This window comes from Paradesulfitobacterium ferrireducens (genome assembly GCF_017310645.1).
Lineage (GTDB): Bacteria > Bacillota > Desulfitobacteriia > Desulfitobacteriales > Desulfitobacteriaceae > Paradesulfitobacterium > Paradesulfitobacterium ferrireducens.
The window spans coordinates 57,672-115,342 of the sequence record NZ_JAFLRH010000019.1; the positions used below are offsets into that span (position 1 = coordinate 57,672).

58 protein-coding genes and 1 tRNA gene (2 of these 59 cut by a window edge) are annotated in these 57,671 nt (G+C 49.4%); 53 read left to right on the forward strand and 6 right to left on the reverse strand.

Translation table 11 applies throughout. The features are described 5' to 3' along the window. From J0X21_RS07575 to J0X21_RS07640, 14 genes are all read left to right on the forward strand, one after another. Nucleotides 1–996: the 3' portion of a HAMP domain-containing sensor histidine kinase gene (locus tag J0X21_RS07575; protein ID WP_328812506.1), read on the forward strand. The gene continues 537 nt to the left of window position 1, outside the view; the window shows 996 of its 1,533 coding nt (coding positions 538–1,533); its start codon lies off the left edge, out of view; its stop codon occupies nt 994–996. A 23-nt stretch (nt 997–1,019) separates the two neighbouring features. After that, nucleotides 1,020–2,639, forward strand: a complete 1,620-nt coding sequence (locus tag J0X21_RS07580; RefSeq protein WP_206811590.1) for an efflux RND transporter periplasmic adaptor subunit — start codon at nt 1,020–1,022, stop codon at nt 2,637–2,639. A 199-nt stretch (nt 2,640–2,838) separates the two neighbouring features. Then, on the forward strand, nt 2,839–3,567 hold the full coding sequence (locus J0X21_RS07585; RefSeq protein WP_206811591.1) for an ABC transporter ATP-binding protein: 729 nt from the start codon (nt 2,839–2,841) through the stop codon (nt 3,565–3,567). Next, nucleotides 3,564–4,784: an ABC transporter permease gene (locus J0X21_RS07590; RefSeq protein WP_206811592.1), complete on the forward strand. Its 1,221-nt coding sequence runs from the start codon at nt 3,564–3,566 to the stop codon at nt 4,782–4,784. Before J0X21_RS07585 ends, J0X21_RS07590 begins: the two co-directional genes overlap by 4 nt. Nucleotides 4,785–4,803: 19 nt before the next feature. Then, nucleotides 4,804–6,399 carry a cell wall-binding repeat-containing protein gene (locus J0X21_RS07595; RefSeq protein ID WP_328812509.1) on the forward strand — a complete coding sequence of 532 codons (1,596 nt, stop codon included), beginning with the start codon at nt 4,804–4,806 and terminating at the stop codon, nt 6,397–6,399. A gap of 123 nt (nt 6,400–6,522) precedes the next feature. Continuing rightward, a complete protein-coding gene (locus tag J0X21_RS07600; protein ID WP_206811594.1) occupies nt 6,523–7,509 on the forward strand; it encodes an arsenic resistance protein in 987 nt (328 codons plus the stop codon). 102 nt (nt 7,510–7,611) lie between these two features. Continuing rightward, nucleotides 7,612–8,058 carry an ACT domain-containing protein gene (locus J0X21_RS07605; RefSeq protein ID WP_206811595.1) on the forward strand — a complete coding sequence of 149 codons (447 nt, stop codon included), beginning with the start codon at nt 7,612–7,614 and terminating at the stop codon, nt 8,056–8,058. A 134-nt stretch (nt 8,059–8,192) separates the two neighbouring features. Next, nucleotides 8,193–8,269 (forward strand) — tRNA-Pro (locus tag J0X21_RS07610). A 216-nt stretch (nt 8,270–8,485) separates the two neighbouring features. Next, entirely contained in the window at nt 8,486–8,644 is a 159-nt protein-coding gene (locus J0X21_RS07615) for a hypothetical protein (RefSeq protein ID WP_206811596.1), read from the forward strand. Then, nucleotides 8,617–8,877 (forward strand): hypothetical protein, encoded by a 261-nt coding sequence (locus tag J0X21_RS07620; RefSeq protein ID WP_206811597.1) that lies wholly within the window; start codon nt 8,617–8,619, stop codon nt 8,875–8,877. The genes J0X21_RS07615 and J0X21_RS07620 overlap by 28 nt, the downstream gene beginning before the upstream one ends. 181 nt (nt 8,878–9,058) lie before the next feature. Continuing rightward, the gene (gene nuoE, locus J0X21_RS07625) at nt 9,059–9,523 is read left to right on the forward strand and encodes an NADH-quinone oxidoreductase subunit NuoE (protein ID WP_236006137.1); all 465 of its coding nucleotides are present in this window, start codon (nt 9,059–9,061) and stop codon (nt 9,521–9,523) included. Then, nucleotides 9,523–11,301, forward strand: coding sequence for an NADH-quinone oxidoreductase subunit NuoF (gene nuoF / locus J0X21_RS07630; RefSeq protein WP_206811599.1), 1,779 nt, complete (start codon nt 9,523–9,525; stop codon nt 11,299–11,301). The genes nuoE and nuoF overlap by 1 nt, the downstream gene beginning before the upstream one ends. Before the next feature lie 14 nt (nt 11,302–11,315). Then, nucleotides 11,316–14,012, forward strand: coding sequence for a formate dehydrogenase subunit alpha (gene fdhF / locus J0X21_RS07635; RefSeq protein ID WP_206811600.1), 2,697 nt, complete (start codon nt 11,316–11,318; stop codon nt 14,010–14,012). A 41-nt stretch (nt 14,013–14,053) separates the two neighbouring features. Continuing rightward, a complete protein-coding gene (locus tag J0X21_RS07640; RefSeq protein WP_206811601.1) occupies nt 14,054–15,847 on the forward strand; it encodes an aldehyde ferredoxin oxidoreductase family protein in 1,794 nt (597 codons plus the stop codon). Between the two features lie 106 nt (nt 15,848–15,953). Here the strand turns inward: J0X21_RS07640 and J0X21_RS07645 are convergent, their stop codons facing one another. The 4 genes from J0X21_RS07645 to J0X21_RS07660 all read right to left on the reverse strand — a co-directional run bounded on the left by J0X21_RS07645 (nt 15,954) and on the right by J0X21_RS07660 (nt 19,363). Next, on the reverse strand, nt 15,954–17,072 hold the full coding sequence (locus tag J0X21_RS07645; RefSeq protein ID WP_236006151.1) for a S1C family serine protease: 1,119 nt from the start codon (nt 17,070–17,072) through the stop codon (nt 15,954–15,956). 435 nt (nt 17,073–17,507) lie between these two features. After that, entirely contained in the window at nt 17,508–18,065 is a 558-nt protein-coding gene (locus J0X21_RS07650) for a ferric reductase (RefSeq protein ID WP_206811603.1), read from the reverse strand. Continuing rightward, nucleotides 18,047–19,063, reverse strand: a complete 1,017-nt coding sequence (locus tag J0X21_RS07655; protein WP_206811604.1) for an FAD:protein FMN transferase — start codon at nt 19,061–19,063, stop codon at nt 18,047–18,049. The genes J0X21_RS07650 and J0X21_RS07655 overlap by 19 nt, the downstream gene beginning before the upstream one ends. A gap of 24 nt (nt 19,064–19,087) precedes the next feature. Continuing rightward, a complete protein-coding gene (locus J0X21_RS07660; RefSeq protein ID WP_206811605.1) occupies nt 19,088–19,363 on the reverse strand; it encodes a hypothetical protein in 276 nt (91 codons plus the stop codon). 172 nt (nt 19,364–19,535) lie between these two features. Here J0X21_RS07660 and J0X21_RS07665 point away from each other — a divergent pair, with 172 nt between their 5' ends. Together J0X21_RS07665 and J0X21_RS07670 are read left to right on the forward strand one after the other, a co-directional pair. Beyond that, a complete protein-coding gene (locus tag J0X21_RS07665) occupies nt 19,536–20,219 on the forward strand; it encodes a response regulator transcription factor (RefSeq protein WP_206811606.1) in 684 nt (227 codons plus the stop codon). A 137-nt stretch (nt 20,220–20,356) separates the two neighbouring features. Then, a complete protein-coding gene (locus J0X21_RS07670; protein WP_206811750.1) occupies nt 20,357–21,841 on the forward strand; it encodes a sensor histidine kinase in 1,485 nt (494 codons plus the stop codon). Nucleotides 21,842–21,883: 42 nt separating this feature from the next. On the opposite strand, the gene J0X21_RS07675 is transcribed toward J0X21_RS07670, so the two are convergent. After that, a complete protein-coding gene (locus J0X21_RS07675; RefSeq protein WP_206811607.1) occupies nt 21,884–22,177 on the reverse strand; it encodes a thiamine pyrophosphate-dependent enzyme in 294 nt (97 codons plus the stop codon). 225 nt (nt 22,178–22,402) lie between these two features. On the opposite strand from J0X21_RS07675, the gene J0X21_RS07680 reads away from it, so the two are divergent. From J0X21_RS07680 to J0X21_RS07700, 5 genes are all read left to right on the forward strand, one after another. Further along, a complete protein-coding gene (locus J0X21_RS07680; RefSeq protein WP_206811608.1) occupies nt 22,403–23,551 on the forward strand; it encodes a glycerate kinase in 1,149 nt (382 codons plus the stop codon). Between the two features lie 143 nt (nt 23,552–23,694). Beyond that, nucleotides 23,695–23,850, forward strand: coding sequence for a hypothetical protein (locus J0X21_RS07685; RefSeq protein WP_236006138.1), 156 nt, complete (start codon nt 23,695–23,697; stop codon nt 23,848–23,850). A 240-nt stretch (nt 23,851–24,090) separates the two neighbouring features. Next, nucleotides 24,091–24,345, forward strand: coding sequence for a hypothetical protein (locus J0X21_RS07690; protein WP_206811610.1), 255 nt, complete (start codon nt 24,091–24,093; stop codon nt 24,343–24,345). Nucleotides 24,346–24,393: 48 nt separating this feature from the next. Continuing rightward, nucleotides 24,394–25,227 carry a hypothetical protein gene (locus J0X21_RS07695; protein ID WP_206811611.1) on the forward strand — a complete coding sequence of 278 codons (834 nt, stop codon included), beginning with the start codon at nt 24,394–24,396 and terminating at the stop codon, nt 25,225–25,227. Beyond that, the gene (locus tag J0X21_RS07700; RefSeq protein WP_206811612.1) at nt 25,224–25,484 is read left to right on the forward strand and encodes an EscU/YscU/HrcU family type III secretion system export apparatus switch protein; all 261 of its coding nucleotides are present in this window, start codon (nt 25,224–25,226) and stop codon (nt 25,482–25,484) included. Before J0X21_RS07695 ends, J0X21_RS07700 begins: the two co-directional genes overlap by 4 nt. A 308-nt stretch (nt 25,485–25,792) precedes the next feature. Here the strand turns inward: J0X21_RS07700 and galE are convergent, their stop codons facing one another. After that, nucleotides 25,793–26,797: a UDP-glucose 4-epimerase GalE gene (gene galE / locus J0X21_RS07705; protein WP_206811613.1), complete on the reverse strand. Its 1,005-nt coding sequence runs from the start codon at nt 26,795–26,797 to the stop codon at nt 25,793–25,795. A gap of 720 nt (nt 26,798–27,517) precedes the next feature. On the opposite strand from galE, the gene J0X21_RS15665 reads away from it, so the two are divergent. The 32 genes from J0X21_RS15665 to cobA form a co-directional block, all read left to right on the forward strand. Then, entirely contained in the window at nt 27,518–28,756 is a 1,239-nt protein-coding gene (locus J0X21_RS15665) for a glycosyltransferase family 39 protein (RefSeq protein ID WP_236006139.1), read from the forward strand. 60 nt (nt 28,757–28,816) lie between these two features. Next, nucleotides 28,817–29,554, forward strand: coding sequence for a mannosyltransferase YkcB-related protein (locus J0X21_RS15670; RefSeq protein WP_236006140.1), 738 nt, complete (start codon nt 28,817–28,819; stop codon nt 29,552–29,554). Between the two features lie 14 nt (nt 29,555–29,568). Then, nucleotides 29,569–30,552, forward strand: coding sequence for a glycosyltransferase family 2 protein (locus J0X21_RS07715; protein ID WP_206811614.1), 984 nt, complete (start codon nt 29,569–29,571; stop codon nt 30,550–30,552). Next, on the forward strand, nt 30,545–30,928 hold the full coding sequence (locus tag J0X21_RS07720; protein WP_206811615.1) for a GtrA family protein: 384 nt from the start codon (nt 30,545–30,547) through the stop codon (nt 30,926–30,928). Before J0X21_RS07715 ends, J0X21_RS07720 begins: the two co-directional genes overlap by 8 nt. 734 nt (nt 30,929–31,662) lie before the next feature. Next, nucleotides 31,663–32,040: an adenosylmethionine decarboxylase gene (gene speD / locus J0X21_RS07725; protein ID WP_206811616.1), complete on the forward strand. Its 378-nt coding sequence runs from the start codon at nt 31,663–31,665 to the stop codon at nt 32,038–32,040. Between the two features lie 147 nt (nt 32,041–32,187). Next, on the forward strand, nt 32,188–32,655 hold the full coding sequence (locus J0X21_RS07730) for a 4Fe-4S dicluster domain-containing protein (RefSeq protein ID WP_206811617.1): 468 nt from the start codon (nt 32,188–32,190) through the stop codon (nt 32,653–32,655). Further along, nucleotides 32,648–33,478 carry a CoB--CoM heterodisulfide reductase iron-sulfur subunit B family protein gene (locus J0X21_RS07735; RefSeq protein WP_206811618.1) on the forward strand — a complete coding sequence of 277 codons (831 nt, stop codon included), beginning with the start codon at nt 32,648–32,650 and terminating at the stop codon, nt 33,476–33,478. The genes J0X21_RS07730 and J0X21_RS07735 overlap by 8 nt, the downstream gene beginning before the upstream one ends. A gap of 125 nt (nt 33,479–33,603) precedes the next feature. Further along, nucleotides 33,604–34,347, forward strand: a complete 744-nt coding sequence (locus tag J0X21_RS07740) for a polyprenyl synthetase family protein (RefSeq protein WP_206811619.1) — start codon at nt 33,604–33,606, stop codon at nt 34,345–34,347. Further along, nucleotides 34,344–35,210, forward strand: coding sequence for a UbiA-like polyprenyltransferase (locus J0X21_RS07745; RefSeq protein WP_206811620.1), 867 nt, complete (start codon nt 34,344–34,346; stop codon nt 35,208–35,210). Before J0X21_RS07740 ends, J0X21_RS07745 begins: the two co-directional genes overlap by 4 nt. Before the next feature lie 67 nt (nt 35,211–35,277). After that, nucleotides 35,278–35,883 carry an FO synthase gene (locus J0X21_RS07750; protein ID WP_206811621.1) on the forward strand — a complete coding sequence of 202 codons (606 nt, stop codon included), beginning with the start codon at nt 35,278–35,280 and terminating at the stop codon, nt 35,881–35,883. Between the two features lie 15 nt (nt 35,884–35,898). Then, a complete protein-coding gene (mqnC, locus tag J0X21_RS07755; RefSeq protein WP_206811622.1) occupies nt 35,899–36,978 on the forward strand; it encodes a cyclic dehypoxanthinyl futalosine synthase in 1,080 nt (359 codons plus the stop codon). A 3-nt stretch (nt 36,979–36,981) separates the two neighbouring features. Then, nucleotides 36,982–37,740 carry a twin-arginine translocase subunit TatC gene (gene tatC / locus J0X21_RS07760; protein WP_206811623.1) on the forward strand — a complete coding sequence of 253 codons (759 nt, stop codon included), beginning with the start codon at nt 36,982–36,984 and terminating at the stop codon, nt 37,738–37,740. A gap of 10 nt (nt 37,741–37,750) precedes the next feature. After that, complete coding sequence (locus tag J0X21_RS07765) at nt 37,751–38,200, forward strand: twin-arginine translocase TatA/TatE family subunit (RefSeq protein WP_206811624.1); 450 nt, start codon at nt 37,751–37,753, stop codon at nt 38,198–38,200. Between the two features lie 7 nt (nt 38,201–38,207). Continuing rightward, complete coding sequence (locus tag J0X21_RS07770; protein ID WP_206811625.1) at nt 38,208–39,176, forward strand: polyprenyl synthetase family protein; 969 nt, start codon at nt 38,208–38,210, stop codon at nt 39,174–39,176. 95 nt (nt 39,177–39,271) lie between these two features. After that, nucleotides 39,272–39,754 carry a MarR family winged helix-turn-helix transcriptional regulator gene (locus tag J0X21_RS07775; RefSeq protein WP_206811626.1) on the forward strand — a complete coding sequence of 161 codons (483 nt, stop codon included), beginning with the start codon at nt 39,272–39,274 and terminating at the stop codon, nt 39,752–39,754. 195 nt (nt 39,755–39,949) lie between these two features. Continuing rightward, the gene (locus tag J0X21_RS07780; protein WP_206811627.1) at nt 39,950–40,654 is read left to right on the forward strand and encodes an ABC transporter ATP-binding protein; all 705 of its coding nucleotides are present in this window, start codon (nt 39,950–39,952) and stop codon (nt 40,652–40,654) included. A 148-nt stretch (nt 40,655–40,802) separates the two neighbouring features. Further along, complete coding sequence (locus tag J0X21_RS07785; protein ID WP_206811628.1) at nt 40,803–41,570, forward strand: SDR family NAD(P)-dependent oxidoreductase; 768 nt, start codon at nt 40,803–40,805, stop codon at nt 41,568–41,570. Nucleotides 41,571–41,596: 26 nt separating this feature from the next. Then, nucleotides 41,597–42,988 carry an aminomethyl-transferring glycine dehydrogenase subunit GcvPA gene (gcvPA, locus tag J0X21_RS07790; RefSeq protein ID WP_206811629.1) on the forward strand — a complete coding sequence of 464 codons (1,392 nt, stop codon included), beginning with the start codon at nt 41,597–41,599 and terminating at the stop codon, nt 42,986–42,988. Nucleotides 42,989–42,992: 4 nt separating this feature from the next. Then, the gene (gene gcvPB, locus J0X21_RS07795) at nt 42,993–44,603 is read left to right on the forward strand and encodes an aminomethyl-transferring glycine dehydrogenase subunit GcvPB (protein ID WP_206811630.1); all 1,611 of its coding nucleotides are present in this window, start codon (nt 42,993–42,995) and stop codon (nt 44,601–44,603) included. Between the two features lie 14 nt (nt 44,604–44,617). Then, on the forward strand, nt 44,618–45,646 hold the full coding sequence (locus tag J0X21_RS07800) for a zinc-dependent alcohol dehydrogenase (protein WP_206811631.1): 1,029 nt from the start codon (nt 44,618–44,620) through the stop codon (nt 45,644–45,646). A 130-nt stretch (nt 45,647–45,776) separates the two neighbouring features. Further along, entirely contained in the window at nt 45,777–47,042 is a 1,266-nt protein-coding gene (locus tag J0X21_RS07805; RefSeq protein WP_206811632.1) for an ABC transporter substrate-binding protein, read from the forward strand. Nucleotides 47,043–47,113: 71 nt separating this feature from the next. After that, nucleotides 47,114–47,983: a branched-chain amino acid ABC transporter permease gene (locus tag J0X21_RS07810; RefSeq protein WP_206811633.1), complete on the forward strand. Its 870-nt coding sequence runs from the start codon at nt 47,114–47,116 to the stop codon at nt 47,981–47,983. 120 nt (nt 47,984–48,103) lie between these two features. Then, nucleotides 48,104–49,036: a branched-chain amino acid ABC transporter permease gene (locus J0X21_RS07815; protein WP_206811634.1), complete on the forward strand. Its 933-nt coding sequence runs from the start codon at nt 48,104–48,106 to the stop codon at nt 49,034–49,036. A gap of 24 nt (nt 49,037–49,060) precedes the next feature. Next, entirely contained in the window at nt 49,061–49,798 is a 738-nt protein-coding gene (locus tag J0X21_RS07820) for an ABC transporter ATP-binding protein (RefSeq protein ID WP_206811635.1), read from the forward strand. A gap of 7 nt (nt 49,799–49,805) precedes the next feature. Further along, nucleotides 49,806–50,921, forward strand: a complete 1,116-nt coding sequence (locus J0X21_RS07825; protein WP_206811636.1) for an ATP-NAD kinase family protein — start codon at nt 49,806–49,808, stop codon at nt 50,919–50,921. Nucleotides 50,922–51,016: 95 nt separating this feature from the next. Further along, nucleotides 51,017–51,154, forward strand: coding sequence for a hypothetical protein (locus J0X21_RS07830; protein ID WP_206811637.1), 138 nt, complete (start codon nt 51,017–51,019; stop codon nt 51,152–51,154). A 241-nt stretch (nt 51,155–51,395) separates the two neighbouring features. Continuing rightward, on the forward strand, nt 51,396–52,703 hold the full coding sequence (locus J0X21_RS07835; RefSeq protein ID WP_206811638.1) for a cytochrome c biogenesis protein ResB: 1,308 nt from the start codon (nt 51,396–51,398) through the stop codon (nt 52,701–52,703). Nucleotides 52,704–52,715: 12 nt separating this feature from the next. Further along, nucleotides 52,716–53,564: a c-type cytochrome biogenesis protein CcsB gene (gene ccsB, locus J0X21_RS07840; protein ID WP_206811639.1), complete on the forward strand. Its 849-nt coding sequence runs from the start codon at nt 52,716–52,718 to the stop codon at nt 53,562–53,564. A gap of 165 nt (nt 53,565–53,729) precedes the next feature. Continuing rightward, complete coding sequence (locus J0X21_RS07845; protein ID WP_206811640.1) at nt 53,730–54,368, forward strand: precorrin-2 dehydrogenase/sirohydrochlorin ferrochelatase family protein; 639 nt, start codon at nt 53,730–53,732, stop codon at nt 54,366–54,368. Continuing rightward, a complete protein-coding gene (gene hemA, locus J0X21_RS07850) occupies nt 54,344–55,678 on the forward strand; it encodes a glutamyl-tRNA reductase (protein ID WP_206811641.1) in 1,335 nt (444 codons plus the stop codon). Before J0X21_RS07845 ends, hemA begins: the two co-directional genes overlap by 25 nt. After that, the gene (hemC, locus tag J0X21_RS07855; protein ID WP_206811642.1) at nt 55,675–56,586 is read left to right on the forward strand and encodes a hydroxymethylbilane synthase; all 912 of its coding nucleotides are present in this window, start codon (nt 55,675–55,677) and stop codon (nt 56,584–56,586) included. Before hemA ends, hemC begins: the two co-directional genes overlap by 4 nt. 149 nt (nt 56,587–56,735) lie before the next feature. Continuing rightward, a protein-coding gene (gene cobA / locus J0X21_RS07860; RefSeq protein WP_206811643.1) for a uroporphyrinogen-III C-methyltransferase crosses the window boundary here: on the forward strand, nt 56,736–57,671 show its 5' portion. The gene runs 579 nt beyond the window's last position; 936 of the gene's 1,515 nt are visible here — the first part of the coding sequence; it begins with the start codon at nt 56,736–56,738; the stop codon falls past the right edge of the window.

Sequence of the window (57,671 nt, forward strand, 5' to 3'; positions counted from 1 at the left end):
ATTATTCTGACCAGCCGCTTCACAGAACCATTGCGTAATTTAACAGAGGCGGTCAAGAAAGTGGCTAAAGGAGACTTAAGTACGAGGCTTAAGGTAAAAGCGAAGGGCAAAGACGATATTGCCATGCTGAGTCATGCGTTTAATCAAATGACTGAACAGTTGGCCCGCAATGAGGAAGTAAGGCGCAACATGGTCGCTGATATTGCACATGAGCTGCGTACTCCGCTGGCGGTAATTTTCGGCAAGCTTGAATCTCTTCAGGACGGGGTATTGCCGATGAGCCCTGAAACCCTGCTCCCGATTCAGGATGAAACCATCAGATTAACCCGCTTGGTTCAGGACTTGCAACAGTTAAGCCTGGCTGAAGCGGGAAAATTGCCGCTTCACCTTGTTCAGGTGGATATTGCGAACATTTTAAGCCGGATCTTAGAACAGTTTGCCATTGAATTTGAGACCCGGCAGATTGAACAATCTTTTATTATCAATCCGGACCAAACTTATGCGGCAGAGGCTGATCCTGATCGCCTGACCCAGGTTTTTGTCAATCTCATCGGGAATGCATTGCTGCATACTCCCCCGGGAGGACGAATCAGTGTCAGTGTCAGTCAAGAATCTGATCTTACCTTGCCGGAGGCCAAATCAGGGACCGGTACGAATGTCAGGGACAAACTCGCCCGCCGCAGTGGTAATAAGAATCAGGAGCAAAGGAGCACTGACTCAGAGTTTTCTCTTCCAAAACCAGAAAACAGGGAATGGATAAAAGTCAGCATCCAAGATACAGGGGTTGGCATTCCGGAAGAAGAACTTACTCATATTTTTGACCGGTTTTACCGGGTCGACCGGGCACGGGGGCGGGAAACCGGCGGCACCGGGCTTGGCCTGGCCATAGCAAAGGAATTTGTGCAGGCTCACGGCGGCAGAATCGAAGTTGTAAGCAAGCTCGGAGAAGGTGCTTGTTTTACAGTATATCTACCTATAAAGACTAAGAAATCCTAGATCATAGAAGAGGAGATTGGGTCATGAAAAGAAAGTGGATAATCTTGGGCGTTGCTGCCGTCGTGATTGTGGGTGGCGGTTTCTGGGGCTACAGTAAGCTCACCGCCAAACCGGCTGCGGCTTCCGCCATCACAGGGAATGCCCGCATCGGTGATGTGCAGAAAGTAATTACTGCCACAGGTAGTGTGAAGTATCCGGAGTTAATCCCTTTGACATTCCAACAAGGGGGTAAATTGGTGGTACTGAATGCCAAAGTAGGAGACAAAGTGACCCAAGGGCAAGTTTTGGCGCAGTTGGAAACGGACAGTCTGCAGTTAAATGTCAATCAGGCCCGGGCCAATCTGGCAATCGCACAGGCTAAATTAAAACAAACCCTGGGTTCGGCTGACTCTTCGGTCTATTCCACTTTGGCCACAGCTCAGCAGAATTTGAGCCAAGCGACCCAGAATCTCGCTACAGCCAGACAGAATGCTGATCCCGGTATCTTAAACAATAATGTCAGTATGGCTAAACAAAATCTTACTCAGGCCGGAAATGACCTCGCAGCTGCCCAACAGGCGGGAGATGCCGCCCAGATTCAAGGGGCTCAGGGCAAGCTTGCACAGGCCCAGCAGAACTTAACCATTGCGGAAAGCGAACTAAACGGGGGAGCGGCTCAGGCTTTGGCTGCCGCCGAGGCTCAGTATACCGCAGCCCAGGCTAAGCTTAGGGAAGCTCAGGAACAGGTAACCCAGTATGAACAGGGCCAACCGTCTGCCGATGTCTTGTCGGCCCAGGCCAGTGTGGCCCAGGCTGAAAGCAGTTTGGCCACGGCCCAGACCAATCTGGACAATGCGATCATTAAGGCGCCTGCCGATGGCGTGATAACCTCTGTCAGCGTGGAAAACAATCAAAACGTTGATAATAAAACAGCAATCATGACTTTGGCTGCAGACTCCGGGAATTTCCAAGTGGATACGGTGATCGATCAGGCTGACATCGCCCAGATACAGAACGGCCAAAAGGCTGACATTACCCTTGACACCGCTCCCAACGTGCATATCAGCGGTACCGTGACTTCAGTGGATTTGCAAGGCACGACTACGCAAAATGTCACAACCTATAAGGCGGAGATTCAGCTTGATCAATCTTCTGATCTTCTACGGGCGGGCATGAATGTCAATGTCGGGATTGTCCTGGCCGAAGCGAAAAATGTGCTCACCATTCCCAGCGAAGCGGTGAGAAGAATAGGCGAGCGCACGATGGTCTTAGTTCCGGGTGCAGCGCCCAACGGAGCGGGTGCAGGGGGTGCGGGAGTGCCAAGCAGCGGTGGAAATGCCAATAGGCGAGGCGGCCAAGCTTCCGGAACTCAAGACCAACAAGGCCAACAAGGCCAACAAAGAAATACAGGAGCTCAATCTGGGGCATGGTCTGGAGCGGCCGCCATCCCGGCCGGAATTGAAGCTCATCTAGTTCCGGTTGAGATTGGGTTGGACGATGGCACCAATGCCGAAGTGAAAAGCGGTTTGACTGACGGTCAAGAAATCATTGTCGGAGTGCGTTCTACCAGTACTACAAACACCAGCCGACCGGCTTCAGGGCTTCCGGGAACAGGAGGCGGCGGACAGAACAGTTTGGGACAGTTTAACCGTGCCCTTCGCTAACGGGGATAAAGGAAACTTACTTCAGATGGGGTTTTAACCCCCGATAGTTCCGGTGGAACTATCGCACTTGTTCCTGAAGTTTAGTTGAACTTATCCAGGGGCTTATCGCCACTTATCTCCCACTTTAAGAGTGGGAGTCTTAGTGGCGGTTAGCCATCGGATAAACTGCTCTGGGTTTGAGGCGGAAGGGGGAGGGAATTTGATCAGGCTTCATGGGATTAAAAAGATTTATGCAACGGGTGAGATTGAGGTTGCGGCATTGCGCGGGGTAGATCTTGAAGTAGGAGCAGGAGAGTTTGTCTCGATTATGGGCCCTTCCGGTTCCGGGAAATCCACGATGATGAACATTCTCGGCTGCTTGGATACTCCCAGTGAGGGCGAGTATATGTTGGACGGGGTGAATGTGGCCAGGGCTACAGGCAATGAATTAGCAGTGATTCGCAACCGCAAGATTGGTTTTGTGTTTCAGGGGTTTAATTTATTGCCCCGGACAACTGCTTTGGAAAATGTGGAGCTGCCGCTCTTATATGCCGGGGTCGGAGGCAAGGAGAGAAAAGAGCGCGCTTTGGAGGCCCTCAAAGCCGTAGGCCTTGGGGAAAGAGTGCACCATAAGCCCAAAGAACTTTCCGGTGGGCAGCAGCAGCGGGTAGCCATTGCCCGGGCTTTGGTGACCAAGCCGGCCATTATTCTGGCTGATGAACCGACCGGCAACTTGGACACTCACTCCAGCGAGGACGTGATGGCCATTTTTCAGGATCTTCATGCCAGCGGCAACACCATTTTAATTGTTACGCATGAACCGGATATTGCAGAATACACTAGGCGGATTGTGCGCTTCCGGGACGGAGAAATCGTCGGAGATGAGCAAGTCGCAAATCCGCGGCGGGCCCTGTCTCAGGAACGTGAAGAGAGAGGGGCGGTATCGTGAATTTTCTCGAATCTGTACGCGTGTCCTTAAGGGCACTGCTAGCCAATAAACTGCGCTCCATCCTGACCATGCTGGGAATTATTATCGGTGTCAGTGCGGTTATCGCCATGGTTGGCATCGCCAACGGGGCAACTGCCCAAATCACATCCCAGATCCAGGGTTTGGGATCTAATCTCCTGATTGTTTCCCCGGGTCAGGCTAACAGCGGGGGAGTAAGGGGAGGAACCGGGAGCGCCAATACTTTGACGATGAACGATCTTCCCAAAATCGAAGCGGCGGGTTCGGCGGTGAAGGCGGTCGCGCCTTCGGCAGGACGGAATGCGCAGGTAGTATACGGTGCGGGCAACACTTCAACGACTGTGACCGGGACAACCTCTGAGTATGCCGTAATTCGCAGCGTCAGTATGGAACGGGGGAGATTCTTAACTCAAGCGGATGTCGATCAGTACTCCAGGGTGGCTGTGGTCGGCCCCACCGTCGTCCAAAATCTCATGGGCTCGGCTGATGCCGATATTGTGGGCAAAATTATCAAACTGAACAATGTGCCTTTTCAAGTGATAGGGGTCACGGCCAGCCAGGGATCCTCCGGCTTTCAGAACAATGATGATATGATTTTTGTCCCGATCACAACCGCACAAGCGCGTCTGATCGGAAATAAGTATGTGCGCCAGTTTTTTATTGAGGCATCGTCTGCCGACATGATGCAGACTGCCCAAGATGAAGTCACGATAGCTTTAAGGCAGGCACACAAGATTCAGGCCGGGCAGCCTGATGATTTCTCCATCATGAACCAGGCCGAGGTTCTGCAGACAATGCAGGGGGTGACCCAGACCATGACCATGCTCTTAGGCGGGATTGCGGCCATTTCCCTGCTGGTTGGCGGAATCGGGATTATGAACATTATGCTGGTGTCGGTAACCGAACGCACGCGGGAAATAGGAATCCGCAAAGCTATCGGGGCCAAAGGCCGTGATATTCTGATGCAGTTTCTGATTGAAGCAGTCATTTTAAGCGTACTGGGAGGTGGAATAGGGATCATATTTGGCTGGAGCGGCTCCAAGTTGATCGGAAGGATGCTAAATATGACGGCAAGTATCTCCGTATTTTCAGTGCTGATGGCCTTTGCCTTTTCGGCAGGAATTGGGATCGTGTTCGGGGTGTTTCCGGCCAGGAAAGCCGCCGGCATGGATCCGATCGATGCCTTGCGGTATGAGTAAGAAAGAGAGGAGATTCCCTGTGAATTATAAGAAAAAAAGACTAGTAACTGTGTTCATTTCTGCAATAATTTTTGGGTTGCTGCTAAGTCCTCAATTGGCCTTGGCAGCAACTGATCCGGTTCCCATACTAAATTACCTTGTCTTTCAATCTGATTCCGACCGGACATTGATCGTAGGGGATGCAAATAACACCATTCATCTTATTTTATACGATGACAGTAATAACCTTTTTTCTGGAAGTGTCACCGCCTATATTTCAGATACGGACGGCAAGATAACCTATTATTCAATCAGCGGTTCGAGCGGCAATTACACCATTTCCAATGTGATCTTAGATGAGATCGGAGATTACAGCCTGGTCATTTCGGACAGGAACGGCGGGTATGCCAGCGGGACGATTACGGTAGTTAACGCAGTGGCCTCTGCGACCGGCTCTCTGATTCAAAACTCTAAGCAAACGGTCACGGTCAAGCTGACTGATCCCGATGGGAATCCACTTGGGCGCAAGCCGGTGACGGTTGACGGAACAGAAGTGGGAGCCAATTCCGCCCAATATAATACATCGTACGATGGCACGTTTAGTTTTGCGATGACCCCCACGAAAATGGGGAATGTGAACATACTATACGGTGGGCATGTGGTGTTAAGTTTATCTGTGGAACCTGCCTATAAGAGCGGCGGCCGCATTGTCAGCAGTACCGCGGACAATGCAGGGATGTCGGCGGAGATCGCGCGTAAAGGCTGGACCGGCGCCAATACAGTGATCCTCACCCGGGATGATCTGGTTGCAGATTCCATGGTGGCAGTGCCGCTCTCCAAGAAGTTTGATGCACCTATTCTCATGACCCCGTCCGGATCGTTAGACTCCAGAGTAGCGGATGAGATCAGCACACTTGGTGCCCGTACGGTCTTGATGATCGGCGGGACAGGGGCTGTGAGCGAGGATGTGGAGAAAAGCCTGACGGACCGGGGGCTTAGAGTGATTCGGATCGCCGGTCTTGATCGCGTAGAGACGTCAGTTCAGGTATCTTCCTGGGTCGGTTCCCAAGGGACGGTCTTCCTTGCCAACGCTTATGCTGAACCGGATGCCTTGGCTGCCAGCGCGTTCGCAGCCGCCAAGGGAATTTCGATTTTACTCACTGACGGAGATGTTTTGTCCCCATCGGTTCGGGATCGGCTGACTGCGATGAATGCTCGGGAAGTGGTTATTCTTGGCGGAACCGGGGTTGTCAGCCAGAATGTTGAGAATACTCTTCGTCAGTCTTACTCAGTTAAGCGGCTGGGGGGATATGACCGCTACGAAACTGAACAGCTCATTTTCCAAGAGTATTTTAATACCAAATCACCTCAGAGTCCGCTTTATTTTACTTCCGCCTTGGTGAGTGCTTCAGATGTCGGCGGCGGCAAACCGATTGCAGACGCCTTGCCGGCTGCAGCCCTGGCTGCGAAAACCGGGGGCTTTATGGTTGCGCTTCCTCCCAAGAACCTTCCTTCTCCCCTCAGTACGTTTTTGCTCTACAATAAAGGGTATATCTCTACCTCAACGATTGTCGGAAATAGTGGGGCTATCAGCACTGACCTCGAACAACAATTAAACATCCTGCTTAGTCATTAAGATATTGTTGAGTTTTTCCCCCTTGCATCTCTCGTATTGAATGATATAATTTGGGCATAGATATACCCATACTAGGTAAGGGGTATATAGAATAAAGGAAAATGACAAAGGGGGAAAGCCAAAATGCCCATACTAAAGTTCGTGAGCAAAAACCTGACTAAACTAATATTCACAGTCATGATCTTGGGAGTAGCCAACAGTTACTTCCTGGGAGGGATTCCTTTTAACATTGTAATTTGCGCCTCGGCTTCATTTTTAATGATTTACCCGATGTTTATCAACTTAAAGATTGGGGATGTGGTCGAAATCAAGAATTACAAAAAGCCGGTTATTACAAGTCTTATAATTAATTTTATCCTATCCCCGGTTTATGCCTATCTATTAGGCAAGATTTTTCTGGCTAATGAACCATACATGGCTCTAGGACTAATCCTCATTTCTCTGATCCCTACCAGCGGGATGACGGCTACCTGGACAGAACTAGCCAAAGGAAACCTGAAAGTTGCCTTGTCCATTATCGCCACCAGTTTAATCGTGATCATTGTCGCTTTGCCGTTTATGCTTCCGATTCTGGCCGGGGGGCTACTCAGCGCCGGGCCGCTCTTTATCCTCATGAGAGTGCTCTTTGTGATCGCGATTCCTCTGGTATTGGGAGATATCACCAGGCGCGCTATCATCAAGCGCAAGGGTCAGCCGTATTACAAAGGCCTTAAACCTATGTTTTCGGGGCTTAGCTCGACCGGACTTCTGTTCGTTCTTTTCTTGATTATGTCTTTAGACACAAATAAAATGCTCGTATCCAATCCGTTGCTTGTGGTTAAAGGGATCATTCCTTTGCTTTTCTACTACGTTCTGATGTTTGGCACAAGTACTTTGCTTAGCAGAGGAATGGATTACCCGGTCGGAATTGCCGTTGTTTACGGAACGTCTGTCCGTTATCTTGCCCTGGCTTTAGGGATTGCGGTACCACTCTTGGGCAGCGGTCAGGAAGGGAGCATGGTAGTGTTCCTGGTAGCCCTTGCCTTCTTCGTTCAAGTTCCGTTTTCTTCTCTTTATTCGAAATTTATTGTGGCCCGCCGCGACCAGGTGGTCAGTCCGAAGACAGTTTAGAGAGGTAATAAGGAATGGATATGGAATTGCGAAGGAGTGTTTGATTGTTTATAATACCTATTAGCTTAAACTTTGAGGTTTTATTAAGTAGGAGCGAATGGCGTGACAATTCCGCGGAAAGATTTCTTAATTGTCAGTAAGGACATTTTGCCCGAGGCTATTCTGAAAACCGCCCGGGCTAAAGAACTTCTGGCCAAAGGAGATGTAGCCACAGTTAATGATGCGGTGGAAAGTGTGGGACTGAGCCGCAGCGCTTACTACAAATATAAAGATGGGGTTTTTCCGTTTTACGAAGCCAGCCGGGAAAAAATCGTCACAATCTCTCTGATCCTTGAGAACAGGGCTGGAATTTTGTCTTATGTCCTTAATTTCATTGCCTCTATCAAGGGAAACATCCTGACGATTAATCAGGGAATCCCCCTGCAAGGGATTGCCTATGTTTCCATTTCAATTGAAACTGCGGGTATGGCTGACACCCCGGAAAACCTTTTATCAGGGCTTAGCGCCCTTGATGGCGTGCGCAAAATTGAAGTAGTGGGGCAAAGTTAGAAAGGGTAAATCTGTAGCTCAAAAACTTAATTAGAATTCTTAAACGCTAAAATTTTTAATAAAATTTTTTACTTGCAATTCGCTGATGATTGTGGTATTTTATATAAGTCCTTCTCATCCATACTAACAAATGTCGGGGCGTAGCTCAGCTTGGTAGAGCGCTACCTTGGGGTGGTAGAGGCCGCACGTTCAAGTCGTGTCGCTCCGACCAAATTAAAGAAATGTTAAAACCCGCAAACCTGCATTAGGCAGGGTATTGCGGGTTTGATACTATTCGGGGGGAGAAATCATGGATATACTTAAATTAGTTGTGATCTTAGCACTGATTGTCGGTGTTATGAAATTGAAGCAACCGTTCCTTTTATAGCATTACCTTTCTGCAAAGGATGCTCGAGCATAGGGACCACCTCACCCTTGCTGAAAATCATTGAGCGGCTTGTTTAACAGCAGGCGCGTCAATGCCATGGTCGCGCCCTTTGTGATCGGGCTCTTGCCTTCGGCCGGGGCTGTCTTGATTGCTGCTCCGATTGTGAACAATGCCGGGGGTCATTTTTGCCGGTGTATTCTTCGATACTGCTGGCTTTAAGCCTGACGAAGGTTGACATGACGGCATTTGTCTCAGGGATGCTGCCACTTGTAATTCTCTTATTTTTACTGGGGTATTTTTTCTATGTTCGGAAGATTCCTAAAGAATTTTGCCTTGAGTTTACCCCTGGCTTTTGCCGCCAGGTTTCCCCGACTCACATCTGTTTAGCGATTGTCACGGAGGAGTTTAAAATCTTGATGTTTGATTTGGTGAAAGCACGCTGCCTATACTGAAGATAGGTTTTTCTATATTTTAGTTGATTTTGAGTGAAAATTCAGCCCTCTCACGAGATTATTACCGGACACCGGTTAAGTTTTTCAAGCTTCACCGGTGTCTTTTGTTATTAAAAACTGAATATGATGCCCAATGTTGGATAAATTAACTAAATGATAACGCAATCAGGAGTTGAAGGAATTGGACGACATCTCGAAGTTACTCGATAAGTACCGTGGCACTGATGGAGGCCTGATTCCGCTGCTGCAGGAAGCCCAGGACCAGAAAGGCTATCTTTCTCGGGAAATGTTGGAACAAATTGCCGAAGGCCTGAAATTGTCCCTGGCTAAAGTGGTTGGAGTAGCAACCTTTTATTCCCAGTTCCACTTAAATCCCCGGGGCAAAAATATTATCCGCGTCTGCTCGGGTACAGCCTGCCATGTCCGGGGCGGAGCCTCAATTATGGCCAAGCTGGAAGAGGAATTAGGGATAAAAACCGGAGAGACCACACAGGATCTGGAGTTTACTTTGGAGTCCGTAGCCTGCATCGGCGCATGCGGCCTGGCCCCTGTCATGTCAGTGAATGATGAGATCCATGGGAAATTAACCCCGGAAATGATTCCCGAAATCTTGGCCAAATACCGGAGGCAGGAGGCGGCGGTCTAGTGAAAGGAATTCTCGTGTGTGGCGGTACCGGGTGCATCTCCAACAATTCACGGCTGGTGCACGATGCCATTGAAAAGGAACTTTCCCAACAAGGCTTGGAGGCAGAATTTGAGCTCAAATACACCGGCTGCCACGGCTTTTGTGAAATGGGGCCGCTTGTCTTAATTACGCCGGAGGAAGAATTTTACTGCAGGGTCAAGCCTGAGGATGTGCCAAACCTCATAGACAGTCTCAAGCAGGGAAAAGTCTATGAAGAATTGCTGTATGTCGATCCGACAACTAAGGAAAAAATAAAGACCCGTCATGACGTCCCTTTTTATCAGAAACAACAACGTCTGGTGCTCAAGAACTGCGGGATTATCGATCCGGAAAACATTGATGACTACATCAATTCGGGGGGATACAAGTCCCTGCACAAGGTGCTCACTACCATGCAGCCTGAAGAGGTGATTCAAGAAATAAAGGCATCCGGACTCAGAGGAAGAGGCGGGGGAGGTTTCCCCACAGGGATCAAATGGGAATTTGCCCGCAAATCCACCGCTGATAAAAAATACATCATTTGCAATGCCGATGAAGGTGATCCCGGTGCCTTTATGGATAGAAGTATTTCCGAGGGTGATCCCCATGCCGTGCTGGAAGGAATGTTGATCGGGGGGTATGCGATCGGGGCCTGGGAGGGTTATATCTACATCCGGGCGGAATATCCCTTGGCTGTCAAACGCTTGTCCATCGCCATCGAACAGGCTGAGGCCAAGGGTTACCTTGGACAGAACATACTAGGCAGTGATTTTAGCTTTTCCATCAAGATTAAACAAGGTGCGGGGGCATTTGTGTGCGGGGAAGAAACAGCCCTCATGGAATCGATTCAGGGCAACCGCGGTATGCCCAGGCCCAGGCCCCCTTACCCAGCCGTAAAGGGGCTGTGGGACCGCCCCACCAACATTAACAATGTGGAAACCTTCGCCAATGTTCCGGTGATTATCGGCATGGGAAGTGAACAGTACAGCCAGATTGGCACGGAAAAGAGCAAAGGCACCAAAATCTTTGCCCTCACCGGCAAGCTTAACAATACCGGACTGGCCGAAGTGCCTATGGGGATAACCCTCAGGGAAATTGTCTTTGATATCGGGGGCGGAATCAGCGGCGGCAAGAAGTTTAAGGCTGTCCAGATCGGTGGCCCGTCAGGGGGATGTTTAACCGAGGAGCATTTAGATCTCCCCATCGATTATGATTCTCTGCTGGAGGCCGGAGCCATGATGGGGTCCGGCGGCCTGGTGGTGATGGACGAATCTACCTGCATGGTCGAACTGGCCCGCTTCTTTCTCTCTTTCACGCGGCATGAATCCTGCGGTAAGTGTACTCCCTGCCGGGAAGGCAATACCAGGCTCTTGGAAATTCTCCAGCGCATTGTCGACGGCAAAGGGGAGAAAGAAGACCTGGAGCGCCTCCAGAGCTTAGGGGAAAACATTATTATGTCCTCTATTTGCGGTCTGGGCCAGACTGCACCTAACCCGATCTTAAGCACCCTTAAATTTTTCCGGCACGAGTATGAGCTCCATGTGGAGAAGAAAATCTGCCCGGCTGGGGTGTGCAAGGGCATGATCAGTTATAAGATCATCGAAGAAAAATGCAAGGCTTGCGGGATTTGTAAGAAAAACTGCCCGGTTGAAGCCATTGCCGGGGAAAAGAAACAGCCGCACAAAATTGATCCCGCCAAGTGCGCTCAATGCGGCGTTTGTATGGAGAAATGTCCCTTTGAAGCCATAATCAGGGGTTAGGAGCGTGATCTTTCGTGGTCTCAATTAAGATAAACGGAAACCTTTACAACGTTCCCGCCGACTATACGATTTTGAAGGCGGCGGAGGAAAATGGGATCGACATTCCGACACTTTGTTATGAGGAAGGATTGACGATTACCGGTGCTTGCCGCATGTGTGTGGTTGAGGTCAAGGGAGCCAGGAAACTGCTCGCGGCCTGCGCGACTCCTGTAACCGACGGCATGGAAGTGCAAACGGAGTCTGAGCGGGTGGTTTCGGCCCGCCGCGATATCTTACGGCTGCTTATCGCCAACCATGACCTAAGGTGCCTGACCTGTGAACGCAACGGGGACTGCAGGCTGCAGGACTACTGTTACCGTTATCAGGTGGAAGACACCCCTTATAAGGGCGCCAAAAAGGAATACCCCATTGACACTGACAACCATTTCTTTATCAGAGACTATAGCAAATGCATTAAATGCGGCAAGTGCGTTTTGATCTGTGCGGAAGTAAACGGCGCTCATGTCTATGATTTTATGGAAAGGGGCTTTGATACCAAAGTTACCTCGGCCTTTGATGACAATCTCCAGGAGACAACTTGTACCGCCTGCGGTATGTGCGTTAATGTCTGTCCAGTGGGCGCCCTCGTAGAAAAATCGGTGCTCTGGCAAGGCCGGCCCTGGGAAGTCAAAAAGGTAACCACCACTTGCGGCTATTGCGGAGTCGGCTGCCAATTGAAGCTTAAAGTGAAGGACGACCGCATCATTGGGGTCGCTGCCGCTAAATCGGGTTCCAATCTAGGACACCTGTGTGCCAAGGGCCAGTTCGGCTGGGAATATGTTCAGTCCAATGACCGCTTGACCGACCCCTTGATAAAGCGCAATGGAGTCTTCGAGAAGGTATCGTGGGATGAAGCGCTCACTTATGTCGCGAACCGGCTGAAGGCCATTTGGCAGGAACATGGCGGCCAAGCCTTTGCGGGCTTAACTTCGGCTAAATGCACCAATGAAGAGAATTATCTCTTTCAGAAATTCATGCGCACGATTCTGAAGACCAATAATGTCGATCACTGCGCCCGTCTCTGACACAGCTCCACCGTTGCCGGTCTGGCAACAGCTTTTGGCAGTGGAGCCATGACGAACTCCATGAATGAATTACTGAATACGGAAGTGATCTTCTTAATCGGCGCCAATACCACGGAAGCCCACCCGGTGACAGGCTACCGTATTAAACAGGCTGTCCGCAACGGACGCAAGCTGATTGTGGCCGATCCGCGCAAAATTGAACTGGCCAAATATGCGGATATCTGGCTCAGGCAGAGACCCGGTACGGATATCGCCCTGATCAACGGTCTGGCACATGTCATTTTAAGGGATGATTTATGGGATCGGAAGTTTGTCGCAGACCGCAGTGAAGGGTTTGATGAATGGCGTGAAATTGTGGAACAGTATAACCCCAAGCGGGTGGAACAAATTACCGGAGTCAAGGCCGAACTTCTGGAAGAAGCTGCCCGCATGTTCGGCCAGGCCGAGCGGGCTTCGATTGTCTATGCCATGGGCATAACCCAGCATATCTCCGGAACGCAAAATGTGCTCTCTCTGGCTAATCTAGCCATTTTAACCGGCAACGTGGGCAAAGAAGGTGCGGGAGTATACCCCCTGCGGGGCCAGAACAATGTGCAAGGTGCTTGTGATATGGGCGGTCTGCCCAATTATTACCCTGGATATCAGTTGGTCGAGTCCGAAGAAAGCCGGGAGAAATTCGCCAAGTTCTGGGGAGTTGAGTTACCTGAAAAAGTTGGGTTAACGGTCACGGACATGATGGATGCCGCTTATGCCGGGGAGATTAAAGCTATGTACATCATGGGCGAGAATCCCGTCCTGTCAGACCCTGACGCCAATCATGTGATTGAAGCCTTAAAGAACTTAGATTTTTTGGTGGTGCAAGATATTTTTATGACGGAAACCGCCGAACTGGCTGAGGTCGTCCTGCCGGGAGCAAGCTTTGCTGAAAAGACCGGTACCTTTACCAATACCGAGCGCAGGATTCAGCGGGTAAGGCAGGCCATCTCCCTGCGGGGAAATTCTAAGCCCGACTCAGAGATTATTGTGGCTTTGGCTAATAAAATGGGCCACGCCTGGTCTTATCCCAGGGGGCCGGTCGAGATCATGGAAGAAATCGCCCGCTGCACGCCATCCTATGCCGGGATTAGTTTTGACCGGCTCGAGACGAGAGGTATCCAGTGGCCCTGCCCGAGTCCGGATCACCCGGGAACTCCTTTCCTCCATAAAGACACGTTTACCAGAGGCAAAGGCAAGTTCCACGCGGTCCACTATATGCCCGCGGCGGAGGAGCCGGATGAGGAGTACCCCCTGTTGTTAACCACCGGCCGCAATCTGTATCAGTTTCACACGGGCAGCATGAGCCGTCGTTCCAAGTTAGAACGGATGCGCCCGGAAGAATTGATGATGATTCATCCTAATACGGCCCGGGAATATAAGCTGAAAGACAAGGACTATGTCCAAGTAGAATCCAGAAGAGGGGAAGTTCAAACCAAAATCCAGGTAACAGACCACATCCCGCCGGGGATGGTCTTCTTAACCTTCCACTATAAAGAAACTCCTACCAATCGTCTGACCATCAATGCCACCGACCCGGTCAGCAATATCCCTGAGCTTAAAATCTGCGGGGTTAGGATCAAGAAAATCAAACCGTCTCTAATTTCTAAATAACTGCTCACACTCAATTTGACGCAGGAGGAAAAGAAAAAGCAATGGGTGGGTATACCGGAAAGATCCTGCGGGTTAATTTAACGGAAAAATCTATTAAAACTGAGCCGCTGAATCCGGAGCTGGACCGCAAATATTTGGGCGGGCGCGGGCTGGCCGGCAAGATGTTTACCGATGAAGTTGCGGCCGAGGTAGACGCCTTCTCGCCTGAGAATAAAGTGTTTATTGCGGCCGGAACCCTGACGGGAACCAAGGCTCCTTCCTCCGGGCGCTTCATGGTGGTGACGAAATCCCCGCTCAATGGCACCTTAACCACTTCGAATTCCGGCGGGTACTGGGGCCCCCAATTAAAGTTCGCCGGGTATGACATGATTGTTGTGGAAGGAAAGGCTCTTGCGCCCGTGTATCTCTCCATCCATGATGACCAGGTTGAAATCAAGGATGCGGCCCATCTCTGGGGCAAAGACGTCTACGAGACGACCTCAATCCTTAAAGCGGAGTTCGGGAATGATACGGCCAAGGTGTTGACGATCGGGCCTGCCGGTGAAAACCTTTCCCTGATGGCCTCGGTGATGAACGACCTCTACCGGGCAGCCGGGCGGACCGGGGTTGGGGCGGTGCTGGGGTCTAAACATTTGAAGGCTATTATCGTCCGGGGCACGAACAAACTAGAGCCTGCTAACCCGGGTGCCGTAAAGGCCGTTCTGACCGATATCCTTAATAAAATCCAGGAAAACCCCGTAACCGGCCAAGGGCTCCCGGCCTATGGCACCGCCATCTTGGTCAATGTGATGAACGAAAACGGAGTCTATCCGGTGAACAATTTCCAACAATCCTATAACCCCCATGCCGATGAAACCAGCGGGGAAACCATGTCGGAGAAGTACCTGGTCAAGAGGGAATCCTGCTACCGCTGTCCGATTGCCTGCGGCCGCTATTGCAATTGGGATGAAGGAGAAGGCGGGGGGCCGGAGTATGCGACTATTGGAGTATTCGGTTCCAACTGCGGCGTTCAGGACTATGATGCCATTCATCAGGCCAATGATTGGTGCAACAAGCTCGGCTTAGACACGATTTCCGTGGGGGCTACCATTGCGGCCGGGATGGAACTATACCAGCGCGGCTACATCAAGCCTGACGAACTTGAAGGCACTCCCTTGGAATTCGGCCATGCGCAAGGAATGCTTGAATGGATTCGCAAAATAGCCTATCAGGAAGGCCTGGGAGCCAAAATGGCTTTAGGGTCTTACCGCTTCGCGGAAAGTTATGGAGCGGTAGAACTCTCAATGAGCGTCAAAAAGCAAGAACTCCCTGCTTATGACCCACGCGGTGTTCAAGGCCAGGGGTTAGCATATGCTACCAGTAACCGGGGCGGCTGTCATGTCCGGGGGTATGTTATTTCCCCTGAAATTCTGGGAGTGGGCGAGAAAATCGATCGCTTCAGCACCGAAGGAAAAGCCAAATGGGTTAAGCATACCCAAGATCTAACTGCTGTCATAGACTCTTTAGGCCTATGCTTTTTTTCTTCCTTCGCTTTAGGATTATCCGATTACAGGCAGTTGGTTAATGCCATCACAGGTTTTAAGTACACGGATGAAGAACTTCTGGCCTGCGGCGAGCGGATTTGGAATAACGAGCGTCTCCATAATTTAAGGGTAGGGTACTCGAAAGCAGATGATACGTTACCCAAACGCTTGCTGAATGAACCAATTCCGGATGGCCCCTCCAAAGGGAATGTTCATCATCTGGATGAGCTGCTGCCGGAATATTACACGGTGAGAGGTTGGGATCCGGAGGGAGTCCCTACATCTGAACAGTTAAGCGCATTAGGGATGTAAGAAATTATGCCAGCTTGAAAATCCGCGTTTGTTCTAAGCCTTTAGAAATCACGGATAAAGACCGTACCGCTCACCGGTACGGTCTTTGGTGTCCTGAGAGAATAAATCATCTCTGGTTTGAAGTAATTTCTCCCAGGGTTACGTCGACTTCGTGGGTTTGTCCATCGCGTACAAAGGTAACCTTTACTTTGTCCCCGACATTATACTTGTAGAGTTCACGCACCAAATCAGAGGAATTTTGTACTTGTCCGTCATTGATCTTCGTAATCACATCCCCTTTGGCGATACCGGCTTTGGCCGCGGGACCGTTAGCGACAACATCAATAATATAGGCTCCAAGCGGTTTATTGTTCGCCTGAGCGTAACTGAGGTACTCATCATTGACGCTCACCAATAAGGCCGGGTGCTTGGCTACTCCGGAATTAATCAATTGCTGAATAGTCGGCATCGCATCAGACATCGGAATGGCAAAGCCCATGCCCTCAAAGCCTTGCAACGCATATTTGGCCGAGGTAATTCCAATCACCTGACCTTGGTAATTTACCAGCGGCCCGCCGCTATTGCCGGGGTTAATGGCAGCATCGGTCTGGATAAGGTTAAAACTGGATTCTCCTTGAAGATTCAGCGTGCGGTTGGTGGCGGAGACAACCCCGGTGGTTACCGAGCGGGCAAAATTATTGCCGCCAGGGTTGCCGATAGCAACCACCGGTTCCCCGACAACCAGTTTTGAGGAATCCCCCAGGCTTACCGCCGTCAGGTTGGACGTATCCGCAATCTGCAGCACTGCCAAATCAGTACGTGCATCCGCCCCGACCAGCTTGGCGTCAAGGTTGCGCCCGTCACTTAAGCTGACGGTAATTTTTTGCGCTCCTTCAATCACATGGTTGTTAGTGACGATGTACCCTTTTTTTGCATCAATGATAAATCCGGAGCCGCTTCCGGCTTCTTGAAGCCCGGAATTCCCGGCAAAGCCTCTGCTGGTCTGAAAATTAGATACTCCCACCACCGCAGGGCCAACCGCTTTGGCAATTTCCGCAACCGGGAAATTAGCGGCGCCGGAGGCGGCAGAGGAAACGGGGAGGACCGGCTTTGTGCTGCCCAAGGTTGAGGAAAGAGCGGCATTGCCAGAGTTGGGGTAGATATGGGGGATGGCGGCAACGGTAGTGAGGCTGCCAACGATGGCGCTGACTAAGCTGATGCCTGCAATGGCAACGAATTTCCTCATGCGTTTTTTGGAGGTTGAGGGGTTAGCAATCACAGTTTGCTTCAAATGATGTGCAGGGTTACCGGCAGCATCTTCAGCAGAGTTAATCACTGCATTTTCTGCAACAATCCCGGTAGATTCTGATTCTTCACTAGCGGGAAATGTCCCCCTTTCTTCAGCTTGAGGATTGTTAAGTTCCAGTGTTTTATTGTTCTCAGGAATTTGCTCGTTCATAGTCTTCCCTCCTTTATGTGACATAGTATAAAACTTAAAACTGAACTGAAATTGATAGATTGCTGAAAGATAGCTGAATTTTTGCGGGAGAAGAGTTTCGGCCCGGGTTCAGGCGGCAGGCCCGGGGAAAGGTCGGGCAGGGATCCGTTTGGGGGCCATATGGGCGGAATGCCTGGGGAAAAGGCCAAGAATTTTAAGGGATCGCTCATACGGCTTCACGATTCAGGAATGAGGAGCCGTATTGGTCTTGGGAGCACGGACCAACGCAACTCGAATTCCCGTGAGAATTAAGACGATAAGGACTGAAATCAGGTACATCCATCCAAGAGTACCGGTATCCGTTCCCACGAAATAGCCGTGGATGAATGACATCACAAAAACCGGATAGGATAACAGATGCATCAAGTGCCATACCTTGCGTGCAAGCAAATGGCGAATATCGGACGTGAAGATGATGAGGAGCAGGCTATAGGCTGCAAGAGTACCGAGCCCATTGAGAATCGGAGAGTGTTGGGCTGTAAAAGGAACGAGAACCTCGCTCCAGGAGAACGGCATGTAGGGGTCAATCACAGTGATGATTCCGTGCAATATTCCCAGGAGCATACCGGTATTCGTGAAAAAGGTGTGTACTTCAAAGGCATCGGCTTTGCGGGCTGCGTTCCACCAGGGGAAGGTGTAAATCAGCCCGAGGCTTATGCCTATTGTTATTAAGACATAAGACACGATGCCCAGGGTTCGGATCAACTGCCACAGCGGCAGGCTTAGGATGAACTGCGCCATTTATAACATCTCCTCTCCTCGGTAAATACGAAAGCCTCATACCCGGTTGTCCAGCGGCTGAATAAATCCAGACCTTGTTCCCGGCCCAGAATGCAGATCACTTTGGCCCAGATTTCGCATGCCACCACATCATTGCCGCTGACGGTGCACTGAACGACATCGCTTGTGCTTGGAGCCATGGTGCGCGGGTCAATTAAATGGTGCATTTTGCCTTGCTTGCTTGCCCAGGTGCGTCCGAGTTTGCTGGAGGTAGCCACTGCCCCATCGCTTAATGACAGTATTCCGATTTCGTCCTCCGGGGCCCAGGGGTTTTCGATTCCGATAAGCCAGGGATCGGCATCAGCTCCTGAGTTTCCCCAGACCGTCAGATCGCCGCCGGCGTTGATCAGTCCCCGTTCAAACCCGAGACGGCCGTGCAATTGCTCGGCCAAACCCTTGACCGCCCAGCTTTTGGCGATTCCGCCTAAATCTATCTCCGTCTGAACTGGGATTTGCACTGATTTGGATAAAAGGTCAATCTGGATCTTCTGTTTCCGCCGAGGAAGAGTGCTGCTCAGTACTCTATCCTGAAATGCGGCTTGTCCGGCTTTATTTTTGTTCTGGATGATCGCGATGTCCGGAGCAAGCTCCCACTGCTCCCTCTCTTTCACGATCTCATAGGACTCGTTATACCCTGAATCCTGTAAGGCTTTGCCGATCAACGGATCAAAAATCCCTTGCGTCAGTTGATGATATTTTTCTGCCAGGAGCAGGATTTCGAGCATTGGGGCTGAAACCGTCGAACGCCGGCCTGGGAAGCGATTCAGCCGGCTTAATTCGCTTTGCGGGCGAAAGCGGCTGAAGCTCATCTCTACCTGCTCGAACCAGTCATGAGCCCGGCGTTCGATGCTTGGCACCTGTTCTTTTTGTCCCCAGAAGGCAATTTCTACGGTGGTGTTCATTGCCTGAAAGATAATTTGCTGTAAAGTATTGTTCATCGGTTCGATTGCTTTAAGCATGTTCTGAGCTTCCTTTGTGTGAGGTTAGGAACGCCTGGTTTTCGAGTGGTAGCGCGGTGCGGTTTGACCTTGATGATCATTCGTATTTGGGGATTGATTGAATGAATTGTCAGGAGAAGTAGGGTCGGATGCCATTGGGTTTTGGGGTTCTGTGATACTTGCTTGGCTGTTTGAAAATGATGCTGCATTAAGGTAAGCCTGTTGAAATTCAGGGCTTGTTCTAATAGTATTGAAGAAAACAGTGATACCGATGGCACCTACAATCCCGACTTTCCATTTCAACAGTTTAATCTTTTTCATTAATCTTGTACCTCCGCTTGATAAAATCGGCAACGAATTTATTATCGCTTGTGAAACTGAGCCGGCATTGAGTGTTACCTGAAGAAATGCTGAATATTTTTATGAAATTTATTCAATCTCTTTTCAGTTGAATCGTGCATAATAAAGATAAAGGTTTAAGGGGGCGGGCTTGTTGCAGAAACTTAAGGGAATTAAAATCTTGCTCGTGGATGATGAACCGAATATTTTAGAGTTTTTAGAGATGGGCCTTCTAAATGAGGGATTCGAGGTGCAAAAGGCCCAGGACGGGATGACTGCGGTTACGATGGCCAAGCAGTTCCAGCCCCATATCGCGGTTCTTGATGTCATGATGCCGGGTATGGACGGATTTGAAGTGTGCCGCATGCTTAAAAAAACGGGCAACATTGCCATTATCATGCTCACGGCTAAAGATGAGGTGGAAGACCGGGTGAAAGGACTGACCCTTGGGGCTGACGATTACATGGCCAAACCGTTTAGCTTTGAGGAATTGCTGGCCCGCATTCAGGCCCGGATTCGCAATCAATTCCCCAACCTGATGGGGGAGGCGGTGATCGGACCTTTCTGCATTGATGACCGGCGCAAAGAGATTCAGTATGATGACCGAGTTTTGGAGCTTTCTCCAACGGAATACGAGCTGCTTAAATTTATGGTGTTCAATCAAGGAATGGTTCTGAGCAAAACCATGATTCTGGATAAAGTCTGGGGTTATGATTTCGTAGGGGATGAGAATATCGTGGAGGTGTACATCCGCTCCCTGCGGGATAAGTTAAATGACAAAGAACATCGCCTGATCCGCACCTTGCGCGGGTCGGGCTACCGGGTCGATTTATCATGAACAGGAAAAAAATTTTACTGCGCTTTCTGCGCCTGTTTGGACGGTTGTTCGGGCACAAGAACTCCCGGCGTTTGCAAGAAGCATTTAGACAAAAGAATTCCCTGCGCTTTCAGCTCTTGTCCCGTTCCCTGATAGTAATGGCAGGGCTTATGCTGATCGTGGGCCTGTTTCAATATGCCGTAATGAAGGAGTTCATTTACCAAAACAAAGCCTCCAGTATGCAGACTCAGATTTTATCCCTCTCTTCGGATGCCTGGGAACAGGTTGTCCTGAATTCGTTTGTCAACGGCCCCAGCCGGGTGCCGTTTGTATTTTTGCCGGATGCTGCAATTGCGTTCATTGACCGCGGAGGAAACTTTCTCGTACTCTCCAATTCACGCTTGGATGGCGGGGCTCCGCCCCAGCTGACAGTGCAAGACTACCAGGGTGCTGTTCAAGGTAAGCGCAAATTAAACTATCAAGTGTTTGACAATGGGTCCGGAAATAAACAGTTGGTGGTTCTGCAAGCGATCGAGGACCGGGGCCTTCTGCTGGGAGTTGTACAAGTGAGTGTTGCGACCAAGCCTTTACAGGACATTTTGCTGCAGCAGCTGTTTACGTTTCTCGCGCTCGCGCTCTTGGCCTTAATCGGGGGCTTGCTGGCCTTTATTCCGGTGCTGCGCAAAACACTGGTGCCGTTGTCCAACATGGTCGACAAAGTGGAACAAATCGATGCCGGAAACCTGACCGAGCGTTTCCCCGCCGAACAGGGCCAGATTGAAATAGACCGTTTGGCTATTTCTTTTAACGGGATGCTGGAGCGGCTGGAATCCTCGTTCGCAGCCGAAAAAGAAGCCAAAGAACAGATGCGCCGCTTTGTGGCTGACGCTTCCCACGAACTGCGCACTCCTCTGACCTCGATTCACGGCTTTCTGGAAGTGCTGCTGCGCGGGGCCGTCAATCAGCCGGATAAACTGCACAAATCCCTCAACAGCATGTACGCGGAATCAGAACGCATGAAAAAGCTGGTTCAGGATTTGCTGTTACTGGCGAAACTTGACCGTTCGCCTGATATTGAGCTGACTGAGGGGGATCTGAACGACCTTATCAGGGTTATGGAACCGCAGTTACGGCTCTTGGCAGGCAACCGCCGGGTGGATTTACTCTTCGGTCCCTCTACCCGCTGCCGGTATGATGAGGACAAGATGAAGCAGGTGCTCTTGAACCTCTTCCATAATGCAGTCGAGCACACCGACCCGGAAACGGGAGTGATCGAGATTTCCGTCAACATCAGTAATACAAACGGCAGTAGCTGTGGAAGTGACAGTAGCAGTGAAAGTGACAGTAGAAGCAGTAGCAACGGAAGTGGTGTTGAAGGCGGCGGGACCGGGCGTAGTGCTGATAAGGGGGTCATCCTCAGCGTTAGAGACAATGGCACCGGCATATCAAAGGAGCATTTGCCCCATCTGTTTGAGCGCTTTTACCGGATAGATTCCTCCCGTACCCGCAGATACGGCGGGGCCGGGCTGGGGTTGGCGATTTCTAAATCACTTGTTGACCTCCATGGAGGAACCATTTGGGTTGAAAGCGTGGAGGGTGAGGGAAGCACTTTTTATGTCCGGCTTCCGGCGGAAATCTCGTAACCCTAGCCATAAGATACGGCAGTTACTCCCGCTTCACAATCGTTAGTATCCGATGGCGTAGTTATTCATGATGATCCAGACCGCCGGCAGATTATACTGGACGGCGGTGGCTACTGCATGCGGCATCATGAGGAAACCGCCGTCTCCACAGACGTTAATACAGGTCGTATCCGGTCGGGCCAGCTTGGCACCCAAAACACCGCTTACACCGAAGCCCATGGCCGCAAAGCCGCCGGCCGTAAAGTGAGTTCCCCGTACCTCGGAGCTCCAGAATTCCTCGATCCAAGGCTGGTTGTTGCCGACATCCGAGAACATGATGGCGTCTTTTGGCGCCACCTTGCGTATATCAAAAATCAACCGTCTGGGGTCAATCGGGTTAGAATATAGTAGTGGGTGAATTAATCATAAAGTTTAGACAAGTTTTTTGATTTCTGTTGCAGACTTGTCAAATTCCATGATTATTAGATTTATGTCTGCGGCAGGATCAAGTCTATTGAATTTTAGAGCCTGTTCCAATAGTATGGGTTTATGGAACAAGCAATTTCTTAGGATGTGAAGCATGTGAGGATCATAGTGGCACCGGATTCCTATAAAGGAAGTCTATCCTCCATCCAAGCGGCCGCTGCGATGGAACGCGGGATTCAAGATGTATTTCCCAGTGCCGAGATAATTAAAGTACCGGTTGCTGACGGCGGGGAAGGGACGGTAGAAGCTCTGCTGGCCGCGACCGGCGGCCGGCTAATGAAAACCGAGGTGATGGGGCCGCTGGGGGATAAGGTGGAAGCCCATTGGAGCATTCTCGGAGATGGCAAAACCGCGGTGATTGAAATGGCTGCAGCTTCAGGGCTTCCGCTGGTTCCGAAGGATAGGCGCAATCCCCTGCTGGCTACGACTTACGGTACCGGCCAATTAATTCAGGCAGCGCTGGATGCCGGAATTCGTTCGCTCATTTTGGGTATCGGGGGCAGTGCGACTAATGACGGCGGAGCAGGAATGGCCAGGACCTTAGGGGTAAAATTTCTGGATCAGTTAAACCGTGAATTGCCGAATGGGGGAGCGGCACTGAAACACCTCAGAAGAATAGATATATCCGGACTCGACTTGCGGCTGGCCTCAACCAAAATATTGGTGGCATGTGATGTTGACAATCCGTTATGCGGCCCGCGCGGTGCCTCGGCAGTGTATGGCCCGCAAAAAGGAGCCACGCTTGAGATGGTGACTGAATTGGATCAGGCGCTTAATCACTACGCTCAGCTAGCGAAATCCGCTACCGGCAGAGAGGTGGCGGAAATTCCGGGGGCAGGGGCGGCCGGCGGCTTAGGCGCAGGCTTGCTCTTCTTTACTCCGGCAGAGCTGCGCCCCGGGATTCAAATCATTTTGGAGGCTGCCGGCTTTGAGGAGAAGATAAAAGAGGCCGATCTGATAATTACCGGAGAAGGGAGAACTGATAGGCAGACAGCCCACGGGAAAGCGCCTGCCGGTGTTGCCGCTTTGGCCCAAAAGTATAAGGTGCCGGTTGTATGTTTATCCGGGGGGCTCGGCCCGGGGCATGAGGACGTATTGCAAAAGGGGATATCAGGGCTTATGAGTATCGTGCCTGAGCCAATGTCATTGGAAGCGTGTCTGGGAAATGCCGATAGATTGGTTAGTGAGGCTGCGGCGAGGCTGTGTCGGTTGATTCGAGTTGGTATGAATATGAGTAAACGTTGATGCAAGATGAACTATTCTGCATGAATATTGACAAATGAACAGAATAATGATAAGAATAAAATCCTGAATACGCATGCTGAGACTAGAAGGGCGTGTTTCTGTGGCAAAATCCGACAACATCGTAAAAAGAGTAACAGCGGAAGATGTGGCAAGGTTGGCTGGAGTATCTCAGCCCACGGTGTCGCGCGTATTTGGCGATTGCCAGGAGTCTGACTTTCCAAAAAACCGACATTATCGGCATTGTGAGCAGAATACACCTGACGGCGTTTGGCTTGAATCCGTCAAAGATTTTTACCTAACGATCTTTTGATGCTCAATTTTAATTTAATCTGATTAGCCGTTTATTTTTACAAATAAGGATTTATCTACTATCCAAAGTCACATCGCAACACCGATTTTTCTACCGGATGATATTACTACACATGTAATAAGGAGCAGGAGTTTATCTTGCTCCTCTTGAAGGATAGCAAGCATACTGTGCTCGTGTTTGATGAATTTCAAGGAGCCATTGCGGCGGGCACCCACAAGACACTATGCTGTTGTGTTCGGAAATCTATTATGTATTGCTGGAGGCCGGCGAAGAAAGGCTGACCCTTGATATTGTACAGCTTGGTTACGCCAGAGCCTTAGCAACTTTGTCGCCGGTCTATGAGGAACTTTTAGATGATCTGGGGAAACGAGCAGTTGATATCTTGATTTTTAAGGCTATTATCGAAAAATCCGGCCGCGGAAGTTATACTTTTGTTGAGCCGATGCTTAAAGACTATTTAGTGCGCACGATTGAATCTTATTGAGAAAACCAAGGCGATTAAACCGCTGTGCCTAGCGAAATGAGGGAGAGTATGGAACCAAACGGAATATTGCCCGTTCAAGGATTAATACTCAATCTGCTTCAGTCATCCCAACAGGATCAAGTCCCTTCACAGATTGGCGGGGAGGGAGAAACAACCGTTCTAAGTGGTGAAGAAGGTATTGCCCAAGCAAGCAGCCCGAGTTCAAACACACCGGTGCCTGAGTTATCCATTGCAAAAATTCTCCCGCATATCCTGGCAGACGGGATCCAGGGAATGGACGCGCAGGCTCTCGTGTCCATGTTTCACAAGCTTGGCATGGACTATGAAAAAAGACTCTGGCAGGCATTAAATCTGACCGGATCCCTTCAGAGCCAGGAATTTCAGGAAATAAAAAATACTCTTAAAGCTCACCTTATCGCCGCAGCGAAAAAAGATCCAGAAGCCAAACTATGGTTGGACACTCTGACAAACCTCCAGACGATACAAGCTTCAGAACACGATTCACAGGTATACTTGGTCATGGATTTGCCGTATCGCCTCCAGACAAAAGCTTATCAAGCCAGGATAGCTGTCCACGGCAACAAAAAGGGGAAAGAGCTTGATACGGGACACTGTCGGATCGGCTTAAATATGGTAACAGACACTCTGGGGGAAATCGGAATTGACGCCATGTTTTATGATCATGCATTAACCGTGACTCTCATGACTGAGATGCCGCAAATGATTTCGACTCTCTGGGATCAGCTCAAAGATTCCGTCGTAGAACATTTTGCCGGACAGGGCTACCAACTCATCGGGGTTCGGATCAGCCCGCTTGGCGACGAACGGTTTGATTCATTTATCCATGGAATTGAGCCGAAAGGGGTAGACATTAAAGTATGAGCAAACGACCGAAAGCGGCTGCCTTAAAATATGATCACCAGGGTGCTCCCAAAGTCGTAGCCCAGGGTTCAGGTTATTTGGCTGAGCGCCTGATCGTAGTCGCCAAACAGGCAGGGATTCCCATTCAGGAAAACCCTGCCCTCGTTGAAGCCCTCCTACAGGTCCAACTGAATCATGAAATACCCCCGAAGCTTTTCAAAGCCGTGGCTGAGCTTTTGGCCTTCGTGTGGCGACTTGATGCAGAAGTTAATCGATAAAGCCGGAGCCGCTCCCGGCTTTTTGGAGTCCTGAGTTTCTTACTGCCGGGGATCTCGGTAGTTTTTCCGCCGGGGAATCCGGTATTCTGTGTAGCAGGCGTCTTGTCCTCCTCTGCTTCCCGGGCGCCAGGATTCCCGTCATTTCCTACGGCAGGAATCTCAACAGCATCTCCAACAGCATCTTCTGCATGTACTTCTACAGCTTCCTCGTATGCTTTTGGCGTTCCTTTGGTTTCTGCGGCTTCAGGGTTGTTTGGTTCGACTGAGATATTGTTATCCGGAATTTGCTCGTTCATGAATAGTCCTCCTTATAGAGTTGATTTGTGTTCGAATCCGTAAGGGTGGCGATGATGCCAGGCCCACGCACTCTCTATGATCTGTTCCAGGGAATTGTATTCTGGCGTCCAATTGAGAAGTGTTTTAATCCGATCAACGCCGGCCACCAGTTGATCCGGGTCTCCCGGCCGCCGGGGGGACTCGATGGCGGGAATCCGGCGCCGGGTCACCGCGCGCGCAGTCTCGATCACCTCTCTGACACTATAGCCTGAGCCTGTTCCTACATTATAAACACCGCTTTCGCCTCCTTTTTCGAGGGCCTCCAGGGCAGAGATATGGGCTTGCGCCAAATCGAGGACGTGAACATAATCTCTGATACAGGTCCCGTCCCGCGTGAAATAGTCCGAACCATAGATGTGAATGGCTTGTCTCTGTCCCAATGCTGTCTTCAGGACTAGAGGAATAAGATGAGTCTCAGGAACATGGTCTTCGCCCAGGGAACCGTCTAACACCGCTCCGGCCGCATTAAAATAGCGCAGGGCAATCCATTTCAGGCCATAGGCTTGTTCTAACCAGGGCAAAGATTGTTCGATCATGTGCTTGGAGGCCCCGTAAGGGTTAATTGGGTTGGCCGGTGCACTTTCTGAAATCGGAACTGCTTGGGGAATTCCATAGACGGCAGCTGTCGATGATAAAACAATGTGTTTCACCCCCGCTTCGATGAGTGAGTTGAGAAAGCGGCTGGTCTTGGCGCTGTTCTCCTCGAAATAAAGGCCGGGCTTGGCGATGGATTCTCCGACCTGACTGCGGGCAGCAAAATGGATAACCGCACTGACGTTTTCGTGCTCGACTGTTTCGCGCACGAGACGTGAATCGGCGATGTCTCCCCGGATGAAGGGAACATCCAAGGGAACGGACTGCCGGTGCCCTGTTACCAGGTTATCGAGGACGACCGGCTTGAAACCCTGTTCTTGTAATAACCTCACGGTATGGCTTCCGATATATCCGGCCCCGCCGGCGACCAGAATGCTTTTCATATCCCACACTCCCGATCTAATGTTGCTCGGTTATGTGGCCCAGTATATAACTTTAACCTGAGATGAAATTGATTGTTTGCTGAAGAAATCCTGAATATTTGTGAGTTTTGTTTAGTCATATTTCAGCTAAATGTTGAGCAGTTGGTGGTTCTGCAAACAATTGAGGATCGCGGCCTTCTGCTCGGGGTGGTTCAAGTCAGTGTCGCCACCTGGCGAAGCTTGACCGTTCGCCCAATATTTAGCTCTCTGACGGAGAACTTGACGGGCTGATCAGGGACATGGAGCCGCAGTTAAGGGTGTTGGCAGGCAATCGCCGAGTTGGTTTGCGGCTTGCTCCTCATGCAAGGTGCTTGTTCTGGAATAACCTGAAGAAATTAGTGAGAAAACGGTTCTTGCGCGCGGCTGGGCCGCACGTGGGGCCGTTTTTTCATGCCAATCAGAAAGCATAAGTTTCCGGCGGGCATAAGTGCAACTTCGGCTTCTGCCTTCGCCGAAGGCTAACAGGTGCGTTACTGCCACCGGCAGTAACGGGCACAAGCCGAGTTTTATTTATCGATGAGGTGAGGTCTGTGTCCGTGCTTTCAGCAAAATTTCAGGAAACTCTCACGAAACCTTCAGTCAGCCTTAAGTACCAATTCAGGAACGCCGGTTAAAGTAAGGGAGAACAGTGCTGTGCCAGGCTAGTTAGTCCATGATCGTGTAAGGAGTGAATCAACAAAAATGAAAACTTCTAAGAACAGGCTGATTGATCCCGTGCTGATTGGAATCTCCCTGCTTGCCGCATTTTTGAATCTTTATGGGATTTGGCGGGATGAATATGCCAACTCTTATTACACCGCTGCGGTGGCAAGCATGCTCCAAAGCTTTCACAACTTCTTCTTCGCTTCTTTTGACCCGGGAGGTTTCGTAACTGTGGATAAGCCTCCGGTTGCCTTCTGGATTCAAACCATCAGCGCTTCAATTTTTGGGCTGCATGGATGGAGCGTCATTTTGCCGCAGGCTTTGGCGGGGGGCGGCTCGGTTGTGCTGATTTATATTCTGGTCAAGCCTTCCTTTGGCCGTACGGCTGCGAGGCTTTCAGCTTTGGTGGCTGCCTGCACGCCGGTAGCGGCGGCCGTAAGCCGTACCAATAATGTCGACAGCTTATTGGTGTTTACACTCTTGCTAGCTGCCTGGCTGTTGTTTAAGGCTGTCAAAACCCACAAGTGGGGTTGGTCGGCCGCAGCCTTTGCTGTGATCGGAGTAGGCTTTAATATCAAAATGCTCCAGGCGTACATGGTGCTTCCGGCATTTTATATGTTTTTTTGGCTGGCGATGAAGGTATCCTGGAGGCAAAAGCTCAAGGCACTTGCCGCCTCAACAGTTGTTTTACTGGCTGTGTCGTTTTCCTGGCCGCTGATCGTGGACAGCGTTCCTAAGGAAAACCGGCCGTACATCGGGAGCAGTCAAACAAATTCCGTGCTGGAACTGGCTTTTGGGTATAACGGCCTTTCCCGCCTGACGGGAATGGGGGGACCCGGAGGAGCAAACATAGACGTTGGCAACATGCCCAACGACGGGCAGCAGTGGCAGCAACCACCGGGGCAAGATGGCGCCGGCCAAACCCCTCCTTCTGACGGCCCTAACGCCCGTGGCACGCTGGATGGAGGCGCTCCCCAAGACGGTGGCGGCGGCGGTGCGTTTAACACCGGCACGCCCGGCCCGCTGCGCTTGTTTCAGTCACAGTTGTCTGGACAAATCAGTTGGCTGCTTCCTTTCTCTTTATTATCTGCGGTTGGATTGTTGATGGGTTGGCGTAGAAAACAGCAATTGACAGAGAAGCAGACGGAAAGTTTGTTTTGGCTTGCTTGGCTGTTGCCGATGATGGGATTCTTTAGTGTGGCGGGGTTTTTCCACCAGTATTACCTGATCATGTTGGCCCCCGCGATCGCAGCGCTTACGGGTGCGGGGTGGGTCTAACTTTATAGTTTTTACCGCAACCGCGAAGGCTGGAGAAGGTGGCTGCTTCCGGCTGGAATTTTGGGCACCACGCTCTTTCAAATCTACATTCTGCTGCCTTACCAAACGCAAATCGGCCTGGGCTGGCCGGTCGCTGTCGGGGCTTTGGGAGTCGGCCTGGCTCTGGTCTTGTGCTTGCCCAAGATTTCTCGGGCAGCTGCTGTGGGAGGAATTCTCGTACTGCTGGCGGCTCCGCTCTATTGGTCTGCTACTCCGCTTCTCTACGGGGGGGACAGCATGTTGCCGGAGGCTGGACCGTCAATGAGATCAGCCTGGAACCGGGCAGGCATGCCGGGCCTGGGGTCAGGGCAGATACAGGGACAAATTCAGGGTCAAATGCCGGGCCAAATGACGGGTCGAATGCCCGGCCAAGGCCAGGACAGCGTAAATACCCGACTGCTGGAGTTTTTAAGCGCCAACAATACCGGTGAGAAATACCTGTTTGCCACGACCGACTCCCACACAGCTTCCCCTTACATCATCCAGACCGGGAAAGCAGTAATGGCGATGGGTGGATTTTCTGGCTCTGATCCGATTCTGACTGTGGACAAGTTGCAAGAGATGGTGAAAAACAAAGAGGTTAAGTATTTTCTGATTTCCGGGGGTGGTTTCGGCAGGGGCGGAAGTTCAGAAGTCCTGAATTGGATTCGCCAGAACGGGAAGGAAGTTCCGGCTGAGACATGGCAAGCGGGTACGGGGTCTGTGCTTGAAGGACCGGCTAGGAATGGTTCCATGACGTTGTATGAAGTGAATCCATGACCGGGAGGGTGCGTATGAACACAGAGATTGAGTATTCCATTGTTATTCCTGTTTACAATGAAGAAGCTGTCATTGAGCAAACCTATGCGCGTTTGAAGCAGGTGATGGATCAGGCCGATGGGCCGTACGAGCTGATTTTTGTAAATGACGGCAGCTGTGATCGCAGCTTTGATATCATCAAAAGCTTAAGAGATAAGGACAGTACGGTTAAGCTGATTTCCTTCTCCCGCAATTTCGGTCACCAGATCGCGATTACGGCCGGAATGGAGCATGGATCCGGGGCGGCAGTGGTGGTGATCGACGCGGATTTGCAGGACCCTCCGGAGCTCATCTTGGATATGATTGCGAAATGGAAGGAAGGGTATGACGTTGTTTATGCCAAACGCCTGAGCCGCAAGGGAGAGACTTTCTTCAAAAAACAAACTGCCCATTTGTTTTACCGCCTTCTCCGGGCCTCCACCGACATTGAGATCCCGGTGGATACCGGCGATTTCCGTTTGCTGGACCGCAAAGTATGCAATGAAATGAAACGGCTGCCGGAAAAGAACCGTTACGTGCGGGGCCTGGTCAGCTGGGTAGGCTTCCGGCAAACAGCGGTTGAGTACGAACGGGATGAACGCCTGGCCGGGAAAACGAAGTATTCCCTCAAAAAGATGCTCAAGCTCTCTCTGGACGGCCTGACCTCCTTTTCTTTCAAGCCTATCAAACTTGCGAGCTATGCCGGAGGCCTGCTAATTGTTTCGGGTTTGGTTTATTTGCTGATCCTGTTGCTGTTGAAGGCAGGGAGCGGCTCTGCTATTTCAGGCTGGAATCTCGTGATGGCTGTGCAATTCCTCTTGACCGGCGTGCTCCTGTCGATGCTGGGGATTATCGGAGAGTATATCGGACGTATTTATGATGAGACAAGGGATCGCCCTTTATATATTGTGAGTGAATGCTATGGGATCAAGCAAAAGGAACGCAGACTCAAGAAGGTCGGGGAGAAGTATGTTGTTTAAGCTAGCACAGCGTCCGCAGCAGTTTCTAAGATTTTGTGCGGTCGGAGCAGTAAATACGGGTGTGGATTTCACGGTATTTACTATTCTCTCCTCCGGGGGTGTTCAGCTGTTGGCGGCTCAAACAGTTTCTTACACTTGCGGGGTATTAAACAGCTTTCTCATGAACAGGACCTGGACCTTTAAGCAAGGCGGGCGCTCCCATGGGCAGTTAAGCAGATTTTTGGCTATGAACCTTCTTACTTTAGCCGTAACATACGGACTTTTGCTGTGGTTTCATAACCGTTGGGGATGGCCGCTTCCCGTTAGTAAGTTTGTGGCCACCGGGCTGAGCCTGGTGCTTAATTTTACCGGCAGCCGCCGGTGGGTTTTTATATGAATTCTTTATTAGTTTGAGAAGAAAAATGTTCAAGCTTAAGAGATTGGTCAAGTGCAGCTGTTAAAGAAATACATTTATCATCTTAAGGAGCAAATAATTGTGCTTAAGTTCAAGTCAGAAAGGTTCAGCAAATTTTGGGAAAAATGGAGACACTCGGGGCTTAGGTAATGGTTCTTACCTACCAAAACCCTCTTTGAGCCCGTAAAGCCGTTGGAATGACGGTTTTACGGGTTTTACTGATTTCTATATAACATATACCCAATTTCAATGTTGAAATCGAATTTCAGAAATGAATATCATTTTTTGTGCGGAAACCCATTTGCCATTTTCCACCCCTCTCATAGAATCTTACAAATCTCTGGGGCAGTATCAGGAGGTTGGGCACACCGGCAGAGCTACAGTGTACCAGCGTGGAAACCTACGGGAATTAGATCCCGACCAGACAATAACAAAGTTCAATCGAGGCAGAGGGACAAACTGTTCTATTGCACCAATGTTTAAGTAAATTCATACATTAAGTACCAAAGAAAGACAGAGAAAAACTACTTGAGACCAACCTTTTTTGAGAAAACCTGTAAATACTCATGAATAAAGCCTCTTAATATATTTTTTTGTTGACAATAGGAAACTTTATGCTACAATTTATCTCGATGGGAATTTGGGTCACCGGCACGCGAGTGTCCGGCTCGGATTCCTTCCTATTTTGGCAAACAAAAGGGGGCAACGATTATAAGATGAGCAATTCTCTGGGACGTCATGTGTTGGCTGAAATGTATGGGTGTAGTTTCGACACTTTGAATGATCGTGAAAAAGTCGAAACCATTATGGTCAACGCAGCCCTGGAAGCAGGAGCTGAAGTGCGGGAGGTTGTATTTCATAAGTTTAGTCCTCAAGGTGTGAGTGGTGTCGTGGTGATTTCTGAGTCCCATCTTGCCATCCATACTTGGCCCGAACTCGGTTATGCAGCCGTTGACGTCTTCACTTGCGGGGATCGCGTCAATCCCTGGGATGCCTGCAACTATCTCACAGACAAGTTTCAGGCGGGTCATATGACAGCTACGGAGATGAAGCGTGGTATCTTTGAAACCCAAAAGGAAGCGGTAAATCTTTAGGAGGGATATTTATTTTATTCCGGACTAAGATGACAGTCTAATAGACCTTGTAACAAGAGAATTGTTGCAGGGTCTATTAGTTTTTAGAAGGAATTATGTACTTAAACCAGAATTAAATAGTAGAGGTTGGATTCGGGGGTGCATTGCGTGGAAGTTCGGCAATGTGAACAGTGTGCGAAATGTTCCGGCGGTTGTCCGACCGGCTTCGCTATGGATTACCTGCCTCATCAAATCGTGCGTTTGCTCCAGCTTGAGCTCAAGGAAACTGTTCTTGAGTCTCAAGCTCTCTGGCTTTGTACGGATTGCAAAATTTGTTTAAGTCTGTGTCCGCACCAAATAAATCTTCCTAATATTATGAAGGAATTAAAACGGGAAGCGCGGATGTCAGGTGCAGGGAAAGTGCAAGCCTATCATGATGCCTTCCTGGCTTCAGTTGAGCGCTATGGACGTACATCAGCTGCATTAGCTCTGGGAATAAGGAATGGCTCGGATAAAGAAATTCGCTGGCCATTGCTAAAGCGCGGGAAAATTAAAGTGTTTCGCGGCCGGGTTCATGACAAGGTTGCCATGAAACGGCTTTTTGCCCAAGGGAAAAGGAGGACTCTGGATGTCTGAATTGGCTTATTACCCCGGCTGTTTAAACCATACGGCATCCCGGGAATATGACGAGTCCCTGCGTCTGGTAGCAGATAAATTGGATATTCCTTTAAGAGAAGTGCCTGATTGGAATTGTTGTGGAGGGAATTCGGCATCCAGTTTGGATATAGGGTTGGCTTATACTTTGCCCGCAAGAAATTTAGTCCAGGCTCACACAATTTCCAAAGAAGTCGTTGTTCCCTGCCCGATTTGTTATGAAAATCTTTTAGAAAGCAAGCAGGAGTTGGCTCACAATGAGGCGTTGGCAGCGAGTTTGGCCGAGGCTTTAGATACAGAAGTTCGTGATGTTCCGGAGCCATTAAGTGCGCTGCAAATATTTACGGCAGAAACCGTATTGGAAAAAATCCGGCTTTACGCGCGCAAAAGCTTAAGCGGGCTAAAAGTAGCGGCTTATTATGGCTGCCGCCAAAAAACAGAGAGCTTGGATCAGCTTCTACTCGCCCTTGGAGGAGAAGGCTTGAACTGGCCATATCGGAATGAGTGCTGTGGGGGAAGAATCTCCGGAGGGAATGATAAAATAGCCAAAACCATGGTAGGCAGGATTGTCGACATGGCCCGGGAGTGTGGAGCCGAAGCGATAGTTACTGCCTGTCCGCTGTGCCATGCCAACCTGGATTTACGCCAGTTTCAACTTCGGCGTGACCAGAACACGCCGCTGATTCCAGTTTTTTATTTTACCCAGTTAATTGGGCTAACACTAGGTATTGATCCTTCGGCCTTGGGACTTAACAAGCATTTTGTGTCTACTGAACGGGCACTTACTTCTGCCGGAATAAAATAAATAACGGGAGGATTTTAAGACGCAATCTCGAATATACTATAGGTTAGTCTCATAAATAAATACTGTTTCGATAGGTTACTAAGCATTTGGTTAATCTCTTAATTGTTTACTGAGGAGAGGTTGAATTGGTTTCCTTACCATCGATCCGGGAGGAACTGAAAGAAATCCAGGACCGGCTTGCAGATGAAATTTCGTTTAAGAGTGCCACGTTTTCAGAGCTTATTCCCCTGGAGTTTGACGAACTGGAGCACCATGCCTGTCCTGCTATTGTCCTGGCGGTGAGCAATGCCTGTGGTTATCATGGCCGCCAAGCTGTCTCAATGGCTGCGATTATCCAGTTTGTATTTATGGCCGATAAAGTTCATTCCCTGATGCGTGAGGATGAGGGAATTTCCGAGGAGCTAAGACAGTTTACCGTTTTAGTGGGGGATTTTCTCTATGGCAAGTTTTTTCTGGGTCTGAGCCGCGATAAACTTTTACCTTTCCTGGCCCCTATCGCAGGGGTGATTGGGGATATGAGCATTGGTACAATTTACCGTTGGCTGGGTCGTGAACATGAGCTTTCTATTGAAGAAATTCTCCAGATCCTGGAGCGCGAGCGAGCATCTTTGACAGGTTTAGCTGCCCGTGTGGGAGCTGAATTGGCAGGAATGCCGTTAAATGTAGTACAGAGATTCGAATCTTTTGGCAGCCAGTTGGGCCTGGCTTGGGCTGCGCATACTGCCAGACTGGGAGAAAAAGTGGTGGCCAAGCTAATGGATAAAGCACAGGCATACTTGGAGGCACTTCCGGATACGCTAGATTTTAGGCCGCTGAACGAACTTTTTATCTATATGAAACTCAGCTTAAAGTTGGGTGAAGTTGAATGAGTAAGATCAAAATTTTTTTAGAGATGATAAAATTTGAGCATACTGTTTTTGCGCTCCCTTTTGCCTATTTGGGAGCTTTTTTAGCTGCCCGCTACTTGCATGGCGGTTTTCCCACGGTCTTGCAGCTTGTTTGGATTACCTTGGCGATGATCGGGGCGCGTACCGCTGCTATGTCCCTTAACCGCCTCATTGACCGCCATATTGATGCCCGTAACCCGCGTACCGCGCAAAGGGCAATTCCGGCTGGACTATTAGGTACCGGCGAAGTATATGTGTATGTGCTTCTATCCTTCGCCCTGCTTGCTTTCGCAGCTTATCAGCTGAATATGCTGGCCTTAAAACTGATGCCTATTGCTGTATTTGTCCTGGTGATCTATTCTTATATGAAGCGGGTCACCTGGGCTTGCCATTTTGTTCTGGGGATTGCTCTGGGTTTAGCGCCGGTGGGTGCCTGGATTGGAATCACTGGAGCTTGGGCCCTGCCACCGGTGCTTTTAGGTTTAGGGGTAACCGTCTGGGTCGCCGGGTTTGATGTTGTATATGCCTGTCAGGATGTTGAGTTTGACCGGAGGGAAGGGTTGTATTCCATCCCTGCTGTTTTCGGTTTAACCAGGGGGCTTGAGATTTCCGCTTTCGTGCATGTACTCGCACCTTTATCCTTTATCGCGGTGGGTGTCCTGCTTCAACTTGGCTTTCTGTATTTCTTAGGAGTCGGCATTGCAATTATTCTTCTTTACCGCCAGCATCGCCTGGTGTCGGCCAGTGACTTGTCGAAGGTGGGAGTTGCCTTTTTTAATTTGAATGGATATCTGAGCGTCTTGCTCTTTGTGTTTTCACTGCTGGATCTGATAATATTTCGTTGATTCCTGAATCCTGATTCCTGAATCCTGAATCCTGAGTACTGACTACTGATACCGAAGGAGTGTTTCCATGCTGCCGGTCTTTGACGAGAGTGAACTTGCAGATTTAATCATAAAAGTGGAAAATGGCGAGCGCCTGGCTTTGGAAGAAGGCATGCGGCTAATGAGCAGCAACGATATTTTGGCCTTAGGATATATGGCAAATATTGTCAGGGAGCGCCTCCACGGAGATAAAACTTATTTTAGGGCAGGGCTTACGACTGAAGATCCAATTCTCATCAAAACTACGGCTACTATCCTATATACAGACCTTAAGACCCCGGAAGAGAGAGTGCAGCACCTTTTGCAGCTGCGTGCCTTACAGGATGAGACCGGTAGGTTTGAGACATTTGCACCCCTTCCCGATAATCCTAAAAACGTCACGTCTGAAGGGGGGATGGGAGTGGAGCTTACGACCGGGTTTGAAGATTTGCGCTTACTGGCCGGGGCCCGTATCTTATTGGATAATTTCAAGCATATCAAAGCTTTTGGGATGGTGCTGGGGCCAAAGCTGGCTCAGGTATCTTTAGCTTTCGGTGTCGATGAATTAGATGGTACCGTTTCCATTACCAAAGAAGGTTTAATCAGAATGATCCGTAAAGCCGGGCGCGAACCGGTCGAACGTGATGATATTTAATTTAAGGAGAAGACCATGGATAGAGTCATGCAGATTATCAACAGGCGTTTGGCTGGGGAGCGGCTCAGTGTCGAAGAAGGGGTATTCCTTCTGGAAAAGGCTGAGTTACTGGTGCTGGGCCAGGCGGCAGATAAGGTGTGCCGGTTGATGCACCCGGATCAGGTCGTAAGCTTTGTGATAGACCGAAACATTAATTATACCAATATTTGTGCTTGCAAGTGCAAGTTTTGCGCTTTTTATAAGGAAAAAGGGGATGTGGAAGGGTATATTTTGTCCAGGGAGGAACTGCATGCTAAAATTAAGGAAACCCTGGAACTCGGGGGAACCCAGCTTTTAATCCAGGGAGGACTCCATCCTGACTTGGGGCTGGAGTATTTTGAGGAAATGCTTCGGGATATTAAAAGCCATTACTCCATCCATATTCATTCCTTTAGCCCGCCGGAGATTTGGGATTTAGCCGGTAAGTCAGGCTTGAGTATTCGGGAGGTCATCCTGCGCTTGAAAGAAGCCGGCCTGGACTCAATTCCCGGAGGAGGGGCGGAAATTCTTGATAACCGCGTACGAAAGCTGATTTCTCCGAACAAAATCTCCTGGGAGCAATGGATGGAGGTTATGACCACCGCCCATCAGTTAGGGATGAAGACCACGGCAACGATGATGTTCGGTCATGTTGAAACGGCAGAAGAGCGGATATTACATATGGTCAGAGTACGGGAGGCTCAGGAACAAAGCGGCGGGTTTACCGCCTTTATCCCCTGGAGCTTCGCACCGAAGAACACGGAGCTGGGCGGAGAAGGAAGCACCGGGGTTGAATATCTAAGAACATTGGCCGTGAGCAGGCTAATGCTGGATAATGTGCCGAACATTCAGGCTTCCTGGGTCACCCAGGGCGCTAAGATGGCTCAACTCGCTCTCAGATTCGGAGCCAATGATTTTGGAAGTACGATGCTGGAGGAGAATGTCGTGCGGGCGGCGGGAGTACAAACGCGGGTGCCTTTGCGCGAGATTGTGCGTTCAATTCAGGATGCCGGGTACCGGGCGGTTCAGCGCAACACCCATTATGAAAGGCTAAAGGAATACGGGAAGGAAGTGTAGCGAATGCGGCGGCGCCAGCGCGAAGATGTAAGTATGCCGTTCTTAGAACATATCAAGGCATTGCGCAAGGTTCTAATTATTTCAGCATATGCCATCGCTGCAGGGACAATCTTAGGCTGGGTACTGGCGGATCCGGTGTTTGCCTATTTAGCCAAACCGGTCATGCAACTGAATCAAAGTTTATTTATTACGACGACCCCGATGGAACCTATCATGGTTAAACTGAAAGTATCTCTGGTGATTGGTGCGGCAGTTGCCCTGCCCCTGATTATATGGCAATTATGGAGTTTTTTGTTACCGGCACTCAAGCAGAATGAAAAAAAATATCTTTATCTGGTTGTGCCCAGCTCTTTGCTTTTATTTATAGGGGGAGCGGCTTTCTGTTTTTATTTGGTATTGCCAATGGCGATTAAGTTTTTGCTTTACGCCGGAGGGGGTTCGGTACCGGCGACGAACTTTGTCACGAAGAGCTCTTATCTGGGGTTTTTATTAACCTTGATCCTAACGTTCGGGTTGGTTTTTCAGCTGCCTGTTGTATTGCTCATTCTAATCCGTATGGGGCTTTTATCCCCGAAGACCTTGGCCAAAAAACGCCGCTGGGCCTTATTTGCGATTATTATCCTAGTGGCGGTTGTTTCCCCCACCCCTGATTTATTTACTCAAGTCTTAATGGTTTTGCCCATGTACATGTTATATGAAATCAGTATCTGGCTTGGTTATCTGGTAGCCCGCAGGCGGGAAAAAGCTTTAGCCGGAAGTTAGGAGGAGCAGGATGAGTTTAAGTGAAATCATTATTATTATGGCCATTGCACTCATCTTGTTTGGGCCGGAAGACCTGCCCGATATCGCGAGAATGCTCGGGAGAATCATCTATGAGATTCGCAAGGCCGTTAATGACTTGACCAGTGAATTCGAGGATGTAGTGAAAGAGCCTGCGGCTATGATGAATAAAGCTTTGGATGATATTACCAAGCCCGGGCGTTCTGCAGCTACAGGGATAAAGACTGATTTAGAGAGTAATCAAGCCGGAGGGCAAGAGGCTTTAGAGAAGACGTTACCGGATGATGAAGAACTCTTAAGTTACGATGATGATTTGCCCGTGAAGGCTGATCCCGCTTCAGATACGGATGACCCACTGGCACAATTGCCCTCGGATATGGTATCCTATGAAGAAGAAATTGAAGAAGCGAAACCAAAGGAACAAAAGGGCTCAAGCAGGTGAAACGAATTTGAAACAATTATGGCTGTTTAATCAGATTACCAATGATCTCCAACGCGTGGAGAAAGAACTCATGAAGTTTGTGGAAACGGATTACCCGGTGCTTCATGAATCCTCCGTTCATTTGCTGGCGGCCGGGGGCAAACGGTTGCGTCCTGCTTTCACGTTGCTGGCGGGTAAGTTTTATGGTTACTCGCTTGATAAACTATTGCCCGTAGCCATGGCCCTTGAGCTTATACATATGGCAACTTTGGTCCACGATGATGTCGTAGATGCCTCGACGACCCGACGGGGGAGGCCTACGGTAAAAGCTAAATGGGGCAATATTGTATCAGTCCAGACTGGAGACTTCCTCTTTGCCAAATCCCTGGAATTAATCGCTAAGATTGATCATGCGGAAGTATCGAGGATTTTGGCGGAAGTCAGTATTGAGATGTGCCAAGGAGAGATTCAGCAAATCAAAGCGTCTTTTGATGTGAGGCAAAACTTAAAACAGTATTACTATCGCATTAAACGCAAGACCGCCTTGCTGATTGCGGCCAGCTGCCGCTTAGGGGCTTTGGTGACAGAGGCTCCGGCCCGCTCGGTGTGGGCTCTGGGAGCATACGGCCATGCTCTCGGAATGGCGTTTCAAATAGTTGATGATGTTCTTGACATTACCGCCAAGCCGAAGGATTTTGGCAAACCGATTGGCGGGGATATCCGGCAGGGGATTATGACCTTGCCCATGATCGAAGCACTGAGGCTGTCGCCTGAACGCAACCGTTTGGAACAGTTGTTGGCCCAAAATGATAAAAGTGAAGCTGAGGTTCAGGAAGTGATCGGAACCATTAAAGCCTCAGGTGCTATCGATGAGTCCATGCGCTGGGTTGATCTCTATGTAAACAAAGCGAAGAGACATCTCGCTGAACTTCCGGATGTTCCCACGCGTAAAGTCCTTAATGAACTGGCCGAATTTATCCGTGAGCGCAAGTTTTGATGATAACTTGAGCTTAAATGAGCGATGGCACCTAATATTTAATGATTGTTTCGGTTTGTATAATAGATAAATAGAAAGGTAAAGGAAGAGGTTAGATGGAAGTGAAATCTGTGAGTGATGAAGGTTTTAAGTCAAGTATAGCTAATTCGGTCAGTGCAGTCAGTGCTGAGGAAACAGATGACTTGGTTGAGTCATTATGGAAATTGTGGCGGATTTGGCGCAGGTTGTCCAACCCTGTCAGGCAAGGGGAGATCACCCTGGAGCAATACTGGCTGCTCAAGCGCCTAAATCACCGCGGGCCTTTGACGGTGGGAGAACTGGCTACAGGGCTAGATATTACTCCCAGTTCGGTGACCATTGCCACAAAGCGCCTGGAGAAAGCAGGTATGGTAGAAAGGCGGCGCCTTAAAGGGGATGAGCGGGTAGTGGAAGTTGAGCTGACGTCTGCCGGTAAGCACATTATGGAGGAATGGACCAAGAAACAGCGGCGGGCGCTCACTAATTTGCTGAAGCCCTTGTCTCCGGAAGAAAAAGGAACTTTGGGAGAACTGCTGCGTAAGGTTATACCAATAGAATGAGTATCAATTTATTACAATTGAATAGTTTTATTTAGGTTAATAGTTTTCAGAAACTTCGCAAGTTTCCGTAGACATATTGAGGGTTAATTTGGTATACTTATATCGAAAGAGATGAGTCTTTTATATATTTTGAGTAATACTTTGATGGTTAAAATATTACTTTATAAAACAAATAGTTTAGGTGGTGGATACAAAATGCTTGAGGTTCAGGAAATTGAAGCATTCTATGGCGAGGTTCAAGCACTTCATAAAGTGAGTATTCGAATTGAAGAAGGAGAAATGGTTGGTTTGGTCGGCGCCAACGGAGCGGGCAAAAGCACTATGCTCAAAGTGATTTCAGGGATGATGAAGCCGGCCTCGGGTATGATCAAATTTGAACACCGGGTTATTAGCGGACTGCCTTCCCACAAAGTGGTTGAATTGGGGGTTGCCCATGTACCCGAGGGTCGGCGTCTCTTTCCTTTAATGACTGTTGAAGAAAACCTGGAAATGGGTTCCTATTTGCCAGGGCCTAAACAAGAACGTAAAGATACCATGGACATGGTGTTTTCCATGCTGCCTAAACTAAAAGAGCGGCGCAAACAGCTGGCCGGTACCCTCAGCGGGGGGGAACAGCAGATGCTGGCGATTGGCCGGGGTCTTATGTCTAAGCCCAAATTGCTGATGCTTGATGAAACTTCTCTGGGATTAGCTCCGGTGCTGGTTGAGGCCATTCTGGAAATCATCGAGCAGATACGAAAACAAAAGATATCGATTTTCATGGTCGAGCAGAATGTAACTATTTGCTTGCAAATAGTTGACCGGGCCTATGTACTGGAAAACGGAAAAATTGTCATGGAGGGCAAGGGAACAGATTTATTGGAAAACGACCATCTCAAAACGGCATATTTGGGTCTGTAATAACATAGCGCATTATTGACACTCCATTAACGTTTCAGGGTGTTATTTTTTCCTGACATTATGTTAGATAATCTAAATAATTTATATCTTAAAATTTAAGTATAAGCTGATTCTTCAAACCGAAAAAAATTAGCAAGAGGTGGAAAACATGGATTATCAAAAGCTATTCGACATTTCAGGCAAGATTATTCTTATCACGGGTGGCGGGGGAACCTTAGGAACAGCCATTTGTAAAGGACTGGCTGCTGTCGGCGCCAAGATAGCGGTAGCCGATCAGAATTTGGAGAGTGCCCACAAGACCTGTGACCTCATCCGTGAATATGGAACGGAGTGCCTTCCGGTTCAAGTAGATGTGACGGATCCCGAGTCGGTCAAGGCTATGGTGGACCAAGTTTTAGAAAAGTTCGGGCGGATTGATGTCTTACTGAACCATGCAGGCATCAATATCCGGAAGCCTGCGGTTGAGTATACGCCGGAAGAATGGGAGAAAGTGCTTACGGTTAATTTGAGCGGGATTTTTCACTGCGCCCAGGCTGTCGGTAAAGTGATGCTTAAGCAAGGAAGCGGACGCATTATTAATACCGCGTCAACCTTAGCTTCTATCAGTCAGCCCCTGCAAGCGGTTTATGCCTCCAGTAAAGGGGGCATCGTACAGCTTACCAAGGTATTGGCGGAAGAGTGGGCTCCCTATGGAGTCAATGTCAATGCCATCGGACCGGGTTATTTCGAAACCGATCTGACGCGCAAGTATTTATCCGATCCGGCAGTGCGCGATACCCTGCTCACTAAAATTCCCATGAAAAGATTCGGACAACCCGAAGAACTCATAGGAACCATTATCTTTCTTTCCTCAGAAGCCTCAACCTATGTTACCGGACACACCATATATATCGACGGCGGCAGATTACTCTATTGATTCTAAACGGATTGGAGGAAAGAGATATGAGCAAAAAAGCATACCCTTACATTCCGAACGCTGTTCCCGAGATCAAAACTCAGCTCCTTGAAGCATGCGGTTTAAGCAGTGTAGAAGAAATCTATCGTGATATTCCTGAGCATCTCCGTTTGCCCAGGGAAATGAATCTGCCTCAGCCGCTGTTATCTGAATACTCGCTCAGGCGGCATGTGGAAGAGATTTTGGACCGAAACAGAAGCTGCAAGGACTATCTCAATTTTCTGGGGGCAGGCACCTGGCAGCATTATGTCCCGGCCGTCTGTGATGAAATCAATGGCAGAGCTGAGTTCTTAACAGCTTATACCGGTAAGACCTATGCCGATCATGGGAAGTGGCAGGCCTTATTCGAGTACCAGAGCGCTTTATGTGAACTGGTGGATATGGATATCACAGGCATGCCGACGTATGATTGGGGGCAGGCTGCCGCCACTGCTCTCAGAATGGCTGCCAGGATTACCGGGCGTACGGAGGTTGTGGTAACGCGTACGCTCAGTCAGGAAAGAGTGCTGCAGCTCAGGAATTATCTTCTGCCTGAGATTGAGATCAAGTTTATGGAGTATGAACAAGACACGGGCAAGCTGGATTTAGCGGATCTTAAGAAAAAGGTTTCCACCAAAACCGCTGCCGTTTATTTTGAAAATCCATCCTATATCGGTGTGGTAGAGACAGCCGGGGAGGAGGCGGCCCGCATCGCCCACTCGTACGGAGCACTGCTGGTGGTTGGGGTTGATCCGATTTCGTTAGGGGTGCTGGCGCCGCCGTCGCATTATGGGGCGGATATCGTATGCGGAGATTTGCAGCCGCTCGGAATCCACATGTCCTTCGGCGGGGGGCTCGCGGGGTTTATCGCAACCCATGATGAGCCTAAATATGTTGCGGAGTTCCCGAACTTGATTTATGGCATTACCCGCAATGAGGAACACGAGGAATATGGATTTGGGCAGGTATATTGGGAGAGAACGGCATATGCCACCAGGGAAAAAGGCAAGGAGTTCACCGGAACTTCAGCCGGCTTGTGGGGGATAACGGCCGGTGTTTATCTCAATCTGATGGGACCGCAGGGAATGCAGGAAGTCGGCAAAACCATCATGCAGAAAAGCGCTTATGCCAAGAAAAGGCTGTCTGAGCTTAAGGGCGTAAACTTAAGTTTTCCTTCCCTTACCTTCAAAGAATTTGTCCTTAACTTCGATCAGACCGGGAAAAGCGTGGCTGAGATCAATAAACAGTTGCTGGAGCATAAAATTTTCGGCGGCAAAGATCTTTCACTGGAGTTCCCGGAATTGGGTCAAAGTGCGCTTTATTGTGTGACTGAGATTCATACCAAAGAAGATATTGACAAGTTGGTTTACTCCTTAGGCAAAATTCTGGAAAGGGGATGAGAGAATGCTGCCAAGAAAATTTCACCAAGCCCGTTGGGATGAGCCCATAATTTTTGAAATGTCAAGTTCTGGAGAGAGAGGAATTTTAGTTCCGGAAGTCGAAAAAGATATAGAAAATTCTGCCGGGGATGTCCTAGCAGAAATTCCGAAGCATATGCTGCGGCCCCAACCGCCGCGCCTGCCTGAACTCTCCCAATGGCAGGTGCTCAAGCACTATCTGCATTTGTCCCAGGAGACCATGGGGGCAGATATGGGGATTGACATCAGTCTGGGTACGAGCACGATGAAGTACAGCCCAAAAGTCAATGAGCAATTGACGCGTCTCCCTCAGATCGCGGAACTTCATCCGCTTCAGGATGAACAAACCATTCAGGGGATGTTGGAAGTGTACTATGGGCTGGAACAGATCCTTAAAGAAATTTCCGGGATGGATCAGTTCACCTTTCAGCCGTCCAGCGGGGCTCAAAGTATTTATACCAATGCGAGCATTATCCGCAAATACCATGAAGCCAAAGGGGAACTAGACCGGCGCACGGAGATCATTACCACGATCTTTTCTCATCCAACAGACGGAGCCAGTCCGGCGACGGCCGGATTCAAAATCATTACCTTAATGCCGGGTGAAAATGGCTATCCTGATCTGGAGGCCTTAAAAGCGGTGGTATCTGAACGCACGTCCGGTTTGATGATTACCAATCCGGAAGATACCGGGATTTACAACCCGCACATTGACGAATTCGTGCGGGTGGTGCATGAAGCCGGCGGGCTCTGTGCCTATGACCAGGCAAATGCCAATGGAGTTTTAGGTATAGCCAGAGCCAGAGAAGCGGGCTTTGACCTGTGTCACTTTAACCTGCATAAAACCTTTTCCTCCCCGCATGGATCTTTCGGGCCCGGAGCGGGTGCAGTCGGGGTGAGAAAGGAGCTGGCCCAGTTTCTCCCGGTGCCTACGGTAGATTTTGACGGTTCAAAATATTTCTTGAATTATGACCATGCCCAAAGCATCGGTAAGGTCAGAGGATTTTTTGGGGTAGCCCCTGTTGTCTTAAGGGCCTATGCCTGGGCCATGAGCCTTGGGGCCGAAGGGTTGCGCGAGTGTGCTGAGATATCTGTGTTAAACAACAACTACTTGCAGAAAAAGATTATGGAAATCCCCGGGGTTACAGTTCGGTATGCGGATAAGCGCAGGCTGGAGCAGGTTCGCTATAGCTGGGAGAAGCTTAAGGAAGATACGGGAGTGGGAACGGAAGACGTTGCACGCAGAATTGTGGACTACGGGATTCAAAGTTATTTTACCAGTCATCACCCGTGGGTGATTCCGGAGCCCTTTACTCTTGAACCGTGCGAGTCTTATTCTAAAGCCGACATGGATGAGTATGTTTCGATTCTCCGTCAGGTGGCTGAGGAGGCTTATGCCAATCCGGAGTTGGTGAAGAATGCTCCTTATCAGAGCACCATTCATAAGTGCGATACGTCCTTTGACGACCCTCATCAGTGGGCTCCTTCCTGGCGTGCATATCTAAAGAAAAAAGGCACCGGTTCCGAAGCGGAAAGAAAGGGGACTGCCGAATCGAAACAGAGCACGGAGTCTGGGGAAGACCGGCTGGTCGGTTAAGGGAGGTAAGTGTTTTGCTGGCTGTAGTGAAGGAAAAAGCCGGTCCGGGATTCGCCTTTAACGAGGTAGATATCCCGCAACCCGGGCCGGGGGAAGTTATCATTAAAGTGAGGGCCGTGGGTATCTGCGGATCGGATATTCCGATATTTAACGGAGTGCGCGCGGTGCCTTTCCCCTTAATCCCCGGGCATGAGTTCGCCGGGGAGATCGTGGAGATCGGGGAAGGAGTCAGTGGTTTTAATGTAGGAGACAGGGTTGCTCCCAGTTTGGTAATCAGCTGCGGCACCTGTGATTATTGCAAGCAAGGGCTTGAGTCCATGTGCAACTCTTTGACCGAGATTGGAATCCATATTGACGGCGGGTTTGCTGACTATGCCAAAGCCCCTGCCAAAGTTCTGCATAAACTGCCGGATCAGGCAACATTTGTGGAAGGGGCTTCGGTCGACCCCGTTGCTTCTGCTTATCATTCGGTGCGCAAGGCCAATATTAATCCGGCAGACACGGTAGTGGTATTCGGCCCTGGGCCGATCGGTTTGTACGCTTTACAGCTCGCCCGGATCGAAGGGGCATCCAAGGTTATCATGGTCGGAGCCCCGGGGGATGAAGAGCGCCTGCGGATTGCGTCAGAGTTGGGGGCAGATGCCGTGCTGCTGTCCCGGGATCAAGAGGAATTACTCAAACAAATCAGGGATTTGACCGGAGGCAAGATGGCCGATGTGGTAATCGAAGCCACCGGAGTTCCGGAAGTTTTCGCCACCTGCCTTGAGGCTGTACGGAAAGAGGGAAGAATTGGCTTAACCGGGGTTTTTCATCGATCCACGGAAGTTTTGCTAAGCCAGATTGTGAAAAAGGAAATCACAGTGCGCGGGAGCTTCTGCTACACCTGGCTGGAGTTTGGAACCTGCCTTAATCTGATTGCCACAGGAAAAGTTAGGATTGATAACATTGTTTCCCACCGGTTGCCCTTAAGGGAAATGGGCACGGCCTTGGAGATGTTAAACCGTAAAGAGGCACTGAAGATTGTACTGGAACCGGAAGTTTGAAGGAAAGGAGATGATTTGTTTAGTTTCCTATGAGCAGAGGGAAAGAAGGTGAAAATCCTAAGCACTTTTCAGAAAAGTTAAACTAGAGGAAACTTTGGGAAGAGAGGAAATTCGATAGGAGGTAGGAAAAATGTTAAAAAAGATTGGTGCAGTGACCTTGATTGGGTTACTAACCTTAACGGGCTGCGGCAGTCAAACCGGTGGAACGAATAATCAAGGTGGAAGTAGTGCCGGAGTCAAAGAAGTTAAGATTGGAGCCTTATTGCCTTTGTCTGGCGCAGTTGCCCCCATCGGGGAGACCTGTAAACGCGGGCAGGAATTGGCAACTGAAGAGATCAATGCCGCCGGAGGGATTAAATCACTTGGCGGGGCCAAATTAGTCTTGGATTTCGCCGATTCTAAAGGAGATCCCAAGGTTGGTATGTCTGAAGCAGAGCGCCTGATTATGAAAGATAAGGTAGCCGTCATGACCGGTGCCTATCAAAGCAGTGTTACTTATCCCAGTACACAGGTATCTGAAAAATACAAGATCCCATACGTAGTTCCGGTATCGGTAATGGATGACATTACCGAACGCGGCTTTAAGTACACCTTCCGTTTGGCACCCAAGGCGTCTTGGTATTCACGGGATCAGGTGAAATTTGCAAAAGAAATGGGCGAACAAACCGGCAGTGTACCCAAAAGGGTGGCTTTAGTCTATGAGAACTCGGATTGGGGCCAATCCTCTGCTAAAGGGTGGAATAAGTCTGTTCCGGAAGCCGGTATGGAAATCGTACTAGATGCACCGTATCCAAGCTCATCTTCTGACTTAACGCCCGTCATTCTTAAAATCAAGCAAGCCAATCCGGATTTAATCCTATTTACATCATATACTTCCGACGCGATTCTACTTACCAATGGCATTGCTGAACAGAAAATTAACGCCATGGGTATGATTGGGCAAGGCGGCGGCCATGCTGATCCCGAGTATCTTAAGAATGTGGGTAAGAATGCGGAGTATGGATTTGACCTAACGGAATGGTCTCCTGATTTAGGGAAACCCGGAGTCAAAGAGACCAATGCCAAGTTCAAACAGAAATATGGGGTTGACATGAACGGGGAGGCTGCTGAATCTTATGCAGCCATGTATGTGATTGCTGATGCCCTGGAACGGGCCGGATCTGCCGAACCGGAGAAGATCAGAGAAGCTCTGGCTAAAACGAAAATTACTTCCGGCCCAGGGATGATCCTGCCTTATGACTCCATTGAGTTTGACCAGTCCGGGCAAAACATCCATGCCAGCTTGATTATGGTTCAGGTCAATAACGGTCAGAGATCAACCGTTTGGCCATTCAACGCTAAGAATCCCGATTATAAAGTGGTATGGCCAGCGCCAAAATGGACGGACAGAAAATAGCAAGGTGAATGTGGGGCAAAGACTCACAGTCTTTGCCCTGACTTTCTCTCTTATAAACGGAGGTAGGAAGGATGCAAACCTTAATCGCAGCTACCTTAAACGGACTTTTTATGGGAAGTCTCTATGGGCTCATCGCCGTGGGTCTGAGTTTGGTTTTTGGGGTCATGAAAATCATTAATTTTGCCCATGGAGCCTTGGTGATGGTAGGAATGTATGCGGTCTTTTACATGTGGAGTTTAATCGGTCTTGACCCTTACCTTTCACTGGTTGTCGTGGTGCCTGTTCTTTTTTTGTTTGGTTACTTTCTTCAGGGCAAAGTGATTAATCCGGTCTTAAAACGGGAATTCGGGCGCAATGGACATGCCGTGATTCTTCTTACCGTTGGACTGACGCTCGTACTTCAAAATGCTGCCCTTTTGTTTTTTGGAGCCTATTATAAAGCGGCAAAGACCTTTGTCTCTGGGATGACCTGGGATATGGGCGGAGTAGTTACCTCTGTGCCCCGTCTGATTGCGGGGGTTGTCGGGGCAATAGTCATCTTAGGATTACAGTTGATGCTCAGCAAGACTGATTTAGGGAAAGCTATCCGTGCCACGGGCCAGGACCGGGAAGCTGCAGGTTTGATGGGTATCAACGATTATAAAATCTACAATATCGCTTTTGGGCTCTGTCTTGCAATTCTGGGGATTGCAGCAGCCCTGATGCTGCCAATGTACTATGTCCAGCCAGAAGCCGGAAAAATTTTCGAAATGCGTTCTTTTGTGATCGCAGTCTTAGGCGGGATAGGAAGTTTAAGCGGTGCTTTTTACGGAGGGTTAATTGTGGGCCTGATCGAGTCCGTGACAGCTCAGGTCTGGTCGGCAACAGCGGCTGAGATGCTGATCTTTGTCGTATTTATCGGGGTTTTATTATATAAACCATCGGGTTTACTGGGGAAATAAGGCGAGGTGAGGACAAATATGCTGCGCAGGCTAAGATACCCGAGTTATTTTTTACCGTTCTTATTTTTGCTGATCTTAGGACTCCTTCCCTTTATTATAAATAATGAGTATATATTACAAGTGTTTATTATGTTCTTGTTTAATGCTTACCTCGCCTCAGGTTGGAATATCATATCCGGATTCGCCGGGCAATTGTCTCTAGGACATGCGGCATTTGTAGGAATTGGAGCATATACATCAACCATCTTATTTGTGCAGTGGGGGATATCTCCTTGGATTGGGATGATTTTCGGCGGAGTCATAGCCGCTATTTTCGGCTGGCTGATCGGTTATCCTGTCTTTAAATTACGGGGACCATACTACGCTTTGGCCACGATTGCTTATGGGGAAATTATTCGGATCTTCATTCAGAATACGAAAGCAGTGGGTCCCATTGAACTTAAAGGAGCTGAGGGAATACTGATTCCGTTCAAAGGAAGTTCCCCTGCCTTATTTCAGTTTGAGACCAAAGCAGCGTATTACTATGTGGCCTTGGCTATGTTTCTGCTGGTTCTGCTTCTTAGTTATAAGATCAAGAACTCCAAAATGGGGTATTATCTCTCTGCTATCGGAAATGATCAGGACGCAGCGGAGTCACTGGGGGTCAATACGTCCAAGATGAAACTAACAGCGTCTGCCATCAGTGCTTTTGTGATGGCATTAGGCGGTACCTTTTACGCCCAATTTCTTCTGTACATTAATCCACAGGGAGTATTAAGCGGAGATTTCTCGACCGAGATTGCAGTCATCGGAATTATCGGCGGGGAAGGGACAGTCTTTGGGCCGGTACTCGGCAGCCTAATTCTTACCCCTTTGTCTGAGCTTACCAGGATTTATCTTGGAGGCCGGTTTGCCGGTGTTCATCTCCTAGCGTATGGTCTAATTCTCATGGCCGTCGTGACTCATATCCCTCACGGCGTCATAGGAACATTCTCGAAATTGTATCATCGGATTTTACTGAAGCTTGGGGACCCGGTTGTCTCGGCTAAGACCGGGGCCGGAAAAACCTTATGATGCTCACGTTAGGGGGTGGAAACGATGATAATTCTCGAAGCCAAGAAGCTCACCAAGAGTTTCGGAGGGTTAATGGCTGTTGCGGATGTCAGTGTAACTGTAAACTCAGGGGAACTCGTAGGTTTAATCGGACCGAACGGGGCCGGTAAGACGACCCTTTTTAACATGCTTTCGGGTTATTATAAGCCAACAACGGGAGAAGTTTATTTTAGGGGTCAGGATATTACGAAGTTGAAAGTGTTTGAAACCAGTGACTTAGGAATCGCACGGACGTTTCAAATAGTGAAGCCTTTCGGTAAAATGACGGTTTTAGATAATGTCATGGTGGGGGCTTTTGCCAAAACCGGTCATAAGAAAGAAGCCCGGGACAAAGCGTTGGAGGTTCTTGATTTTGTAGGACTTTTTAACGCTAAGGATAATTTGGCTGAGTCTATGACGCTGGGGGGCAAAAAAAGAATAGAACTGGCCCGGGCCCTCGCCACCGAACCTGAGTTGCTTTTGCTTGATGAAGTTGTGGCAGGGTTAAATCCGTCCGAGGTTAAAGGGGTTATTGAAATCATTCGTAAAATCTGTAAGGATAAACGGGTTACGATTGTTATGGTTGAGCATGTAATGCAGGCGATTATGGCTCTCTCGGATAGAATCATAGTCATGAATTCTGGCCGGAAAATTGCGGAGGGAACGCCGGAGGAAGTGGCCAATAATCCAGAGGTCATCCAGGCGTATCTAGGCCGTGGAATGACAAAAAGTGCGAGAGGATGAAAACCGGTTGCCAAAGAGGTTAGGCTTAATTATCAACCCGGTTGCCGGTATCGGCGGCCGGGTGGGGCTAAAAGGAAGCGATGGCACAGAGGTTCAACGGAAAGCACTGGAGCTGGGGGCTGTGTCCCGCTCAGCCGAACGTGCCCGGGAAGCGTTGCAGGTGTTGATAAGGCATGGGCTTTCTTTTGAGATAGTAACCTATCCGGGAGAGATGGGGGAAGAAACAGCGAAGGCAGCGGGCTTTACTCCCCTGGTTATTGGCGATATTGCTAACAGTTATACGACGTCTGAAGATACGGTGCAGGCAGCTGCGGATCTAATGAATTATGGGGTTGAACTCCTGCTCTTTGCGGGCGGGGATGGGACGGCCCGTGATATCTATTCCGCCATTGGTACAAAAGTACCGGTTTTGGGGATTCCGGCGGGGGTTAAAATGCACTCGGCGGTCTTTGGGAAAAGCCCGAAGAGCGCCGGGCAGCTTGCCGCCTTAGTTCTTAAAGGAGAGGCTAAGAAGGTACGGGAAGCGGAAGTCATGGATATTGATGAAGAAAGCTTTCGAGCGGGTTCGGTAAGCGCCAAACTGTATGGCTATTTAACGGTGCCCTATGAACAAAACTTTGTTCAAAACGTCAAATCCGGAGGCAGTGCCAGTGAAGTTGAGACACTGGGAGCAATTGCACAGTACATAATAGACGGTATGCAGGACGACGTTCTGTACTTTATTGGCCCGGGAACGACAACCCGGGCCATAATGGAACGGCTTTCCCTGCCGAATACCTTGCTTGGTGTCGATGTGTTAAAGGGAAAGAAGCTAATAGCCAGGGATGTCAATGAACAAACCCTGCTTCAATTAATCCGGGAGAGTCAAGCCAAGATGGTGCTTACTCCCATCGGCGGGCAGGGCTATCTTCTTGGCAGAGGAAACCAGCAATTCAGCCCCCAAGTCGTGCGCAAGGTCGGCAAAGAAAATATTATTGTGATTGCCGCTCTGAGTAAAATAATTGCACTTTCGGATCACGCTCTTTTCGTCGATACGGGTGATCCAGCGCTTGATCAGGAACTATCCGGATATATGCGAGTAATAACAGGTTATAATGAGGAAACCGTTTGCCGAGTTTTATAAAATAATTAGAAGAGGGCTCTTCGATGAGTGATATGCTCCTTTTGTGGTAGACAGTTTAAATAATAAAATTGTCTACCACAAAGGGAGCATTTTTTGTGGGAAGAAAAAGTAAAGTATCGTTTGAAGAGAAATTGAGTGCTGTTAAAGATTATCTGAATGATATTCGTTGTTATGCAGTGCAGGATAAAGGGGGGGAACCGGCCTGTACGGAGGGATGCCGTCGCCGGAGATAACCAAACCATCGTTGGCAATTATTCCGAAAACAAAGTAGGGAAGATAATAAAATAATTAACGGGTATGTTGATAAGAGAAGGAAATGGAGGGTCAGGGATGGAATTACATTGGGGTAGGCTTATCGGGATCTATCTCTTTCTCGGTGGGCTGGGGGGCCGGTGCTTATCTTACGTCTTTTGCGGCAACAATATCCGGATATAGTATGTTATTAGAAATCGCCAGGCGGTATAGGGGGAAGTCATGAGTACACAGGAAAAGAGCCTAACAGATAAAATCTGGGAAGTATTTAGTTCCATGAAGCTGGGTTTGGCGTTATTGGGAATCATTGCCCTAGCCTCGGCTATTGGAACGTTCATCCCCCAAATAAGTCTTGAACCTGAAAAGGCGAAGACTGTTGGGGCTTTGTGGCAGACATTAGGTTTCACAGATCTCTATGCCGCCTGGTGGTTTCACCTCCTTCTCGGGCTGCTGGGAGTTAATTTAGTTATTTGCAGCCTTCAACGCTTTCAAGGAATTTATGCCAAGACGTTTCATCAGAAAGCCGCGCGAACGTTGACCGAGTTGCCTGGTCAGGCACGGGCGGAACTTAAAGGAAACAGTGTCCGCCTGGCCCAAGTGATTACGGAGACTTTAGTCCAAAAGCACTATCATCTGGTTAGGGATGAATGGGAAACCGGCTGGAGTTTTACCGCGGTTAAACATCGCTGGGGCTATTGGGGTTCGCTGATTACGCATATTTCTTTTGTGATCTTATTGGCCGGAGCCCTGGTGGGGACATTGCTGGGTTTTAAGGGATATTTTATGGCTGGGGCCGGAAGTACTGTTCCCTTAAAGCAGATTGAGCTTAGCCGGGGAAAAGTAAGCCAAACATTCAATGTGAAAATTAATTCGGCTGAAGACCGGATGCTGGCTAACGGTGAGCGGGACAATTGGTATACGGATTTGAGTATTCTGGAAGGGGATAAGGAAGTAGCCCGCCAAACTTTATCCGTCAACCATCCGTTTACCTATGAGGGAGTTACCTTTTATCAAGCGAGTTTTGCTCATGGTGCAGCTCTTACTGCGGATATTAAGGGACAAAAGATACCGGTGGTGCTGCAGGATCAGGGTGGGAACTTTTTTCAGGCTCCCGGTACCGATCTTTACTTAGTGGTGGCTGCTATGAAAAACGATGTGCAAAACCCTGTGATTCTGTACCAGGTATATCAAGGATATGGATTTAAACTTGTACAATCCGGGCAGCTTAAAAAAGGGGAAAGCGTCATGATAAATGATGCGTATCAGGTTACTCTTGATGGCTATTCCGGGTTTACCGGACTTCAGGTTAAAGAAGATCCGGGTGTGAGTTTGATTTGGTTAGGGAGTTTGCTCCTGCTGATAGGATTGATGCTTTCGTTCTATTGGCGTCCGGTAGTGATCAGCGGTATTTATAATGGGGGAGAAACCGGAGGCAAGCTGGTGTTAGGGGCATCAGGCAAGTCTAAAAGCCTGCTGGCTGAAGAATTCGGTCAGTTCACAGATAAACTAAAAAATTCAGCGGCGAATTAAGGGGGGAGTACGATGAACCCGGGCTTGGAAAATCTGGAAACATCTATGTATTACTTAATGTTTGCGGCCTATTTATTAAGTATGTTCAGCTATTGGGTTTGGGCTGCTTTTAAGAGCGAACTGATGGGAAAGTTAGCGACAGCCCTGGCTATTGTTGGTTTCGCGGCGAACACGGCGGCAATTGTTGTCCGCATCCTGATTGTTCAACGGCCTCCCCTAACCAACGGGTATGAATTTTTAGTCACCTTTTGTTGGGGAATATTGGCCGTTTACCTTTTCGCGGAGTTTCGCTACCGCCTGAAGGCTTTAGGGGTTTTTGTGCTTCCGGTTGCCTTCTTGCTCCTTGCTTATATCGCCATGAAAATGGGCCCGGAGGAGAGGGTGGCTCAAGCCATTCCCCCAGCACTCAAAAGCCAGTGGCTTACCTTTCATGTCATCACGGCAATCTTGGCTTATGGGGCCTTTGCAGTGGCCTTCGGCCTCGGACTCATGTATTTGCTCAAACACAAATTTGAGTTGCTAAAGAAAAGTGACGGTCTGATGACACGCTTCCCCGCCTTGGACACGTTGGATGAGCTCGCTTATCGTGTGGTGGGATTTGCTTTTCCTTTGCTATCACTTTGCATTATTACCGGGGCGATCTGGGCCAATTACGCCTGGGGAACTTACTGGTCTTGGGATCCCAAAGAAACATGGTCCTTGATCACATGGCTGATTTATGCCGGATATTTGCATGCGCGCCTTATGTATGGGTGGAAAGGAAAAAGAGCGGCCTGGATGGCGGTATTTGGGTTTGCCGCAGTGCTATTTACTTTTTTCGGAGTTAATTATTTCTTGCCGGGACTTCATACTTATGCTTAACCGGCAAGTTCGGGCAATTTATTGGCGACCCGGCATAAGGAAAGAATTTTATTTAAGGAAATATAACAATAATAAAAGAAATGATAAGTCTAATTGTGTTGAATGGAAGGAAGTTTTAGCAAAATAACGAAATAATACTTAACCAGAAAATTTGAGGTGACATAATTGGGTCAGTACTATCCAATTTTTTTGGATTTGAAAGATAAACCGGTATTAGTGATTGGCGGAGGCAGTGTGGCACTGCGCAAAGTGCAGACATTACTTGCCCACGAAGCCAGGGTACACGTGGTTGCTCCGGAAATCAATAAAGAATTAAGGGAATTAATCGACGGCAAGCTTTGTCTCTGGTCAAGCAAAGCGTATGACAGCCAAGACATCAAAGATGCCGTCCTTATTTTTTCATGCACCGACCAAGAAGAAGTGAACGCCCAAGTTGCTCGGGATGCTGCGCTTGCCTGTCGGCCGGTCAATGTGGTGGACGATCCGGAAAAGTGCAGTTTTATTGTCCCTTCGATTTTGGAAAGAGGAGACTTGGCCATTGCCGTTTCAACCGGAGGGAGCAGCCCCATTGTCGCGCGCCAAATCCGCATGGAACTTGAAGAAATGTACGGGGATGAGATGAAGGACTATCTCGCTTTGCTGAAAAGCTGGCGCCCGCGGGTCAAGGAGAGCCTTTCTCCGGCAAAACGGCGTCTTTTCTGGGAACGGGTGACAGATGGGCAAGTCCGGAGTATAATCAAATCTAAACGCTTGCTTGAAGCGAAAGGAGTGGTAGAAGCGTGTTTCCGGTCACTGTTGGACTAAGCCATCACAGTGCTCCCCTGGAGATTCGGGAAAAGCTTGCTTTTCCTGCATCCGAAATAAATAACGCTTTACAGGAGCTGATTGCTTACCCGGCACTCGAGGGTATTGTCATCCTCAGCACCTGTAACCGTTTGGAGATTTATGCGGCTACAACTGATATTGAGATTGGCCAGGATGCAATCAAGAAATTTCTGTATGAACGAAGTGGGCTTAGCGCAGATGAGTTAAACCGCTACCTTTATAGTCGTACCCTTTACGAAGCAGTCCGTCATCTTTTCAACGTGGTTTCCGGTTTTGATTCCATGGTGCTTGGGGAAACCCAAATCTTGGGCCAGGTTGCGCAGGCGTATGAGGATGCCTATGCTGCCGGGGTAACCAATAAAGTGATTAATGTTTTTTTTCAAAACGCTTTAACGGTCGGTAAAAGAGTGCGCACTGAGACGAAAATCGACCAACACCCGGTATCCATCAGCTATACGGCCGTGGAGCTGGCGATGCAAAAATTCCCCAATCTTAAGGGCAAGACGATTATGATCTTAGGTGCGGGGGAGATGAGCTATCTCACAGCCAAGCATTTGGTGGCAGCCGGGGCATCAACAGTCCTGGTTTCGAACCGTTCTTATGACCGGGCTTTGAGCTTAGCGGCAGAGTTTAACGGGCGCGCCGTTCGATTTGATGAAATGGATGCATACTTAGGGGAGGTCGATATCATTATATCGGCCACAGCCTCCGTTCATTACGTGCTCTTGCCGGAGCGGGTGGAGAAGATCATGCGCGCGCGTGCCGGGAGGGCTTTATTAATTATTGATATTGCCGTTCCCCGGGATGTGCATCCGGAGGTGGGGAGTATTCCCGGAGTGACCCTGCATGATATAGACGATTTGCAGGGTGTGGTTGACCGCAGTCTCCAGGCCCGTGAGTCGGCGGCGGTGCAGGGAAAGAAAATTATCGAAGAAGAAATGAAACATTTCCTTAAATGGCACAATTCCCTGTTTGTCATTCCCACGATTGTGGCCTTGAAACAACGAGCGGAAGAAATTAAAGAAGTGCAGCTCAGCCGGGCTCTGGAACGGTTAGGGACGTTAACCCCTAAGCAAGAGAAGGCGATCCGTTCACTGGCTAACTCGATTGTGAACCAGCTGCTCCATGCTCCGATCACGAATCTTAAGGAATTCGCGGATACCCGTCAGGGCCATCTGTATACGGAAATCCTGCAAAATTTATTTGACTTAAGCGTAGAAGAGGAGACGAAATCTTTGTGGATGGTTGGACAGCAGCCCGGGCAAGCATTGCGGGGGAGAGTAGAATGAAACAAATTCGCATTGGGACCCGTGACAGCATCTTGGCGTTATGGCAAGCGGAATGGGTGCGGTCCCGGCTTGCGCAGATTTATCCGGAGCTCGAAATTACACTCGTTCCTGTTAAAACAAAGGGAGATAAAATCTTGGATGTCCCTTTGGCCAAGATTGGAGATAAGGGTCTGTTTACCAAGGAATTGGAAAGCTTTCTTCTCCGTTCCGAGATCGATTTGGCCGTGCACAGCCTAAAGGATTTGTCCACCAATTTGCCGGAAGGATTGGAGATTGCGGCTTATTGCGAACGAGAGGAGCCGAGGGATGTCTTCTTGAGCAAAGACGGGAGCTTACTCGAACACCTCCCTTCCGGGGCTGTCATCGGAACCAGCAGCCTGCGCCGCAAAGCCCAGCTTAAGCACTACCGGCCGGATCTTCAGTTCGTGGATCTGCGCGGCAACTTGCAAACGCGCTGGGATAAACTCCAAAACTCTGATATGCATGGAATTGTGCTGGCGGCGGCCGGCGTCAAACGTCTAGGGTGGGAAGAACGAATGACTCAGATTATTCATGAGGATATCATGTTGTCGGCGGTGGGGCAGGGCTCCATCGCAGTTGAAATCGCCAAGGAGCGCCGGGATATTTCCCACTTGCTTACGCAGCTTAACCATATGCCGACCGAGCTGGCCGTGCGGGCTGAAAGAGCGCTTATGCGCAAGCTGGAAGGGGGCTGTCAAGTGCCGATCGGAGCTCTGGCTCAGGTTCAGAGCCGGGAGATCGAACTCCGGGGCATGGTGGCAGGTATTGACGGGTCGCGTTTGCTGCGTGTCCGGGTGGCGGGAGTGAGTCCGGAAGAAGTGGGGGAACGGGCCGCGCTTGAACTGCTGCGCCAGGGCGCAGGGGAAATCTTGGCGGAAATTCGATAAATTATAGGAGTCAGGAGACAGTAGTCAGGAGTCAGAATGATTTTTGGGAGACTAACCTAAGGGATTAAACCCTAAAAAAATGCAAGAAACACCTATTGACTTCTGACTCCTGAGTTCTGACTACTTTATAGATATGGGGAGTGTTGTGTTTGAATCAGGGATTTGTCTATCTAGTAGGTGCGGGTCCGGGGGATCCAAAGCTTTTAACGATAAAAGGGGCTGAATGCATTGCTAAGGCTGATGTCTTAGTCTATGACCGCCTGGCTTCCCGCCGTTTATTAAAGCATGCGAAAGATGGGTGTGAGCTGATCTATGTCGGCAAATCCCCGGAACGGCATACCTTGCGCCAGGAAGAAATTAATGAGGTCTTGGTGAAAAAAGGCAAGGAAGGAAAAGTGGTAACCCGGCTTAAGGGAGGGGACCCTTTCGTCTTTGGGCGCGGCGGGGAAGAAGCGGAAGCCTTGAAAGAGGCGGGCATTCCTTATGAAGTCGTGCCGGGGGTGACTTCAGCGGTGGCGGTTCCGGCTTATGCCGGGATTCCGGTCACCCACCGCGATTTAACGTCATCGTTTGCCGTGGTCACCGGACACGAAGATCCTTCTAAAAATGAAACGGCGATCGCCTGGGAGCACCTGGCATCCGCTCACGGTACTTTAGTCTTTCTCATGGGCATGGAAAACCTAAGCTTAATCGCGGAAAAGCTGATCCAAAACGGAAGGAACCCTGAGACTCCCGTAGGTATTATCCAGTGGGGGACGCGCCCGGAACAACGGACCCTCGTCGGAGAGCTTCATAACATTTCCGCTCTGGTCAAAGAACAGGGATTTTCCTCACCGGCCATTATTATTGTAGGTGAGGTTGTATCCTTGCGTGAGTCGCTGCAGTGGTTCGAAAGCAAACCGTTATTCGGTCAAAGGATTATCGTCACGCGCGCCCGCCATCAGGCCAGTGCCTTGTCCCAAGCGATTGAGGACTTGGGCGGCGAGCCCTGGGAATTTCCGGCGATTGAAATTGTCCCTCCCAGTGCCCCGGAACTTTTGACCAAAGCGATTTCAAACCTTAAGCGCTTTGAATGGTTGGTCTTT

Coding starts and splice junctions, on each gene's coding strand:
- J0X21_RS07580 (WP_206811590.1), top strand. CDS start 1,020: ATGAAAAGAAAGTGGATAATCTTGGGCGTTGCTGCCGTCGTGATTGTG.
- J0X21_RS07600 (WP_206811594.1), top strand. CDS start 6,523: ATGCCCATACTAAAGTTCGTGAGCAAAAACCTGACTAAACTAATATTC.
- J0X21_RS07640 (WP_206811601.1), top strand. CDS start 14,054: ATGGGTGGGTATACCGGAAAGATCCTGCGGGTTAATTTAACGGAAAAA.
- J0X21_RS07645 (WP_236006151.1), bottom strand. CDS start 17,072: ATGAGGAAATTCGTTGCCATTGCAGGCATCAGCTTAGTCAGCGCCATC.
- J0X21_RS07650 (WP_206811603.1), bottom strand. CDS start 18,065: ATGGCGCAGTTCATCCTAAGCCTGCCGCTGTGGCAGTTGATCCGAACC.
- J0X21_RS07655 (WP_206811604.1), bottom strand. CDS start 19,063: ATGCTTAAAGCAATCGAACCGATGAACAATACTTTACAGCAAATTATC.
- J0X21_RS07660 (WP_206811605.1), bottom strand. CDS start 19,363: ATGAAAAAGATTAAACTGTTGAAATGGAAAGTCGGGATTGTAGGTGCC.
- J0X21_RS07670 (WP_206811750.1), top strand. CDS start 20,357: ATGGCAGGGCTTATGCTGATCGTGGGCCTGTTTCAATATGCCGTAATG.
- J0X21_RS07685 (WP_236006138.1), top strand. CDS start 23,695: ATGTGGCAAGGTTGGCTGGAGTATCTCAGCCCACGGTGTCGCGCGTAT.
- J0X21_RS07695 (WP_206811611.1), top strand. CDS start 24,394: ATGGAACCAAACGGAATATTGCCCGTTCAAGGATTAATACTCAATCTG.
- J0X21_RS07700 (WP_206811612.1), top strand. CDS start 25,224: ATGAGCAAACGACCGAAAGCGGCTGCCTTAAAATATGATCACCAGGGT.
- galE (WP_206811613.1), bottom strand. CDS start 26,797: ATGAAAAGCATTCTGGTCGCCGGCGGGGCCGGATATATCGGAAGCCAT.
- J0X21_RS15665 (WP_236006139.1), top strand. CDS start 27,518: ATGAAAACTTCTAAGAACAGGCTGATTGATCCCGTGCTGATTGGAATC.
- J0X21_RS07715 (WP_206811614.1), top strand. CDS start 29,569: ATGAACACAGAGATTGAGTATTCCATTGTTATTCCTGTTTACAATGAA.
- speD (WP_206811616.1), top strand. CDS start 31,663: ATGAGCAATTCTCTGGGACGTCATGTGTTGGCTGAAATGTATGGGTGT.
- J0X21_RS07735 (WP_206811618.1), top strand. CDS start 32,648: ATGTCTGAATTGGCTTATTACCCCGGCTGTTTAAACCATACGGCATCC.
- J0X21_RS07745 (WP_206811620.1), top strand. CDS start 34,344: ATGAGTAAGATCAAAATTTTTTTAGAGATGATAAAATTTGAGCATACT.
- J0X21_RS07750 (WP_206811621.1), top strand. CDS start 35,278: ATGCTGCCGGTCTTTGACGAGAGTGAACTTGCAGATTTAATCATAAAA.
- mqnC (WP_206811622.1), top strand. CDS start 35,899: ATGGATAGAGTCATGCAGATTATCAACAGGCGTTTGGCTGGGGAGCGG.
- tatC (WP_206811623.1), top strand. CDS start 36,982: ATGCGGCGGCGCCAGCGCGAAGATGTAAGTATGCCGTTCTTAGAACAT.
- J0X21_RS07765 (WP_206811624.1), top strand. CDS start 37,751: ATGAGTTTAAGTGAAATCATTATTATTATGGCCATTGCACTCATCTTG.
- J0X21_RS07775 (WP_206811626.1), top strand. CDS start 39,272: ATGGAAGTGAAATCTGTGAGTGATGAAGGTTTTAAGTCAAGTATAGCT.
- J0X21_RS07780 (WP_206811627.1), top strand. CDS start 39,950: ATGCTTGAGGTTCAGGAAATTGAAGCATTCTATGGCGAGGTTCAAGCA.
- J0X21_RS07785 (WP_206811628.1), top strand. CDS start 40,803: ATGGATTATCAAAAGCTATTCGACATTTCAGGCAAGATTATTCTTATC.
- gcvPA (WP_206811629.1), top strand. CDS start 41,597: ATGAGCAAAAAAGCATACCCTTACATTCCGAACGCTGTTCCCGAGATC.
- gcvPB (WP_206811630.1), top strand. CDS start 42,993: ATGCTGCCAAGAAAATTTCACCAAGCCCGTTGGGATGAGCCCATAATT.
- J0X21_RS07805 (WP_206811632.1), top strand. CDS start 45,777: ATGTTAAAAAAGATTGGTGCAGTGACCTTGATTGGGTTACTAACCTTA.
- J0X21_RS07810 (WP_206811633.1), top strand. CDS start 47,114: ATGCAAACCTTAATCGCAGCTACCTTAAACGGACTTTTTATGGGAAGT.
- J0X21_RS07820 (WP_206811635.1), top strand. CDS start 49,061: ATGATAATTCTCGAAGCCAAGAAGCTCACCAAGAGTTTCGGAGGGTTA.
- J0X21_RS07835 (WP_206811638.1), top strand. CDS start 51,396: ATGAGTACACAGGAAAAGAGCCTAACAGATAAAATCTGGGAAGTATTT.
- ccsB (WP_206811639.1), top strand. CDS start 52,716: ATGAACCCGGGCTTGGAAAATCTGGAAACATCTATGTATTACTTAATG.
- hemC (WP_206811642.1), top strand. CDS start 55,675: ATGAAACAAATTCGCATTGGGACCCGTGACAGCATCTTGGCGTTATGG.